The 56,238-nt window shown below is 61.9% G+C and carries 54 protein-coding genes and 2 pseudogenes (2 of these 56 cut by a window edge); 26 read left to right on the forward strand and 30 right to left on the reverse strand.

Going from position 1 to position 56,238, the window contains the following annotated elements:
- Positions 1–1,300 carry the 5' portion of an NAD-dependent malic enzyme gene (locus AC1L6K_RS10270; RefSeq protein WP_480952581.1) on the reverse strand. 104 nt of this gene lie to the left of the window's left edge, so the window shows 1,300 of its 1,404 coding nt (coding positions 1–1,300); it begins with the start codon at positions 1,298–1,300; its stop codon lies off the left edge, out of view.
- Between the two features lie 215 nt (positions 1,301–1,515).
- Between AC1L6K_RS10270 and AC1L6K_RS10275 the strand changes: the two genes are divergently transcribed.
- Complete coding sequence (locus AC1L6K_RS10275) at positions 1,516–2,271, forward strand: IclR family transcriptional regulator (RefSeq protein ID WP_480952582.1); 756 nt, start codon at positions 1,516–1,518, stop codon at positions 2,269–2,271.
- Here AC1L6K_RS10275 and AC1L6K_RS10280 read toward each other — a convergent pair.
- The 8 genes from AC1L6K_RS10280 to AC1L6K_RS10315 form a co-directional block, all read right to left on the reverse strand.
- Positions 2,268–3,659 carry an 8-oxoguanine deaminase gene (locus AC1L6K_RS10280; protein WP_480952583.1) on the reverse strand — a complete coding sequence of 464 codons (1,392 nt, stop codon included), beginning with the start codon at positions 3,657–3,659 and terminating at the stop codon, positions 2,268–2,270. The two genes, AC1L6K_RS10275 and AC1L6K_RS10280, sit on opposite strands and share 4 nt — an antisense overlap.
- Before the next feature lie 747 nt (positions 3,660–4,406).
- Positions 4,407–5,885 (reverse strand): nucleobase:cation symporter-2 family protein, encoded by a 1,479-nt coding sequence (locus AC1L6K_RS10285; RefSeq protein ID WP_480952584.1) that lies wholly within the window; start codon positions 5,883–5,885, stop codon positions 4,407–4,409.
- A gap of 189 nt (positions 5,886–6,074) precedes the next feature.
- Entirely contained in the window at positions 6,075–6,980 is a 906-nt protein-coding gene (gene pucL, locus AC1L6K_RS10290; RefSeq protein WP_480952585.1) for a factor-independent urate hydroxylase, read from the reverse strand.
- A gap of 2 nt (positions 6,981–6,982) precedes the next feature.
- Positions 6,983–7,321, reverse strand: a complete 339-nt coding sequence (gene uraH, locus AC1L6K_RS10295; protein ID WP_480952586.1) for a hydroxyisourate hydrolase — start codon at positions 7,319–7,321, stop codon at positions 6,983–6,985.
- The gene (gene uraD / locus AC1L6K_RS10300; RefSeq protein WP_480952587.1) at positions 7,318–7,815 is read right to left on the reverse strand and encodes a 2-oxo-4-hydroxy-4-carboxy-5-ureidoimidazoline decarboxylase; all 498 of its coding nucleotides are present in this window, start codon (positions 7,813–7,815) and stop codon (positions 7,318–7,320) included. Before uraD ends, uraH begins: the two co-directional genes overlap by 4 nt.
- A 139-nt stretch (positions 7,816–7,954) precedes the next feature.
- Positions 7,955–8,422 carry a thioredoxin-dependent thiol peroxidase gene (gene bcp, locus AC1L6K_RS10305; RefSeq protein ID WP_480952588.1) on the reverse strand — a complete coding sequence of 156 codons (468 nt, stop codon included), beginning with the start codon at positions 8,420–8,422 and terminating at the stop codon, positions 7,955–7,957.
- A 190-nt stretch (positions 8,423–8,612) separates the two neighbouring features.
- Complete coding sequence (locus AC1L6K_RS10310; protein WP_480952589.1) at positions 8,613–10,187, reverse strand: 5-oxoprolinase subunit B/C family protein; 1,575 nt, start codon at positions 10,185–10,187, stop codon at positions 8,613–8,615.
- Complete coding sequence (locus AC1L6K_RS10315) at positions 10,184–10,942, reverse strand: LamB/YcsF family protein (RefSeq protein ID WP_480952590.1); 759 nt, start codon at positions 10,940–10,942, stop codon at positions 10,184–10,186. The genes AC1L6K_RS10310 and AC1L6K_RS10315 overlap by 4 nt, the downstream gene beginning before the upstream one ends.
- Before the next feature lie 292 nt (positions 10,943–11,234).
- Here AC1L6K_RS10315 and AC1L6K_RS10320 point away from each other — a divergent pair, with 292 nt between their 5' ends.
- Entirely contained in the window at positions 11,235–11,627 is a 393-nt protein-coding gene (locus tag AC1L6K_RS10320; protein WP_480952591.1) for an NAD-dependent epimerase/dehydratase family protein, read from the forward strand.
- Positions 11,628–11,672: 45 nt separating this feature from the next.
- Here the strand turns inward: AC1L6K_RS10320 and AC1L6K_RS10325 are convergent, their stop codons facing one another.
- Positions 11,673–14,267: an ATP-dependent DNA ligase gene (locus AC1L6K_RS10325; RefSeq protein ID WP_480952592.1), complete on the reverse strand. Its 2,595-nt coding sequence runs from the start codon at positions 14,265–14,267 to the stop codon at positions 11,673–11,675.
- 132 nt (positions 14,268–14,399) lie between these two features.
- Between AC1L6K_RS10325 and ku the strand changes: the two genes are divergently transcribed.
- The 7 genes from ku (at position 14,400) to AC1L6K_RS10360 (ending at position 19,941) form a co-directional block, all read left to right on the forward strand.
- Complete coding sequence (gene ku, locus AC1L6K_RS10330; protein WP_480952593.1) at positions 14,400–15,440, forward strand: non-homologous end joining protein Ku; 1,041 nt, start codon at positions 14,400–14,402, stop codon at positions 15,438–15,440.
- Between the two features lie 114 nt (positions 15,441–15,554).
- A complete protein-coding gene (locus tag AC1L6K_RS10335; protein WP_480952594.1) occupies positions 15,555–15,965 on the forward strand; it encodes a hypothetical protein in 411 nt (136 codons plus the stop codon).
- A gap of 220 nt (positions 15,966–16,185) precedes the next feature.
- Complete coding sequence (locus AC1L6K_RS10340) at positions 16,186–16,344, forward strand: hypothetical protein (protein ID WP_480952595.1); 159 nt, start codon at positions 16,186–16,188, stop codon at positions 16,342–16,344.
- Positions 16,345–16,372: 28 nt separating this feature from the next.
- Complete coding sequence (locus tag AC1L6K_RS10345; RefSeq protein WP_480952596.1) at positions 16,373–16,927, forward strand: DJ-1/PfpI family protein; 555 nt, start codon at positions 16,373–16,375, stop codon at positions 16,925–16,927.
- A 236-nt stretch (positions 16,928–17,163) separates the two neighbouring features.
- Positions 17,164–17,949, forward strand: coding sequence for a sulfite exporter TauE/SafE family protein (locus AC1L6K_RS10350; RefSeq protein WP_480952597.1), 786 nt, complete (start codon positions 17,164–17,166; stop codon positions 17,947–17,949).
- Positions 17,950–18,258: 309 nt separating this feature from the next.
- Positions 18,259–19,167, forward strand: coding sequence for an MSMEG_6728 family protein (locus tag AC1L6K_RS10355; protein ID WP_480952598.1), 909 nt, complete (start codon positions 18,259–18,261; stop codon positions 19,165–19,167).
- A 348-nt stretch (positions 19,168–19,515) separates the two neighbouring features.
- Positions 19,516–19,941 (forward strand): hypothetical protein, encoded by a 426-nt coding sequence (locus AC1L6K_RS10360; protein WP_480952599.1) that lies wholly within the window; start codon positions 19,516–19,518, stop codon positions 19,939–19,941.
- Between the two features lie 146 nt (positions 19,942–20,087).
- Here AC1L6K_RS10360 and AC1L6K_RS10365 read toward each other — a convergent pair whose 3' ends face one another.
- Both AC1L6K_RS10365 and AC1L6K_RS10370 read right to left on the reverse strand, forming a co-directional pair.
- Entirely contained in the window at positions 20,088–21,380 is a 1,293-nt protein-coding gene (locus tag AC1L6K_RS10365) for a glycosyltransferase (RefSeq protein WP_480952600.1), read from the reverse strand.
- Positions 21,381–21,739: 359 nt separating this feature from the next.
- On the reverse strand, positions 21,740–22,084 hold the full coding sequence (locus tag AC1L6K_RS10370) for a helix-turn-helix transcriptional regulator (RefSeq protein ID WP_480952601.1): 345 nt from the start codon (positions 22,082–22,084) through the stop codon (positions 21,740–21,742).
- 197 nt (positions 22,085–22,281) lie between these two features.
- Here AC1L6K_RS10370 and AC1L6K_RS10375 point away from each other — a divergent pair, with 197 nt between their 5' ends.
- From AC1L6K_RS10375 to AC1L6K_RS10395, 5 genes are all read left to right on the forward strand, one after another.
- A complete protein-coding gene (locus AC1L6K_RS10375) occupies positions 22,282–23,001 on the forward strand; it encodes a DUF4389 domain-containing protein (RefSeq protein ID WP_480952602.1) in 720 nt (239 codons plus the stop codon).
- 126 nt (positions 23,002–23,127) lie between these two features.
- Positions 23,128–23,865 carry a DUF4386 domain-containing protein gene (locus AC1L6K_RS10380; protein ID WP_480952603.1) on the forward strand — a complete coding sequence of 246 codons (738 nt, stop codon included), beginning with the start codon at positions 23,128–23,130 and terminating at the stop codon, positions 23,863–23,865.
- The gene (locus AC1L6K_RS10385; RefSeq protein ID WP_480952604.1) at positions 23,862–24,299 is read left to right on the forward strand and encodes a hypothetical protein; all 438 of its coding nucleotides are present in this window, start codon (positions 23,862–23,864) and stop codon (positions 24,297–24,299) included. Before AC1L6K_RS10380 ends, AC1L6K_RS10385 begins: the two co-directional genes overlap by 4 nt.
- A gap of 169 nt (positions 24,300–24,468) precedes the next feature.
- A complete protein-coding gene (locus AC1L6K_RS10390) occupies positions 24,469–25,296 on the forward strand; it encodes an alpha/beta fold hydrolase (protein ID WP_480952605.1) in 828 nt (275 codons plus the stop codon).
- Positions 25,297–25,493: 197 nt separating this feature from the next.
- The gene (locus AC1L6K_RS10395) at positions 25,494–26,204 is read left to right on the forward strand and encodes a DUF4386 domain-containing protein (protein WP_480952606.1); all 711 of its coding nucleotides are present in this window, start codon (positions 25,494–25,496) and stop codon (positions 26,202–26,204) included.
- Positions 26,205–26,737: 533 nt separating this feature from the next.
- Here AC1L6K_RS10395 and AC1L6K_RS10400 read toward each other — a convergent pair.
- A complete protein-coding gene (locus AC1L6K_RS10400; protein ID WP_480952607.1) occupies positions 26,738–26,887 on the reverse strand; it encodes a hypothetical protein in 150 nt (49 codons plus the stop codon).
- Between the two features lie 452 nt (positions 26,888–27,339).
- On the opposite strand from AC1L6K_RS10400, the gene AC1L6K_RS10405 reads away from it, so the two are divergent.
- Positions 27,340–29,160, forward strand: coding sequence for a glycoside hydrolase family 15 protein (locus AC1L6K_RS10405; RefSeq protein ID WP_480952608.1), 1,821 nt, complete (start codon positions 27,340–27,342; stop codon positions 29,158–29,160).
- Positions 29,161–29,604: 444 nt separating this feature from the next.
- On the forward strand, positions 29,605–29,934 hold the full coding sequence (locus AC1L6K_RS10410; RefSeq protein WP_480952609.1) for a hypothetical protein: 330 nt from the start codon (positions 29,605–29,607) through the stop codon (positions 29,932–29,934).
- A gap of 151 nt (positions 29,935–30,085) precedes the next feature.
- Here AC1L6K_RS10410 and AC1L6K_RS10415 read toward each other — a convergent pair whose 3' ends face one another.
- Positions 30,086–30,787, reverse strand: coding sequence for a hypothetical protein (locus AC1L6K_RS10415; protein ID WP_480952610.1), 702 nt, complete (start codon positions 30,785–30,787; stop codon positions 30,086–30,088).
- Between the two features lie 2 nt (positions 30,788–30,789).
- Positions 30,790–31,194: a DUF4383 domain-containing protein gene (locus tag AC1L6K_RS10420; protein ID WP_480952611.1), complete on the reverse strand. Its 405-nt coding sequence runs from the start codon at positions 31,192–31,194 to the stop codon at positions 30,790–30,792.
- A gap of 673 nt (positions 31,195–31,867) precedes the next feature.
- Here AC1L6K_RS10420 and AC1L6K_RS10425 point away from each other — a divergent pair.
- Together AC1L6K_RS10425 and AC1L6K_RS10430 are read left to right on the forward strand one after the other, a co-directional pair.
- A complete protein-coding gene (locus AC1L6K_RS10425; protein WP_480952612.1) occupies positions 31,868–32,044 on the forward strand; it encodes a hypothetical protein in 177 nt (58 codons plus the stop codon).
- A gap of 226 nt (positions 32,045–32,270) precedes the next feature.
- On the forward strand, positions 32,271–32,447 hold the full coding sequence (locus AC1L6K_RS10430; RefSeq protein ID WP_480952613.1) for a CsbD family protein: 177 nt from the start codon (positions 32,271–32,273) through the stop codon (positions 32,445–32,447).
- 1,145 nt (positions 32,448–33,592) lie between these two features.
- On the opposite strand, the gene AC1L6K_RS10435 is transcribed toward AC1L6K_RS10430, so the two are convergent.
- Positions 33,593–33,793: a hypothetical protein gene (locus tag AC1L6K_RS10435; protein WP_480952614.1), complete on the reverse strand. Its 201-nt coding sequence runs from the start codon at positions 33,791–33,793 to the stop codon at positions 33,593–33,595.
- A 338-nt stretch (positions 33,794–34,131) separates the two neighbouring features.
- On the reverse strand, positions 34,132–34,716 hold the full coding sequence (locus AC1L6K_RS10440; RefSeq protein ID WP_480952737.1) for a MarR family winged helix-turn-helix transcriptional regulator: 585 nt from the start codon (positions 34,714–34,716) through the stop codon (positions 34,132–34,134).
- Positions 34,717–34,823: 107 nt separating this feature from the next.
- Here AC1L6K_RS10440 and AC1L6K_RS10445 point away from each other — a divergent pair.
- Positions 34,824–37,054: pseudogene (locus AC1L6K_RS10445) on the forward strand (MMPL family transporter).
- Positions 37,055–37,067: 13 nt separating this feature from the next.
- Here the strand turns inward: AC1L6K_RS10445 and AC1L6K_RS10450 are convergent.
- From AC1L6K_RS10450 to AC1L6K_RS10485, 8 genes are all read right to left on the reverse strand, one after another.
- Positions 37,068–38,582, reverse strand: coding sequence for a cryptochrome/photolyase family protein (locus tag AC1L6K_RS10450; RefSeq protein ID WP_480952615.1), 1,515 nt, complete (start codon positions 38,580–38,582; stop codon positions 37,068–37,070).
- A gap of 37 nt (positions 38,583–38,619) precedes the next feature.
- The gene (locus AC1L6K_RS10455; protein WP_480952616.1) at positions 38,620–39,477 is read right to left on the reverse strand and encodes a prenyltransferase; all 858 of its coding nucleotides are present in this window, start codon (positions 39,475–39,477) and stop codon (positions 38,620–38,622) included.
- Positions 39,478–39,480: 3 nt separating this feature from the next.
- Positions 39,481–39,840: a lycopene cyclase domain-containing protein gene (locus AC1L6K_RS10460; RefSeq protein ID WP_480952617.1), complete on the reverse strand. Its 360-nt coding sequence runs from the start codon at positions 39,838–39,840 to the stop codon at positions 39,481–39,483.
- A complete protein-coding gene (locus tag AC1L6K_RS10465; RefSeq protein ID WP_480952618.1) occupies positions 39,837–40,193 on the reverse strand; it encodes a lycopene cyclase domain-containing protein in 357 nt (118 codons plus the stop codon). The genes AC1L6K_RS10460 and AC1L6K_RS10465 overlap by 4 nt, the downstream gene beginning before the upstream one ends.
- Complete coding sequence (gene crtI / locus AC1L6K_RS10470) at positions 40,190–41,827, reverse strand: phytoene desaturase family protein (protein WP_480952619.1); 1,638 nt, start codon at positions 41,825–41,827, stop codon at positions 40,190–40,192. The genes AC1L6K_RS10465 and crtI overlap by 4 nt, the downstream gene beginning before the upstream one ends.
- Positions 41,824–42,618: a phytoene/squalene synthase family protein gene (locus tag AC1L6K_RS10475; protein WP_480952620.1), complete on the reverse strand. Its 795-nt coding sequence runs from the start codon at positions 42,616–42,618 to the stop codon at positions 41,824–41,826. The genes crtI and AC1L6K_RS10475 overlap by 4 nt, the downstream gene beginning before the upstream one ends.
- 174 nt (positions 42,619–42,792) lie before the next feature.
- Positions 42,793–43,914, reverse strand: coding sequence for a polyprenyl synthetase family protein (locus tag AC1L6K_RS10480; RefSeq protein WP_480952621.1), 1,122 nt, complete (start codon positions 43,912–43,914; stop codon positions 42,793–42,795).
- Complete coding sequence (locus tag AC1L6K_RS10485; RefSeq protein WP_480952622.1) at positions 43,911–44,408, reverse strand: MarR family transcriptional regulator; 498 nt, start codon at positions 44,406–44,408, stop codon at positions 43,911–43,913. The genes AC1L6K_RS10480 and AC1L6K_RS10485 overlap by 4 nt, the downstream gene beginning before the upstream one ends.
- Positions 44,409–44,526: 118 nt before the next feature.
- Between AC1L6K_RS10485 and AC1L6K_RS10490 the strand changes: the two genes are divergently transcribed.
- Positions 44,527–45,339 carry a tryptophan-rich sensory protein gene (locus AC1L6K_RS10490; RefSeq protein ID WP_480952623.1) on the forward strand — a complete coding sequence of 271 codons (813 nt, stop codon included), beginning with the start codon at positions 44,527–44,529 and terminating at the stop codon, positions 45,337–45,339.
- Positions 45,336–46,811 carry an SDR family oxidoreductase gene (locus tag AC1L6K_RS10495; RefSeq protein ID WP_480952624.1) on the forward strand — a complete coding sequence of 492 codons (1,476 nt, stop codon included), beginning with the start codon at positions 45,336–45,338 and terminating at the stop codon, positions 46,809–46,811. Before AC1L6K_RS10490 ends, AC1L6K_RS10495 begins: the two co-directional genes overlap by 4 nt.
- Before the next feature lie 99 nt (positions 46,812–46,910).
- Here AC1L6K_RS10495 and AC1L6K_RS10500 read toward each other — a convergent pair whose 3' ends face one another.
- Positions 46,911–48,038 (reverse strand): ferrochelatase, encoded by a 1,128-nt coding sequence (locus AC1L6K_RS10500; protein WP_480952625.1) that lies wholly within the window; start codon positions 48,036–48,038, stop codon positions 46,911–46,913.
- 322 nt (positions 48,039–48,360) lie between these two features.
- Between AC1L6K_RS10500 and AC1L6K_RS10505 the strand changes: the two genes are divergently transcribed.
- From AC1L6K_RS10505 to AC1L6K_RS10520, 4 genes are all read left to right on the forward strand, one after another.
- A complete protein-coding gene (locus AC1L6K_RS10505) occupies positions 48,361–49,047 on the forward strand; it encodes a fasciclin domain-containing protein (RefSeq protein WP_480952626.1) in 687 nt (228 codons plus the stop codon).
- 109 nt (positions 49,048–49,156) lie between these two features.
- Entirely contained in the window at positions 49,157–49,705 is a 549-nt protein-coding gene (gene sigK, locus AC1L6K_RS10510; protein WP_480952627.1) for an ECF RNA polymerase sigma factor SigK, read from the forward strand.
- Positions 49,705–50,562: an anti-sigma factor gene (locus AC1L6K_RS10515; protein WP_480952628.1), complete on the forward strand. Its 858-nt coding sequence runs from the start codon at positions 49,705–49,707 to the stop codon at positions 50,560–50,562. The genes sigK and AC1L6K_RS10515 overlap by 1 nt, the downstream gene beginning before the upstream one ends.
- 183 nt (positions 50,563–50,745) lie before the next feature.
- Positions 50,746–52,377: a molybdopterin-dependent oxidoreductase gene (locus tag AC1L6K_RS10520; protein WP_480952629.1), complete on the forward strand. Its 1,632-nt coding sequence runs from the start codon at positions 50,746–50,748 to the stop codon at positions 52,375–52,377.
- 138 nt (positions 52,378–52,515) lie between these two features.
- Here AC1L6K_RS10520 and AC1L6K_RS10525 read toward each other — a convergent pair whose 3' ends face one another.
- From AC1L6K_RS10525 to AC1L6K_RS10540, 4 genes and pseudogenes are all read right to left on the reverse strand, one after another.
- A complete protein-coding gene (locus AC1L6K_RS10525) occupies positions 52,516–53,604 on the reverse strand; it encodes an IS630 family transposase (protein ID WP_480952630.1) in 1,089 nt (362 codons plus the stop codon).
- A 47-nt stretch (positions 53,605–53,651) separates the two neighbouring features.
- Positions 53,652–54,229: pseudogene (rsmI, locus tag AC1L6K_RS10530) on the reverse strand (16S rRNA (cytidine(1402)-2'-O)-methyltransferase); the annotation flags it as partial.
- Between the two features lie 140 nt (positions 54,230–54,369).
- On the reverse strand, positions 54,370–54,588 hold the full coding sequence (locus tag AC1L6K_RS10535) for a hypothetical protein (RefSeq protein ID WP_480952631.1): 219 nt from the start codon (positions 54,586–54,588) through the stop codon (positions 54,370–54,372).
- A 210-nt stretch (positions 54,589–54,798) separates the two neighbouring features.
- Complete coding sequence (locus AC1L6K_RS10540) at positions 54,799–55,554, reverse strand: SDR family NAD(P)-dependent oxidoreductase (protein ID WP_480952632.1); 756 nt, start codon at positions 55,552–55,554, stop codon at positions 54,799–54,801.
- A gap of 561 nt (positions 55,555–56,115) precedes the next feature.
- Between AC1L6K_RS10540 and AC1L6K_RS10545 the strand changes: the two genes are divergently transcribed.
- Positions 56,116–56,238, forward strand: partial view of an NADPH-dependent FMN reductase gene (locus AC1L6K_RS10545; protein WP_480952633.1) — the start only. The gene runs 480 nt beyond the window's last position; only the first 123 of its 603 coding nucleotides appear in the window; it begins with the start codon at positions 56,116–56,118; its stop codon lies beyond the right edge, outside the window.

Genomic DNA, 56,238 nt, shown 5'->3' on the forward strand with positions numbered 1-56,238 from the left:
CATTGAGTTCAGAATCGTCGACACGGTTGGCAATGGCGGCTGCCGCCGCGACCAGCATATCGTCAGTGATGTCGGACACGCCGGCGTCGAGCAGGCCGCGGAAGAATCCGGGGAAGGCCAGCACGTTGTTGATCTGGTTGGGGAAGTCGCTGCGCCCTGTGGCTACCACGGCTGCATGCCTGGCGGCAAGCACGGGATCGACCTCGGGGGTGGGGTTGGCCATCGCAAACACGATGGCGTCGTCGGCCATGGCGGCGATCTGTTCCTCACCCAGTACGTTGGGGCCGCTGACTCCGATAAACACGTCCGCCCCGGGCATGGCTTCGTGCAGCGAACCGGTGAAGTTGTCGGGGTTGGTGTTCTCGGCCAGCCAGGCGCGGTGTGGGTCGGCATGGTTTTCATTGCGATGCACGGCGCCGGTGCGCCCGCAGGCGATGATGTTCGTGGCGCCCTGTGCCACGAGCAGCGAGATGATGGCGTTGCCTGCAGCGCCCACCCCCGCCACCACAATCTTCACGTCGGACATCTTTTTGCGAACGACGCGCAGTGCGTTGGTCAGTGCCGCCAGTGTCACGATCGCCGTGCCGTGTTGGTCGTCGTGGAAGACCGGGATGTCAAGTTCCTCGCGCAGCCGTTTTTCAATTTCAAAGCAGCGAGGTGCCGCAATGTCTTCAAGGTTGATGCCGCCGTAAACGGGGGAGATCGCCTTGACGATGCTGATGATTTCCTCGGTGTCGGTTGTGTCAAGGCACACCGGCCAGGCATCGACATTGGCGAATTGCTTGAACAGGGCCGCCTTGCCCTCCATGACAGGCAGTGCGGCGGCCGGGCCGATGTTGCCCAGGCCCAGCACCGCCGTGCCGTCGGTGACCACGGCGATGGTGTTGCGCTTGATGGTCAGGTTGCGGGCCAGCTCGGGATCTTCGGCGATGGCCATGCAGACGCGGGCGACGCCGGGAGTGTAGGCGCGGGAGAGGTCGTCACGGTTGCGCAGGGCCACTTTGGGGACGACTTCAAGCTTGCCGCCGAGGTGCATGAGGAAGGTGCGGTCCGACACGTGCAGGACTGTGACGTCCTCGAGTGCCTCGAGTGCTTCCTTGACCTGCGTGGCATGGTCCTCGCCGGTGGTGTTTGCCGTGATGTCCACGGTGATGCGTTCGTGGTGGGACTCCGTGACATCCAGGGCGGTGACAGATGCGCCCGCCGCGGCGGCAGCAGCCGCCAGTTCGCTGGTGGTGGTGAAGCGTGAGGGAGCGCTGACACGCAGGGTGATGGAATTGCCGGGACTGGTATTCGCCATTGAACATCCTTTGCATAGTGGCCCGGGGGCCGTCCGAAATCACTTATCTTTTCGTATGATGGATATTATTATCTATCTGATGGAAAAACAAGTCGAGTGATTTGATGCTATGAAAAGTTTCATGATGCGGTATCTTTGAGATTGAAACATCGTTTTCACGATGTGGATAAAATGGCCGGACTGCAGCCCGGCCACACAACTTTGGGAGCTGGACCATGGCAGCAAAGACTGGCGGAGGCGTACAGTCCGTGGAGCGCGTGTTTGAGCTCCTTGAGCTCATTACCGATGCCGGCGGGGACGTGACGCTCAGTGAGTTGTCCGGTTCCACCGACCTGCCACTGCCGACCATCCACCGGCTGCTGCGGACACTGGTGTCGCTGGGTTACATCCGCCAGCTGCCGAACCGGCGCTACGCACTGGGGCCCCGCCTGATCCGCCTGGGCGAAGGCGCCAACAAGCAGCTCGGTGCACTGGCCCGCCCCCAGCTGAAAACCCTTGTCGACAAGTTGGGGGAGACAGCCAACATGGCCGTCCTGGAATCCGACATGGTCATTTACATTGCCCAGGTCCCCTCACCCCACTCGATGCGCATGTTCACCGAGGTGGGCCGACGTGCGCACACTCATGACACCGGCGTGGGCAAGGCGCTGCTGGCCCAGCTGGACAACGACACGGTGCGGGGGATCATTGCCCGCCAGGGCATGCCAACCCCCACGCCCAAAAGCATCGGAAACGTCGAAGACCTGCTTGCCGACCTGGAACTCATTCGCAGCCGCGGCTACTCCATCGACGAGGAAGAACAGGAGCTCGGGGTCAGGTGCTTCGCCATGGCCGTCCCCAACGCACCGACCCCCACAGCCATCTCGGTCTCCGGCCCGGTCACCCGCGTCGACCAGTCCTTTGCCGACCGGGCCGTCCCCATGCTGGTGGCAGCTGCCGCCGTCATTTCCGCTGAAATGAACAGCAACTAGCCGTTCACGAGTTTCCTGGCGGCCTGGCTGTGGTCGGCAATGAGTCCGGCCAGGTCAAGTCCCGGGATCTGCCCGTCGACCACCCGCCACGTCCCGCCGACCATGACCCTGTCGGCCCGGTCCGCCCCGCACAGCAGCAGGGCGGCAACCGGGTCGTGGGAACCCGAGAACCGCAGCTCGTCCAGGGTGAACATGGCCAGGTCCGCCTGCCGGCCCGGCGCAATCTCGCCCAGGCTTTCCCGGCCCAGCACGCGGGCCGATCCCCGGGTGGCCCAGCCGAGTACCCGCTCGCAGCTCACCGCTGAGGCGCCGTAGCGCAGCCGCTGTAGATACAACGCCTGCCGGGCTTCCTGGATCATGTTGGACGCGTCATTGGACGCCGACCCGTCAACGCCCAATCCCACCGGAGCCCCCGCCGCCTCCAGCTCCAGGATGCGGGCGGTGCCGGATGCCAGGCGCATGTTCGACGTCGGGCAGTGGGCGATGGCGGTTCCGGCCGCTCCCAGCCGGGCAATCTCGGCGTCGTCAAAGTGGATGCCGTGGCCCAGCCAGGTCCGGGAGGTCAGCCAGCCCACGCTCTCGAGGTAGTCCACGGTGCGCAGGCCAAACATTTCCTTGCAGAAATCCTCCTCGTCAAGGGTCTCCGCCAGATGCGTGTGCAACCGCACGTCGAGTTTTTCGGCCAGCGCGGCGCTTTCCATCATGACCTCGCGGGTGACGGAGAACGGGGAGCAGGGTGCCAGCGCAATCTGGATGACGGCGTCCCCGCCACGCTCGTGGTACGCGGCAACGAGCCGTTCGCTGTCGGCCAGGATCACGTCCGGGTCCTGCACGGTGGATTGGGGCGGCAGCCCGCCGTCGTCCTCGCCCAGCGACATCGAGCCCCGGGTCAGGGTGGCCCGCATGCCAAGCTGGCGCACCGCCTGGACCTGGATGTCGATCGCGTCTTCCAATCCGCGGGGGAATAGGTAATGGTGGTCGGCGGCAGTGGTGCAGCCGGAGAGCAGCAGCTCGGCGAGGGCGGCCGTCGTGGCCAGCTCAAGGTCGCGCGGCGTCAGTCTGGCCCATACGGGGTAGAGGGTTTTCAGCCACGGGAACAACTCCGCGTTGGCGACGGGAGCCCATGCGCGGGTGAGTGTTTGATAGAAGTGGTGGTGGGTGTTGATCAAACCCGGCGTGAGCACGTGCCGGCCGGCGTCAACAACCTCGTCGCAGGGTTCGATCGGAGCTTTACCGGTGCCGACGACCTCGGCGATGATGCCGCCGGAAACAACGACGCCGCCACCGGCGTCGAGCTCGTTGGCGGTGAAGGCGGCCAGAGGATTCTTCAGCCACAGCCGGTGCTGCCGGGGCGGGGTGGCTGTTGATGGTGCGAGGGGAGTGCTCATGGGGTGGTCCTTGCAGGCGGTCGGGCGGCGGTCGGTCCCATGGTGCCCGGCTGAAACTAAAAAAGCCGGCACCGTTGGGTGCCAGCTCAGTGTTGCCTCTGTGTAAAGACCCTGTCTGCTGATCCAGGTTGGTCCGCCGAAGCGGGCCTAGCCATAATTTAGGCGACGCGGTTGCGAAAGTCAACGACTCAGCTTCCCGGAGGTATTGCAATGAGGCAACAGGCGGTGCGGAGCGTGGGTTCCTGGGCCGAACGGAGCACCAGATCCAAGTGGTTTCGCTTGGAGTCGACGGTGATTGGCCCGCAATGGATATTTTGGGGCGGTCACGGCCGTGAGAGTACAGGAAATGCCACATTGGACGGTTTTAGCGGCGTTTCCTGCACACTCACGAACAATTTCAAGTTCCTGGTACTCCAAGCCGGCTCTACATGCAGAACTGGTTTGCCGGGCTGCAACAGCCACACGGCCTTTGCCGATTCTGGCGCTAAATCATGGCAGCGACATGGACGGTCGCCGTCGACAAAGCGGACACCCTGGTCGATCTTTGGCCCAAGGAAGCGGCTCCTCACAGCATTGCAGTGTCCACAGCACCGGCTTTGGCTTGGCCCCGCGGGCTTCCCTTGGACAACGTCCGCAGGGGCCCGCCCGCCGCTGACCCGGGCCGGAACGACGTCGGCACCAGCCTGTGGGAGGCTGGTGCCGACGTCGTTCATCGCCCTTCAAATGGCGGCGAAATTCACGCTGCCGTCAATGCTGCGGATCTGCCTCCAACACTGGAATCTCGTTGCCGTCGGCGTCGATCAGCTTGCCCTCCTCACAGCGGTCACCGTGTTTGAGCAGGCCCAGCACCTCCGGGGAGATGCGTCGTTCGGCGGCCTCGGCGAACACCGAGGGATTTTCCGAGTTGCCGCGCTTGAGGTGGTTGAACAGCAGGTTCAACAAGATCGCCATGACGGCCGAGGAGCTGATGCCGGAGTGGAAAATCGTGGCAAACCAGTCGGGGAACTGGTCGTAAAACGTTGGTGCGGCGATCGGAATGACGCCAAAGCCAATGGAGGTGGCCACGATGATCAGGTTCATGTTGTTCTTGTAGTTCACTGCCGACAGGGTGCGGATGCCGCTGGCTGCCACGGTGCCGAACAAGACGATGCCGGCTCCGCCCAGGACTGCTGTGGGCACGGCCGCAACGACGCGGCCCATGATCGGCATGAGTCCCAGCACAACCAGGATCAGACCGCCCGCGGCGACCACAAAGCGGCTCTTGATGCCGGTGACGGCGACCAGGCCCACGTTTTGTGCGAACGCGCTTTGCGTGAACGAACCAAAGATGGGGGAGATCGCACTGGAGAGCATGTCGGCCCTCAGCCCGTCACCCAGGCGGCGCGAGGTCACCTTGGTCTCGACGATGTCCGAGACGGCCAGAATGTCTGCGGACGTCTCCACCAGGGTCACCAGGATGACGATGAGCATGGAGATGATGGCGGCGATGTGGAAGGTGGGCATGCCGAAGTGGAATGGTGTGGGGAACGCGGCGACGGGTCCCACCCCGACCTGCGAGAAATCTGTCATGCCAAAGGCGAGCGCCACGATCGTGCCGATGACAATCGCCAGCAGGATCGAGAGCCGGGAGACTGTGGCGTTGCCAAGTTTGCTGAGCAACAGCACAACCACCAGGGTGAGCCCGGCGAGGCCGATGTTTGCCGGGGATCCGTAGTCGGGGGCCTTGGAGTTGCCGCCCATCGCCCAGTTGGCGGTGACGGGCATCAGCGTCAGCCCAATGGTGGTGATCACCGTGCCGGTGACCACCGGGGGAAAGAACCTGATGATCTTGGAGAACAACGGCGTGATGGCAAGCCCGATCACGGACGCGGCGATGACTGAACCAAACACCGACTGAATGCCGCCGTCGCCGTTGACGATGGCCACCATCGTGGCGACGCCGGCAAACGACACGCCCTGGACCAGCGGAAGCTGGGAGCCGAAGAACGGAATGCCGATCGTCTGCAGGAGTGTGGCAAGTCCACCCACGAACAGGCAGGCGGTGATGAGAAGGCCAATTTCTGCCGTGTCCATGCCGGCGGCCTGGCCGACGATCAGTGGGACGGCGATGATGCCGCCGTACATGGTCAAAACGTGCTGGAACCCGTAGGCGAAACTTGCTCCGAGGCCAAGTTTCTGGTCCTCGGGCCGTGCTGGTGTGGTCTTTGAACTCTGGGACCTGGTCATAGCGGACCTCCTTGTCTGCTTACCGGTGAAATGCGATCAACCCGCTTTGGGGGTTGGCGCGGCGGGCCGGCGGGGACTGTCAACCCCGCCTGCCCCCTACTGAAGGCGTATTGCTGAAGGCGTATTGAATGCGTACTGCGGGCCTGCTGCGGTGCCGGCGTCTGGCGTGACGCGGCACTGATGATGCGTTTAGCAGAAACCGGCCATGCCATCCCAGGCGTTGCCGGCGTCGGAGCCGTTTTCCCGGGCCACCGTGGCCTCGATGAGGCCATACGGCCGGTCGGCTGCGAAGAGCACCTCGCCGGGGTTGTCCTGGCCAAACGGGGTCAGGTCAACCACGAAGTGGTGCTTGTTGGGCATGGAGAACCTGATCTCGTCGATCTCCTCATGGGCGGCCATGACCTTTTTGCCCATCTCAAAGAGCGTGTGCTGGAGGGCGTGGGAATGTCCCTCGGTGAAGCCTTCGAGCAGGAGCGCCTTGACGTCGTCGTACGTCTTGTTGAAGTCAAGGGTGCCAACCGAGGCGGGATTGTAGCGCCAGCGGGCGGCCACATCGGTGGCAAGGACCCTGTCGGTGGTTTCGGCCAGGGTCGTGTACTTGTCCTTGGGGTAGCCGACGAAGCCGGAGCCGGTGGACTTGAGCACTGTGAGGTCCTTCAGTCCGCCCAGCACATGTGTGGCGGCCCCGTCCTTGACGACGACGGCGGTGCGCACCTCCTGGCCGTTGCGCACGAACGAGTGGTCGTGGCCGGCGCCGTGGGCCTGGATCCTGTCCCAGGCATAGGATTCGGCAGCCCAGCGGCCGCCGGTGACCCAGTCGAAGGAGCTGGTGAAATGCTCGGCCAGACGCTGCAGGAAGCCCTCGGGGGAGCCGACGCCGTCACGGGCCAGCGAGTAGATGGTGTTTTTCTGGGTGTCGGTGGCCACCACGTGGGCGTTGTCGCCTTCGAGGTGGGCGGCCGCGAAGTCGCCGCGCAGCTGGGAGGTGACGTTGAGGTCCTCAATGCTGTGCCGGGCGGTGTCGCGGGTGATCTTGACCAGGCGGACCTCGGCTTTGCCGTACTGGTTCGCGCCCAGGATGATGTTGTTGGTCATGGCTAGTTCCCTCTGTACGTTGAATAGGCGAACGGGCTCAGCAGCAGGGGCACGTGGTAGTGCTCCTGGCCGGCCTTGACGGAAAAGGTGAGCGCGACTTCCGGGAAGAACGTCTCGGTGTTGCTGGCGGCAAAGTAGGCTCCCGTGTCAAAGCGAAGCTGGTAGTTCCCGGCCGCGAGCTGCGCCGGGCCAAGGTCCTGCACCCGGCCGTTGGCATCAGTGGTGCCCGAGGCTATCGGGCTCCAGCCGGCGTCGTTGCCGGCATGAAGTTCGACGGCGACCCCGGACGCGGGCGTGCCGGTTGCGGTGTCGAGTATGTGGGTGCTGACATGTGAGCTCAAGTGTCCATCACTCCTTTGAGCCGCAGCAGCGCGATTTCACGCAGTTGTGCGGCAATTATGGGGGCTTCTTGTTCAGGGGTGTTGGCCAGGCGCCCGTCCAGTGCGGTGAGGATTTCCTGCGGGGTCCGGCCGGCGGCCCTGATGAGGAACACCTGGCCGAACTTTTCCTCGTAGGCACGGTTGCCGTCGGCCAGGGCCCTGGTGAGGTCCTGGTTGGCCGGGTCCACGGCTGACTGTTCCTTGCGGGACAGGGCCGCCTCGGTGCTGGTGCCGGCGGCCCGCTGTCCTATCCGTGGGTGGTGTGCCATGGCGGCGGAAATCTCCGCAGCCGTGAATGGCTCGGCAGCCGCCCCGGCGTGGCTGAAAAGCTGGTCCAGGGTGGCGTAGGGGCGGGCCGCGGCGATTTCATCAATCCACCGCTGGATGTCTATGCAGGGGCGGAGTTTTTCGACAAGTTGAACCTTGTCGGCGTCATTGAATTGTTTCAGCAACATGGGTTTGCTGTCCTTGAAAATCAAATGCTGGCATCCACGGCGTAGGCTATACGAAGTTCAAGTAAGTTTCGTATCGTGGAACTGTTATTTCAGCATATGCAATAGTGAACAGGATCACATTGCTATTGTCAATACTGCCCTACAGTCCGAGCTTTGTCCGCAGCCGCGCCACGTGGCCCTCGGCGTTCACGTTGTATTCCGCCGACCCGACCGTGCCGTCGGCATTGACCACCATGGTTGAGCGCAACGTGCCAATCAAGGTGGTGCCGTTGACCTTCTTTTCGCCCCATGCGCCCCAGGCTTCTGCCGTTGCGTGGTCAGGGTCGGAGAGCAGGGGGAAGTTCAGCTTAAAGTCCTTGGCGAACCTGGCGATGTCCTCCTGGGGGTCGGTGGAAATTCCGACGACGTCAATGCCGGCACCTTGCAGGGCGGCAAGGCTGTCGCGGAAGTCGCAGGCTTCGGTGGTGCAGCCGGGCGTTGCGGCCTTGGGGTAAAAGTAGACGACCACCTGCCGTCCGGCGTAGTCGGCCAGTGAGACTGTTGTGCCGTCCGCGCCGGGGAGGGAGAAGTTGGGTGCGGGTGCTCCGGGGGTGAGTTGGGTTGACATGGCGCTCCTGGTGGCTTTGGGTGATTCACGGTACAATATTTCATATTATGAAACTTGAATATTGTCTGGTGAAAAAAGACTAGGTTTGGAATGCCGGGATGTCAATGGTCCCGGCGGAACATTACTGTCATTTTCCGCGGCGCACACTTTCCATGGCTGAATGAGCGCGGACGGACTGAGCCGGACGGAATTACGGCCGAACGGGCACCGGTCCGGCGTCCGGGACGGGCTGGAATCGGATTTTTGCGCCCGGGGCCAATTGTCCGGCCCTGTCCAGGTCCGGCCCGATGACGACCCCAATCGCAGGGTAGCCGCCGGTGACGGGATGGTCGGCCAGGAGCAGCACAGGCAATCCGGACGGGGGCACCTGGACGGTCCCGTTCACCGTCCCTTCGCTGGCGAGCTCGCCGTGGCGCGACTGTGCCAGGGGTTCCCCCAGCAGGCGCAGGCCAATGCGGTTCGACGCCGGGGACACGGTCCAGACCTGGTCATGGAAGGCCGATGCGGCGTCCGGCGCGAACCAGTCGGCCCGTGGGCCCGGCACGTAGCGAAAAACGGTGACCTCCGACGGCGGGGGCGGGGGCGTTTCCGGGTTGCCGACCACGGTGTGGGATGAAGGCCGGCCGACCGGCAGCACGGTGCCTGCCACGACGGGCGCCGGCCCCGTTCCGGACAGCAGGTCCGTCGAGCGCGAGGCCAGGACCGACGGGACCTCGAGGCCGCCGCGGAAGGCAACATAGCTCCGAAAGCCCGACGCCGGCCGGCCGAGGGTGAGGCTTTCCCCTGCCAGGAGTGCAAAGGGTGATTCGGGGTCCTGGCTGCGGTGGGCACCCGTGGCCGCTGTGATGGTCAGGGGTGCCGGTGTGCCGGAGACGGCGAGGACCTGGTCCTGGACGGCCTCTAGGTCCAGGCCGCCCAGCACGGTTTCCAGCGCTGCAGCTCCGGGGGCATTGCCCACCAGGCGGTTGGCGCGGCGCAGGGCGGCCCGGTCCAGGGCGCCGGATCCGGTCACACCAATGCCGGCGAACCCCTCGCGGCCCAGGTCCTGCACGGTTGTTTGCAAGCCGGAGGCCCGCACCACGACGCTGGCGGGGGTGGCCGCCGTCGTCCTTGTGGTGCTTTTGATGGCCACAATGTTCCGGACCGGGCGGAACCGGACCCGGTTGCCGGGGCTGATGAGCGCGGGGGAGGTCCGGGCCGGATCCCACATGGGGGCGGCGGTCCGGCCGATCAACTGCCAGCCGCCGGGCGACGTTCCGGGATAGACGGCCGAATACGGGCCGGCCATGGCAACGGTTCCGGCCGGAACGCGTGTCCGCGGGGACTTTCGGCGTGGAATGGGCGGATACGCCGCCGCGGAAACAAGGTAGGCGAACCCCGGGGCGAAGCCACCAAAGGCCGCGGTCCACAGCTGTTGTGAGTGCATGGTCACCAGCGCCTCGGGAGTCAGCCCGGCCCAGGCGGCCGCCGCCCCAAGGTCCTCGCCGTCGTACACCGTGTCGATGACCACCACGGCATCGTCGCGCCCCTGCGGCGTGGACAGTTTTGCCGCGCGGACCTTCCGGGCGATGCGGGCGGCTGCGGCGGTCGAGGCCGCGGTGACCAGGACAGTTTGGGCTGCCGCAACCACGTCAAGCTGCCCTTCCTCAGGCTCCTCCGTGAGGAAGGCGCGGAGGCTCAGGACCGCGTCCAGGTCGGGGAGTTCGACCAAAATGGCACGGTCGCCAACCGGACGGATGCCCACAATGTGCGGGGTGGGCGTCACACGAAACTCTGGATTGTTACACCCGCACCTACGAGTGCCTGCCGGACGGCCGCGGCCATCGCGACGGCTCCGGGCGTGTCGCCGTGCAGGCAGATGCTCTCGGCGGAAACCTTCAGGATGCTGCCGTCGACCGCCTGGATTTCCCGGCTGACGGCCAGGCGGAGGCTTTGTGCGACGACGGCGTCCACGTCCGTGAGCACGGCACCGGGCGTCGTGCGGGGGACCAGGCTGCCATCCGGGTTGTAGGCGCGGTCGGCGAAGGCCTCGGGGACGGTGCGGAGTCCGGCCTGCTGTGCCGCCCGGTGGATTTCGGAGTTGGGCAGGACCATCAGCGGCAGGGTTGGATCGACGGCCAGGATGGCGTCGACGACGGCGCGTGCCTGCACCGGGTGTTTCGCAATCGTGTTGTACAGGGCGCCGTGGGGCTTGACGTATTGCACCGTGGCGCCTTCCGCCGCGGCCAGTGCCTGCAGGGCGCCGATCTGGTAGATCACGTCGTTGGTCAGTTCGGCAGCCGCCATGTCGATGAAGCGCCTGCCGAAGCCGGCCAGGTCGCGGTATCCGGGATGCGCCCCAATCGTGACGCCGGCACGTTGGGCGGCAGCGACGGTTGCCCGGATGGTGGTCGGGTCGCCGGCGTGGAAGCCGCAGGCGATGTTGACGCTGGAGGCGGATTCGATGATCCGTTCGTCGTCACCAAACGTCCAGTGGCCAAACGACTCGCCGACATCGCTGTTCAGGTCGATGGTTGCCATTGCTTTTCCTTCTTGTTGAGCTCCTGCATCGAGACTACGGCCCCGGCCCGGGAAAATCACCCAGCCGGCGGGCTCCTGCGCAAACCACTGGGCGTGGGTCGACATTGTGCGGGCGATGGGATGCGACTCGTCCCGACGGCGGTACAGGCGGGCAAGCTGTGCCGGCGGCGTTCCCGTGACGACGAGCTGGGGCTGCTGCCAATCATTCGAGGGGAATCGGGCGTGGTTGACGGGGGTTCCCCCGAAGCACAGACTCAATGTGTGTGCCGGTCAGCAGGGGAGGACGGGGCGAGTGAACGAGACGATTGTTGTTGCGGGGGCCACTGGATATGTAGGACGTCATGTCGTGGAGGCGCTCGACGCCAAAGGTTATCGGGTGCGCGCACTGGACCGCTCGCGGGAATCGGCCGAAGCCCCCGGCACTTTCGGCGCACCATCGCTGCGCGGGCACGTCGCCGAATGGAAAATTGTTGACTATTCGGACCCGATGACGATTCGGGACGCCTGTGCGGATGCCAGCCGCGTCGTCTCAGCGCTGGGGGTCACCCGGCAGAATGCGAGCCGGTGGGACATCGATTTTCTGGGCAACCTGAGCCTGCTCGAGGATGCCGAGCGCCACGGTGCGGCGTCCCGCCGGGGGCGGCAAACATTCCCAGCGCCTGACCCGCTGAGCACACCGTGCTGAGCACAGCGAGCTGAGCACAGGGCGAAGGGAAGCCGGGCTGATGCGTCAATGGGGGACGGGCTCCCCGCCGCTGTCCCCAGCTTCCCAGCGAACGTCAGCAGCTGACTTGTCCGGGCGCCAGCCGCGCCAAACCGGGTGACGGAGCCTGCGGTCCTTCGTGACTTCCGTGAACTTCACTTCACCCACAAACTTGGGGGTGGTCCAGGCAACGTCCCTGCGCTCTGCAGCAGGGATGCCGTCCACGGGTGGGGTTTTCCGTTCAATCTTCTGTAGTCGCGCCGCAGCGTCCTGCAACTCGCGGTCCGAGAACCCCGAGCCGACCCTGCCCACATACCGGAGCAGATCACCGTCGTTGACGGCCAGCAGCAACGAGCCAAGGGTGCCGCTGCGCCGGCCGACTCCCTTGTGCCAGCCGATCACGATGACTTCCTGATGGTGTTCGTCCTTGATTTTCAGCCAGCCCGGACTGCGCCTGCCGGGGAGGTATTTGCCGTCGCTGCGCTTGGCCACCACACCTTCCAGCCCGAGTTTGCGGCTGGTGGCCATGGCCTCCTCGAAGGTTCCGGTGTGGGCCGGAGGCAGGTGGATGTGGCGGCCCTCCGTGACGGCAGCGAAAAGCGCTTCGCGCCGTTCGCTGTACGTATTCTGGCGCAAGGGTTGCGGGGCGCCGCCGCCTTCCCTGCCAATGTCTGCCTGCAGTGCGTCGAACAGCATCAACTGCACCGGGACTTTGCGGACTGCCTGTTCAATGTCGCGCTTGGATGTGAGCTTCATGCGGGTCTGCAGCAGCCCAAAGTCCGGCCGACCCGCGGCATCCAAGGCGACAATCTCGCCGTCGAACACGGAACCGGCGGCGGCCAGGGCAGCCAGCTCCTGCAGCTCCGGATACGAGGCGGTCACGTCGTTGCCATTTCTGCTGGCCAGCTGCACGGCCCCTCTTGCCACCCCGGCGATGGCCCGCATTCCGTCCCACTTCATTTCATAGCTCCACGACTGGTCGGGATCGAGGTCCTTCGGCGTGCCGGCGGTGGCCAGCATCGGAGCAGGCAGCTGCCCCGTGCCACCGTCCCACGCGTCCGTTGCGGCGGACCGGCCCGTACGCCGTGCTGGAATGTGCGGGTTGGTGCCAGTGGCACGGTCGACGCCGGCCCCGCCCGCCTTGGTGCCGGGCAAGGCGCCGGGAGCGCTGCCGGGCTCAGGCTGTTCCTTCATGAGGTGGATGAGCCAGTTCTTCGAATCCACCGTCCCCTTCCCGTCGGCCAAACCGGGGGTGTTGATTAGCGCATAGCGGCGGGGGACTCCGCCGAGCCCGCCGTCCGGCTTTCCGTGCAGGACCGCGATGACTTCCCTGCCTTCACGCCATTTTTCCAGCACGCAGGGGCCGGCGTCCCAGATGGTGACAACGCCGGCGCCGTGCTGTTTTTTGGGGATGGTGCCTTCAAAGTTGCCGTAGTCCAGGGGGTGGTCCTCGGTCATGACGGCGAGTCTGTTTTTGCCGGACTCCAGCGGTGGGCCCTTCGGCACGGCCCAGGACACGAGCACCCCGGAATGCTCCAAGCGGAAGTCCCAATGCAAGCGGGACGCGTGGTGTTCCTGAATGACGAAGCGCGGTGCCTCGGACTGGCTTTCAGGCGCCGGGTCGGTCGGAACAGGTTCGGGCGTCTGGCCGGCGTCGCGCATTGAACGGTATTTCTTCAGCCGGTCGTTACCGTGAGGTTGCTGCCAGCCAAGGGCGCCGATGGGGTCCGTCCCGTCCTTCACGCGTGCCAGGACTTCCCGGTACTCCAGCTGGCGGAGTTGCGGGTCGGCGATTTCATCCCAGGTGCGTGGCGCGGCGACTGTGGGGCGGGTCCTGCCCCGCAGGGAATAGGGGCAGATGGTGGTCTTGGCTTCACTGTTCTGGCTCCAGTCCACCAGGACTTTTCCTGTGCGCAGTGATTTTTTCATGTCCGAAACGACGAGGCGCGGATGGTCCGCTTCCAAGGACATGGCCAATTCATGCGCCACCTGGGAGATGTCAGCCGCCGTGTGGTTGCCGTCCAGTGGCACGTAGAGATGGATGCCCTTGGATCCGCTGGTGACTGGAAATGCCTCCAGATCCATGCCAGAGAGCAGCTCGCGGCACAACAGCGCCGTTTCTGCGCATTCCGGGAGGCCTGCGCCGTCGCCAGGGTCCAGATCCAGGACGAGGCGGTCCGGGCTGGCAGGCTTGCCGTCAACGCCGAATCGCCATTGGGGCACGTGAATTTCCAAGGCGGCCACCTGGCCAAACCACGCCAGCACGGCAGGTTCGTTGACCAGCGGGTAGTGGCTGACGTGGTCCTTGTGAGCCAGGGCCTGCCGGGGGATCCAGTCCGGGGCCGAGTCCTCGAGATCCTTGCGAAAGAAGACTTTCCCGGGCTCGTCAGGGGTGCCCACTCCGTTGACCCAGCGCTTGCGCGTGGCGGGCCGCCAGGCCGCTTGGGGGATGAGCACGTGGGCAACCTCGGCAAGGTATCCGAGCACGTCGGCCTTTGTGGTGCCGGTTTCCGGGTACAGCACCTTGTCCAGGTTGCTGACTTTCAGGCGCCGGCCTGCGATGTCAACCATCTGATCATTGGAACGTGACACGGGGCGGCTCCTTGGGCGGTGTGGTTTCATTCTGTCCGCCCGCCGGGGACTTGGCCACCCCGCCCACCCCGCCCCAGTGGCCGGCCAGGCCTGCAGTGGCAATGCTTCAGGGGCCTGCTGCTTGCTCTGGCGCCTGCCCGGGGATGGTGCTTGACTGGAAATATGAGATCAATTTGGACTGGTTCAATTGCTTTCGGGTTGGTCAATGTCCCGGTCAAGGCGTATGGGGCAACCGAGGACCATGATGTGAACCTGCATCAGGTCCACGACGCCGACGGCGGACGCATCCGTTACCAGCGCCGCTGCGAGGTGTGCGGGAAGAAGGTCGACTACGACGACATTGACAAGGCGTACGACGACGGTGAACGAACGGTGGTCCTGAGCGAGGAAGACATGGAATCGCTGCCAGCGGAAAAGAGCCGCGAAATTGAAGTGGTCCAGTTCGTCCCCAACGAGCAAATCGACCCCATCATGCTGGGGCGCAGCTACTACTTGGAACCGGACTCCAAATCTCCCAAGGCCTATGCGCTGTTGGTCAAGACACTGGAAAACACGGAGCTGACGGCGGTGGTGAAGTTCGCCCTGCGGCAGAAATCACGGCTCGGTGCGCTGCGGGTCCGGGGGCAGGTGCTGCTCCTGCAAGGCATCCTGTGGGCTGATGAAGTGCGGGACACCGATTTCATAAAGGCGCCGGCGAAGAAAAAAATCAGTGCCCAGGAGCTCAAGATGTCCTCAGCCCTGGTGGACCAGTTTCGCGGAGATTTCGACCCGGGCGAATTTGAGGATGACTACCAGGTGGAACTGCGGACACTGATAGAGGAAAAGCTCAAGCAGGGTGACTCCCTGGACACGGAGGCCACGTTCGGCGACACGGAAGCAGCGACTCAAGACAGCGGTTCCGGTGGCGGCAACGTCATAGACCTGATGGAGGCACTCAAACGCAGTGTCGACCAAAAACGCACCCGCAGCGCCGGCACTGCTGCTGCAGCGGCGAAGCCGGCAACTCCGGCGAAAAAGCCAGCCAATGGCCCTGCCGCCAAAACGGGGAAGCCGGACAAGCCGGACAAGCCGGGAAAGAAAAAGCCGGCCACGGAGACCAAGAAGAAACCGGCAGAGAAGAAACCGCCCGCCAAAAAGACTGCGCCCAAGTCTGGCGCGGCCAAGACCAGCCGCAGTGAAACAACCGCCCGGAAAGGGGCCTAGCCGGTGCGGGACTCGGGAGCCCAGCCACCAAACGAGTTGCCGCCAAGCGCGTTGCCACCGAGCGACGGGCCGGATGCAGCCCATCGGCGGCCGGACCGCGTCAGCGATGCAACAGTGAAAGCCCTGGGGAAACTCTCTGAAGCACTCGAAGTGGTGGAGCATGCACGGGGTCTGCTGTATGGCTTTCACAGGCTGACCGGCACTGCCGACCTGGCGCTGGGCGAGGCTGTGGACATGTTGCGGGACGCCGGCCACCAGGAACTGGCGAACGACATCGAAGAACGGATTGTGGGCCGCAACGTCGTCAGCGGGCGGTGGACTTTCCAGCTGGTTGAAGAATACGACGACGGGTATTACGCCGAGTTCAAGGCGGCAGAGCAGCGGGCCCGGGACAGCCTGGTGGGCGGCAAACGGCACCTGTTCGAAGCTGAGATGAAGGAGGACCGCCGGAGCCACGGCCGTACGCATCACGAGGCGCTGCCACAGGACGTGCCCGCTGCCAACGGCGACGACGCCAAGACTTAGACCGTGACGTGGAACAAGGTCCGACGGCGGAGACTCCTGCCGCCGTTCCCACCCGTGTCCCGCATGGCTGGGTGTCCTGCCCAAACCGCATCCGGGCTGATGTGTTGTCAGGGCCATGTCCGGGGCCTAGCCTTGAAAGAAAAGCGGCAGCCAGCGTCCCGGGAATTGGCCGGACTGCGTGGCTGCGACAAAGATGAATGTGGAGAGGGACGGGATCGCTGTGGGACTGATAATCACGTTGTTGGTCATTTGGCTGGTGCTGGCGCTGTTGGGATTCGTGTTCAAGGGCCTGGTGTGGCTGGCCATCATTGGCGTCGTCTTGTTCGTAGCCACAGCCGCGGTGGGCTGGTTCCGGAACAGGGGCTCCATTCGGAGCTGATCGGGACTGATGCGGGAGGCAGAGTTCGGTGACCAATGAAATCAATGGCAAGAAGATCGCGTTTCTCGTCGCGCCCAGCGGAGTGGAACATACCGAGCTCATCGCGACCTGGCAGGCAGTGAAGGCGGCCGGCGGAACCCCGGTGCTGGTGTCCACGGCCGGAGAACCGGTGGTGGCAGTGCAGGCGGGGGTGCCGGCCAAGGAAACTTTCGCTGTTGACCGGCTGGCCGCAGACCTGAACGTCGAGGACTACGCCGCCTTGGTGTTGCCCGGTGGCGAAAAAAGCTCCGCGGCATTGCGAGGCAATGGGGAGGCGGTGCGCCTTGTGATCGACTTTGTCGAGGCCAGAAAGCCGGTGGCTGCCATCTCCCACGGGGTGGGGATACTGGTGGAGGCCGGGGTCCTTGCCGGGAAGTCAGTGACCAGCTGGCCCGGGCTGACCCAGGAGATCATCGATGCGGGAGCCCGCTGGGCTGATCAAGATGTCCAATTCTGTCCAGATCAGGGATGGATGCTCATCACCGGCAAAACAACGCTTGTTCTGCCGGAATTCGTCCAGGCCATGGTGACTGCCTTTATTTGATCCCCGCCGGCCACGTTCACCGTCCGGCAGCACCTGCCTGAAGCAACGGCGCAATGGGGCAATGCACTGTCGCAGCAATGTCCCGGGCGAAGGCGCCGTCGGAGCTTGCGGCACCAGAAATTCGTGCGGAAGCATTCCGAAACTGACTGTTGCGAGCCGCAAAGCAAACCTGCCCGTAGGATTTGACGGGTGCCGCTGGGCGGCAGAAGGCGCCTTCAAGTCAACGAGAGGAAAGCATGCTGGAGATGGGTCTGATCCTGCTCGCTGGTGTCTGGGCCGGCATGATCAATGTCGTAGTGGGCTCGGGAACACTGGTGACGTTCCCGGTGCTCCTGCTCTTTGGCTATCCTCCACTGACAGCAAATATTTCCAACAATATTGGGCTCGTGGCCGGAGGGCTGTCCGGCACCTGGGGCTATCGCAGGGAGCTGGCACCCAACCGCGCCATGATTCTGCGGCTGCTGCCGGCGTCGGCCGCTGGTGGTTTGGCAGGGGCGTTGCTCCTGCTGGTGCTGCCGGCGTCGGCCTTCAAGGCGATCGTCCCCGTTTTGATCATTCTTGGCCTGTTGATGGTGGCCCTGGGGCCGGCTTTGCAACGCCTGAGCGCACGACGCCGGGCCCTCACGGTGGCCGGGACGCGCACCGGTGCGGTCCCCTCGGGCAGTGCCGTGGGTCTGTTGGCGGGCATCTTTGTTTTGGGTGTCTACGGTGGCTACTTTGGGGCCGCCCAGGGCATCTTGCTCGTTGGCTTCATGAGTATCGTGACCTCCATTGCGCTGCAGCAAGTCAATGCCGTCAAGAATGTGCTCACAACAGTTGTCAATGGAATTGCCGCCGTCACGTTCATAGTCGTGGCTGGGGAGCACATTGATTGGAAAGTGGTCGCCTTGATCGCCTGCGGTTCACTCCTGGGCGGCTTCTTCGGAGCCAAATTTGGCCGCAAGCTGCCACCCGCGGCGCTGCGCGCAACCATCATCGTGGTGGGCACGGCGGCACTCGTGAAGATGGTCTTCTTCCCCTAACCAAGGACACGGAGCCGCAACGGATGCAAGGGGTTGGACCCTGCTCCTGGGCTTCACCACGAACATGGCGCCGAGCAGCCAACGACTGAGCCCAGCAACCAAGCCTCCGCCCAGGAACGATGAAGGCCAAGCGCATCGCCCGTTCTGCGAAACTCCCGCGGCCAGTGATGTGCCGGCAGCACAAGCAACCTTCGACCCCACCACGCGCAGCGGCGCTGGAACGCCGCTGCGCGTGACTGTGGGGGAAGTCTCCGCCGCTGAAGGGGCCCTGCAATTGGCACACGGCGCTCGGGCCGTCAGACTGAATGCATGCAGACTTTCCTCCCATACCCCGACTTTCAGCAGAGTGCCTCCGCTCTGGACACGACAAGGCTAGGAAAACAGCGTGTTGAAGCGCTGCAAATTCTCCGTACGCTGGTGATTCCGGGATACGGCCGGCAGTCGCACCCCGCCGTCCGCATGTGGATGGGGCATGTTCCGGCCCTCACCAAGTACGCCCTGGCCATGGCCGACGAATGGATCGCCCGCGGCCACCCGGACAACACCCGGGAGAGCATCAAGGAGTTCGCCCCGCAGGCCGCCCACGCCGACTATGCGGACAAGATCCCCATGCCGTCGTGGCTGGGTGATCCTGATTTTCATGCGAGCCACCGTTCCAAGCTGATTCAGAAGGACCCCCGCTTCTATGACACGGTTTTTCCGGACACCCCCACGGACTTGGAATTGCTGTGGCCCGAGCCGCGGCGGGAGATCGTTCCCGAGGACCCTTATGAAGACTTCGTGTGGGTTCTGCGGGCCCCGCTAGGTGGCGTCGACCCGGAAAAGCTCGACAAGGTCGGGATGCCAGCATGGGGCAAGGCCAAGCCTGGGAATGACAAGAACGACGGCGATGACGTCACCCAAGTCGACGGAAAGTCGCGTAAAGCTGGGGCCAAGGGTGCCCGCAAGGCGCCCAAGCAACTGACGAAGAAGCCCACCCGCAACCGCCAGCGACAGGACGAGGCCTTCAGGACCGTACCCGGCAACACCACGGTGCTGATCCCCTTGGACGATGGTGCCAGGTTCGCGTTGGGCCAGCTGCAGGGCCGGCCGATCACGCTCGACGACGGCCGCTTTGGGCGCACCTTCGAACTCCGCGAGATCATCGACCGCGCGGACTTCGACTACCCTGCGCTCTTGCAGGATCCGCGGGTCTTCTTCCCGATCCCCGGCCAGTAACGGCCCGGCTTCCTGGCTGCGGTTAGTGCGGGGTGTTGGGGGCTGACGGTGACTGGTCCGGCGTCGGTCACGGCCTGAAAGAAACGTTTGCTGCCGGAGCCATTCCCTCATGTCTCGACCACACTTTCCATGGAGGGCAGCCATTCTCCGGGCCCATTTCTGACATTCGTGGTCCCCGGAACCGCGCCGGCGTCAGACCGTGATTCGGGTGAGTCTTGCCTTGTTGGCCTCGCGGCTGGTTGCGACGGCTCGCAAGCATGCTGTCGGGCGAGCTCAGCTCGTCATGACAGTGGCCAGTCCCCGACAGTTCGTGCGCAGGTCCGATGGGTGGGGCGGTAGGTTTGAAGAATGACACCGATTCGGAGAGCGGTTTACGGACTTTCAGCCGGAGCGTTCATGGCCCTGCTGGCTGGATGCTCTGTTGACTCATTGATCCGGGGAAGCGATGGCGCCCAGGTGATTCAAACGACCGAGCAGCTCGTGAGCAACTTGGCTTCGGGTGAAACGTCAGACATTGTCTGCATGGATTCCGTGGCGGATCTCGGCGCGCCCGGCGATTGGTCAGGGCTGTCCGCGGGCGAACCGGAGGAATTTGTCGCGGAGTATTGGGCCGACCAAGTGGCGCTCGACCCTCAATGGAGCATCAATCTGGAGGGTCTCCCCGAGGGTGTGGTGCCAGGGAGCCACTATCCGGGAGATGTCTTCTACCGTGAGACCGACGATGGGCTTTGCGTAATCGACGTTGCCTGGTCGACGCTCGTCGCCGTGGGCTGACCCGGCCGGGCGCATCCTGCTGTGCGCAAATGAGCCTGGTTGGAGTGCACCGAACCATTGGGGTTTGGGTGTGAGCCATCAGCGGCGGCTCGTTCCGGGCGGGGAACCGTCGTGGGGAATACGCCTGGGGCGGAGCCAGGGAATGCTCAACTTGGAGCGGCAGCGTCCCTAACTGTCTTTTCGATGATGGCCACGGCTGCGGCGCAGCCGTCTGTGGCCTCAAATTCGCGGCGCATTGCCTGTGCCCGCTCGCGCCAGCCGGGATCGGCCAGAATGGTGTCGACCGCTTTCGCGACGGCGTCCGCGGAGGGAGATTCGGTCCGGAGGTTGATCCCGACCCCGGCGTGTTCAACCCTCGCATTGACGTCGTTCTTGCCTACTTTGATGCCGGCGGAAACCACCGGCACCCCGTGGGAGAGGCTCAACAGCACGCCGCCGAAACCGCCGTTGGTGACGAATACGTCGGTGGAGGGGAATACCGCTTCAAAGTCGACAAAGTCTTCCACCACCACGTTTGGCCCCGCGTACCGCTTGCGGAGATCGTCTGTGCCGGCCCCGCCGGTGGCCACCACCACCAGCATGTCCCGGTCCTTGAGCGCCTCGAGGGCAGGGATGATGAGCTTGTTGGGGTCCTTGTTGTCCACGGTCCCTTGGGTGATGACCGCCGTCCGGGCGTAGCGGCCCAGTTGCTCGATCCCTGCCTGCTGCGTGGCGCGTCGGTAGGGAAGCAGGGCGCCGACATACTGGACCTTGGGATTGTCCTTGCTGCGCGGGTAGTCAAGGGACGCGGTTCCTGTTTGGATCACGGCGTCGGACCACCGGTACGGCTCATCGGTGAAGGGCACACCCGCGGCGGTGTGGAGACCGAAGAGTTCAAGCTGCCTCACGTAACTGTCCCGTGCGGGCTTGGTCACCACTTGTTGCAACACAAGTCGGGCTCCGGCCTGCAGCAACTTTTGCGGCAGGGTGCGCGCCGGCAGGAAACCAAAGAACAAGGGCGGCACCCAGGGGTCGCTTTCCATGTTGCCTATGGCCACGAAGCTGACCACCGGCTTGCGGATCAACGTTGCGACCAGACGCTGGATGCACATGGAGGCGTCCATGACGAGTACGTCGAACGCATACCCGGCGTTGAGTTCCCGAACGTCCTCAAAAAAGTTGGTCACGTTGCCGGCGAAGATCCTTTCACCATCAAAGCGTATCGCCATGGGACCCTTGAGTTTTGCACGCTCCGGATACAGCTCGTTCAGATTGTCTGCGGTGTGTTCGATCGCCCGGACGAAGGGAAAATGGTGAATGTCCAGCTCTGCCAGTTTCCCTGCGAAAACGCTCCCCGTATAAAAGGCAACGTCATGCCCGGCGTCCTTTAGACGCATGGCGATTCCGGTCATGGGATTGAAATGCCCGGCAATTGCCTGGCTCGCCAAGAGGATCTTCATGTTCGTGCCCCTGCCCATCACAGCAGCCGCCGGCCCCGACCAGGGAAGGCCGCACTCGTGTTGTCCAGATCATACGCCCCGGGATACGGCGTCACAAGGCCACGACGAGGCTCAGCTAAAGTGCTCGAGAAAAGGGGTGCGTGCCCCCATTAGAGCAGTGCCCACGAAATCTCTGTTGCAGGTTCGGGCGCTTTCGCCTGCTGGCGGGAGCTTGTAGTTTGCACTGTTGCGACCCTGGCGCGCGGTAGATCGGAAATCACCTCGAATAGGCGAGCCTAGAATTAAGTGTTTCATCGAGCTGCGCCGTTCGCCGTGGCGTCGCGACCGGTTGTGCAATGTCGTCGACAGGCTGGTTTTCGTCAGCGGCTGCTGGTGTTTAGTTCGCCGGTTGCTCCCACGTCGGTGCTTGGGGTTGTGGAAGGCTTCACCTCAGAACTGAGGAGCACGTCGAGAATCTCACCGACGGCGACCTCGTCCAGCCCTTCCCGGCGGAGTGGCAGGTTTGGATGCAGCTCATAGAAGTTGCGACTGCCTAGCCGGCGGCGGGTCAGATAGCCGCCCTCCACTAGATCCGACACGATCCGATGTGCCGCCCGTTCCTGGACTCCAACGTTTTCGGCGATCTCACGGATCCGGATTCCGGGGTGGCGCGCGACGCAGTAGAGCGCATGCAAGTGATTCGTCAGGAAGCCCCATTCAGCCATGTCGTCTAGTCTATCTGATGTTCAGGACATGTCTCCATTAACATGTCATATATGGCAGCATACTGTTTCTCATGTCGGCTAAATGACTTCCGCCGACATGCGTCGCGGATCTGTTCGGATTGGAGACGCCAACCGCAGCTGAGATGCCGGTGCCCCGTGTGGGGTGGCTGGCATCATGGCGTATGGAAGGATTTCCCATGGAGCGAAAGTCTCCCTACCCCCTCGTTCTCGTCGGCGCATATTCCCCTCATCTGAGCCGTTGGCTGTGGCTCGTCAAGTGGCTGCTGGTCATCCCGCACATCGTCGTGCTGTTCTTCCTGTGGATCGCATTCCTTGTGCTGTCGGTGGCCGCGTTCTTCACGATTCTGGTTACGGGCCGCTACCCGCGGGCGATCTTTGACTTCAATGTCGGGGTGTTGCGCTGGAGTTGGCGGGTTGGCTACTACTCCTACAGTGCGCTGGGCACCGACAGCTATCCGCCGTTCACGCTGGCCGACGATCCGAATTACCCGGCGCGACTGTCCATGGAGCATCCGCAGTCGCTCTCACGGGGGCTTGTGTTGGTGAAGTGGTGGCTGCTCGCGCTGCCGCACTACCTGATCATCGGAGTATTCACGGGTGCTGCCTTCGCCGGGTACAGCCAGGTGCGTGATAACAACGCATGGGCCTACGGCAGTGGTCTGATCGGTCTGTTGGTCTGCATTGCCGGCATCGTCCTGCTGTTTGCCGGCCTCTACCCTCGTGCACTATTCGACCTCATCATGGGACTGAACAGGTGGGTGTTCCGCGTCAGCGCATACGCAGCACTGATGACCGACCAGTACCCGCCGCTCCGACTCGACATGGGCGGTCAAGATACGCCATACACCGCGGACACCCCCATCGGCCTCGGGCCTGATCCGCTGCCAGCAAGCTGACAAGATCCCGCGCCCACTGCCGCGCACGACTAATTTCAACAGGCCAACCCAACTTCGAAGGAGTACACCATGGCCGCCAACACCCACGCCACCCCGCCCCTCAGTCCTTCAACCTCGAGACGCCGAATGACGCCGATGAGAAAGATCTCGCTGACCGTCGGCGTGCTGTATCTGCTCACGTTTGTCTCCATCCCCACCCTTGCGCTTTATAGGGCGGTGAAGGATGATGCAGGCGCGTTCGTTCTGGGCGCTGGCAGCACCACCGGGGTGCAGTTGGGTGCCCTGTCCGAGGTCATCGTCGGTCTTGCCGGAATCGGCACCGCCGTGGTGCTGTATCCGGTGGCCAAGCGGGTCAGCCAAACTGCCGCACTGGGGTTCGTGGCCGCCCGAATTGTCGAAACTTGTCTCATCTTTGTCAGCGTCGTCAGCATGCTCTCGATCATCACGCTGCGCAACGACGTCGCGGGAACGGCAAACACGGACCCGAGGACACTGGTCACAATGGCCCACGGACTGGTGGCAAACTACACCTGGACATTCCTGCTCTCGCAAAGCCTGATGCCCGTAGCCTGTGACCTGTTCCTGGGCTACGTGCTGTACCGCTCGGCCCTAGTGCCACGCTTTTTCCCGATCATCGCATTCATCGGCGGCCCGCTGCTGCTGGTCTCCGACATCGCGATCTACTTTGGTATCTATGCCGCAGTGTCGCCGATCGCTCTTTTCGCCGGATTGCCCGTCGCCGTGTTCGAACTCTCCCTCGGCATCTGGCTGATCGTCAAGGGCTTCAAGCCCACACCGCTGGACGCCGACTACCCAACTACCAGTCGCGAACTTCCCGGCACTGAAACAATGGCGAAGCCATGAACACCCCCACCGCCACCTCACGCGTCAGGCCGGCCATCTCGGAGCTGCCTCCATATCGACTGAACCTGATGCGCGTCGGCTACCTCGTGATGGGAGTGGGCCTTGTCATCGTCAAGTGGCCCCTGCTGCTCCATGCCAGCTCGCTGCCGCTATTCGAGGGCGTGGTCACCTGCCTGCTGACCGCCATGTCCTTGCTGGCGTTCTTGGGATTGCGTTACCCCGTCCGGTTGCTGCCCATCCTGCTGTTCGAGTGCATCTGGAAGCTCATCTGGCTCTCAGTAGTGGCCCTGCCGGCTGCCCTTGCAGGAGAGGTGGACAACGCCACCGGCGCTGTCATCTTCAACTGTTCGCTGGTCGTCATCTTCCTGGCCGTCATTCCGTGGCGGTACGTGTGGCAGCGATACGCTGTAGCGCAGGGTGACCGGTGGCACTGATGTCCGGCAACCAGGCCATGAGTCCCGACCTGGCTCAGGCAACGGTCGCCGCCAGTGATCCGCCAAGTGGTAAGGGCCAGCGTCCCGTCGAGATTGCCAAAGTTTTGGCCTTCGCCGTTGTGTGGATAGCCCCGGGCGCAGGCGGCCGAGTAGTACAGGAACCCATCCCGTGAACACCGGCAGAACCAGCAACGGTCCCACGACGCAGCATCTCCCTGTTCCAGGCGGAATGATCGCGTACGACATCCAAGGCGTGGGACCCCTCTTGCTACTCGTTCCCGGAATGGGTGACCTCCGGGCTGCCTACCGGTTCCTCACACCCTTGCTCGTGAGCGCCGGCTACACGGTCGCGTCCGTCGATTTACGCGGGCATGGCGACAGCGAGCCCTCGTTCGCTGCCTACGGGGATGTCGAGACGGCTGCAGACATCACCTTGCTACTGCGCCAGCTAGGAGTCCCGGCCGTCATCGTCGGCAATTCAATGGGCGCCGGCGCCGCCGTGATCGTTGCGGCACAGACCCCGGACCTCGTCGACGGACTCGTCCTCATTGGACCATTCGTGCGGCAGCCTGCCTCCAGCACGGCCTTCTCCCGGCTGGTCCTGCGCCTGCTAATGGCGCGCCCGTGGGCTGCAGCCGCATGGAAGGCCTACGTGCCGAAACTCTACGCTGGCAACCGACCCACGGACTTGCCTGACTACCTGGCCGCCGTCATAGCTTCTATCAAGCGCCCCGGCTACACACGGGCATTCAGCCTGACCACCCGCACGGATCACAAGCAGGCAAGCGCATGCCTGCCTGACGTTACTTCTCCCTCGCTCGTTGTCATGGGCGACAAGGACCCCGACTTTCCAGACCCGAAGGGTGAGGCCGACTGGATCAGTCATACATTAGGCGGGACCACCGTGATGATCGAGGAGGCCGGCCACTACCCGCAGTCACAGCAACCGGAACGCACTTCGGCAGCCATTATTCGGTTCCTCAGAACAATGGCCTGACTACTGCGTGTTGGGCGCCATCTTGGAATTGTGGGAAGGTTCCGCTGATCCAAAGCACCGCTGGAATCGTTCAACCAGCCAATATTTTGGAATCAACAAGACAGCAGCTGCCTTGTTGCAATTCTTCCATGCACCACTTGATGCGCGTGGATATGGTCTCGAAGTCTCTTTCCGTCATGTCCTGAAAGGAAGCCATCATGAAAACTCCCCAACGTTTGGCAAGAGTGGCGGGGGTTCTTTATCTCGCCATCGCGATTTTGTCCGCCTTCGCCATCCAATTCGTGCGTCCCAAGGTGTACGTAGCCGGTGATGCAGCGGCAACGGCGAAAAACATTGCCGCCAATGAAGGGCTGTTCCGACTCGGGTTCCTGGCAGACCTGACACAATCCGCCCTGATGCTGCTGGTCGCTATGGTGCTGTGCCTGCTGTTCCAGCACGTCAACAAGAATGTTGCCCGGGCAATTGTGGTTTTCGCCGCAGTCAGCGTCGCCATCCAGTGCCTGAACCTGGCACCATATCTTGCAGCACTGAGCCTGGCCACCAACTCCTCTTATGCGGCCGCATTCGGCCCAGACGGGGCAGACGCCCTCGTCCTGCTCCTGATGGACCTGCAGCACTCCGGGTTCCTTATCGCACAGGTCTTTTTCGGACTCTGGCTGCTGCCGATGGGCTACCTCGCGTTCACCTCGGGCATGTTTCCCAAGGCGCTGGGTGTGTTGCTCATGATCGCGTGCTTCACTTACCTGGCCCACCTGCCTTTCCTGTTCCTCTGGCCCGCGACCGGTGCAATGCTCACCCCGTTCGTGGCCATTCCGACGACGCTGGCCGAGGTCTGGATGGTCTTGTACCTGCTGGTCAGGGGTGTGAAAGTACCAAAGCAGAACGCCCTGGCCTCCGTCCCTTCGTGATTGTCAACTGCAACTTGGAACTGACCGGTGGCTGCAGTTTGTTTTGACTAGTGCTTGAATCCCGGGGGTTCCTGCCCGTTTCCCGCGTTTGCGAGTCCCGCCGGAACCATGCCGAGGTCCATGTCTGATCAACGTTGAGCTGAACCTGGGTGATGGTGGGCTTCCGGGCCAGAATTGTCGCCGCGGTCGATGATGCCTTTGACCTGTTCGAAGCGCTTGTTGCCACGCGACTACTGGGACGTTCGAAGCCGGCCGCGGCTACTGCTTGCGTTGAGACGCTGCCGGAGCTGGGGAAAGCCTCGAAGGTTTTGGTCTGCGTCGGGCCCGAGCTGGTGCGCATTCTGGAAGGATCCTGCGAACGGGTTGACCTCGCGCCGGTGTGGGCCGGCGGCACAAGGCAGCCGGCCTCAGGGCCCTGGCCCCGGAACGGGACGAGGGCGCGCCGCGGTTGTTGATGATCAACGAAATATCCTGGCCAGAGGCCCGGAGGGCTCATCAGATGGACTTGTGGGCGTGGTTCGTCGGCAACCCGATCAATGGCGGGTGGCCCAGCCAGTGCCGGGAAGGCAGTCGAAGAAGTCGGGTTGCTGGACGGGCTCAAACGGGACTACGAGCCATTGGCCGCCATAAAACTCCACGTACGAATCTGAGGGGCACCAGGCGTAGGCTTCTTCTCGTGTCATCGGGCTCTGTCTTTCTCGCTAGGTAGTGAACTGCCGGGAAGACAGGCGACGGCGGGTTGTCGGCCATGACCTTCCCGGTACTATCGAGGTGGGTTCGGTCTTGACGGTCAAAGTCATTTTTCCTCCTCGGATGGTGGGCTTAGCATCCATCCTCCTGTCATTTGCGAGTTGGATAAACGCTGATTCAGGATGGTTTAAACTACCCATTTGGATAGGTCGCTGGGTGGATTGTCCCTTTTGACGGCCGGATGAATGATCCCACGGCTTAAATCCCCTCAACGATGATCCCGCCCGGGTTGCCGCGTGTGGCCGCCCGGAGGCAGTTCCTTCGCCACGTTCGACTCCCGCCCAGATCGCGGATGGGGAATCCACCCGCATCTGCGGTTCCGCGCCAACCATGTTGACATGCAGCGAAGCTGGCCCAGATGTGAAAAGTTGTGATTGAGTAGAGCATGGCTGTACTCATAGAGGATTATGCGTTGCTATCGGATCTTCAAACCGGGCCCCTCATATCCCGGGCGGGTAGCGTGGATTGGCTCTGTTTTCCGCGCTTCGACTCACCGTCAGTGTTTAGCGGCATCCTAGGCACCCGAGAGCACGGCCGCTGGCTGTTGGCACCCAGTGAATCAAGCGCTGTCGTTGAAGATCGCCACTACATTGACTCAACCTTCGTGCTCCAAACCATGTGGACGAGCGATGGCGGAAACGTCCTTGTCACCGATTTCATGCCACTGGGGGATAATGGTTCGTCCCTCGTGCGCCGTGTCACAGGTTTGTCCGGCAGCGTTGAAATGCGCCAGGAACTTCAGATTCGCCCAGGATATTCAATGGTCGTGCCTTGGGTGAGTCGTATCCGCGACAATTCGCCGACGGCGGCGCCGGTCCTGTTGGCCATGGCTGGTCCGGATGCGTTCGCACTAAGAGGACCTCATCTTCCACACGCCCATGCGCACGGGCACGAGGGAAAATTCCTCATTTCAATGGGTGAGACGTTTGATTTCGAATTAACGTGGTTCCCTTCGCACCGGCCTCTGCCAGCAGCGCTTGACGTTGATGCTGCGCTTGAAGAAGCCACTGGATATTGGCAGCGCTGGGGAAGTCACTGCCGGCAAGACGGCGCCTATGAGGGTGCTGTAAAACGTTCGTTGTTAGTGCTGCGGGCCCTTACTCATTTTGAAACGGGCGGCATCGTCGCAGCGCCGACGACGTCCCTCCCGGAGGATTTCGGGGGAGCACGCAACTGGGACTACCGGTATTGTTGGTTGCGCGATGCGGCCCTGACGCTGGAATCGATGCTGACCCACGGTTATGAAAAGGAAGCGCTAAAGTGGCGCGACTGGCTTCTTCGGGCACTAGCCGGGGATCCCGAGCAAATGCAGATCATGTACGGGGTTGGGGGAGAGCGGGAACTCCCTGAACGCGAGCTCGACCACCTCCCTGGTTATGCGAATTCGAAACCCGTTCGCATTGGAAACTCGGCCGTTTTGCAGTTCCAGGCGGATGTTGTTGGCGAGGTCATGGTGGCCTTGGAACGACTGCGTATGGCCGGAGGCAAAGAAGACCATTTCTCCTGGGCCCTTCAGGAAGCACTTTTGGGATTCGTCGAAGAACACTTCAACGACAGGGACTTTGGCCTTTGGGAGATGCGCGGCAAGGCACAGTACTTTACCCATTCCCGAGTGATGATGTGGGCCGCCTTCAACTGCGGGATCCGGGCGGTACGGATCCACGGATTAGTCGGAGATGTTAAGAAGTGGGAGCATCTCCGGGAGAGGTTGCGTGACGAGATAATGCGCGAGGGATTCGACCGGAGAATAGGCTCCTTTACCCAGACCTATGGCGGAGGTCAAACGGACGCTGCGTTGCTGGTCATTCCACAGGTTGGTTTTCTCCCCTACAACGACGAGCACATGCTCGGCACAGTCGCACGACTGGAAAAAGAACTCCTTACCGACGACGGCCTTTTGCTGCGCTATCGAACGGAGAGTGGCGTCGATGGCCTCGAACCGGGGGAGCATCCGTTCCTCGCATGCTCGTTCTGGCTCGTGGAGCAGTACGCGCGAACCGGACGAAAGGCCGAAGCTAAGATCCTAATGGACAAACTCGTCGGGCTCGCCAACGAGCTCGGTCTGCTTAGCGAAGAGTACGCCACGAACGAAAGGCGGATGGCCGGCAACTTTCCTCAAGCATTCTCGCACTTGACCCTGGTCAGGGCAGCCGATGCCATGCACGGGGTCGACCGCCTCAGCCTGGCCGTCGACAATGCTGTTTAAGGGACGGGGTTCGAACCCTAGAATTCACGTGCGAAATTAGATGCCGTCATTAGATGACTTTGACCCGCGGAACAAAACCGCAGGATAAGGGCAACATTTGGATGCCCCGGGTGGTGTCTGGTTTCAATACATAGTTGACTCATGTGTCGGGACATCGTTGACTCTGGTTATTGCGCTCCGCGGTCCGTGTTAGGCCGGACTCGGCTTAACACGGATGCGGGCTCGCAGTACATCTCGATCCGCTACATGCCGGCGCGTCGGCTTTAAGGGGCCAGCCACCGTCGATCGGTTACGTTGGTGACGCCTACGATATCGCCGCCGCCAACACAACTGCGGCGTGATCCCCAGGACTGGTGACAGGCTCTACGGCATAAACCGCAAAACCTCGGCCGACAACGTCACGTAGATCCTTGGCCTGGGCTCGGCTCCCAGGACCACGCCTGCATGGAACAGCATTGCGGACTCCTGCAGCTACACATTGCCGAACGGAAACTTCACCATGTCCGTCCAGGTGTTCCCGCAGACACTGGCAGCCACCACGGGAGCCCAGGCCATGGCCGCATCGCTGAACGCCCAGCCCATCCAGGGAATTCCAACCTGGGACTGCCAGTTTGGCAGTCCGCCGCTGGCACCGTGGTCTTCGCCAAGGACAACATGGTGCTCCGCGTGGACGCCACCATGATGCCGGCCACCGTCGGCATCAACCATGTCCCGCGCACCGACTTCGCCTATCAAATGGCAACCACCATCCTGGCCTGCTGGAGCAAACACTAGTCACACAGCCGCCACGCCGGTAGACCCAAACAACACCGGTCTCCACCTGCAATGTCCAAAGATCATAAGTCCACGCATTGGCCGCGGTCCGTTCCCAACCTGGGGTACGGGTCGCGGTCAGTGTGTGGCGGCCTTTCAGCGTTGCGGGTGCTTAATGGTGGTGGACGGAATGTTTCAACTGCACCAGGTTGCCGGGCAGTGGGTCTCCGGGGCTGGTGGTGCCGTGCCCGGAGTGCGGGACGGCGAATTGCCCGGCCGTGGACGACGCCAGGCCCGCTGTGGTTACGGATGCCACCAGGATGGACGCGGCAAACACGGCGCCCAGAACCGTCAGAGCGGACGGCTTCGGCCCGGCACCAGTCCCGGATCGCGTCCGCAGCGCCCGGTTACGCTGCCAGCCGATGACCGCCAGTATGGACAGTTCAATCACCATCAGCGAAGCCACTGTCAGGTCCAGGGACCGGGTCTCCTCGGGCAGGCGCCATACGCCAATGAGGATGGTGGCCAGGTGAACTGACGCTGCCACACAAACGGTTCGGGCCGCCACGCCGGTCATCGGCAGGTGCCCGGTCCTGAAGGAGGCCAAGGCATAAACCAGTGCTGCCCCGGCCCAGGCAGATGCCCCGAGCCCGGCCACCCATCCCCACCACACCACCGGACCGTGCGTGCCGTTCGTGCCGGCAGCCAGGCTGGAGGAGGCGGCACTGCCCAGCGCAGCAATTCCTAGGGCGGCGAGACCGACGTAGAGGCTAACAACCTGGCCGCCGGAGTCGGTGATGACCCTGCGGCGCCCAAGGCAGGCACGACGGGAATCATGCCTGGCGGGGGCACTTGTGGTGGTGAAGGCTGCCATGGCTAGGCGGTTTGGGCGGTGACGGTCCGGTCCTGGGACAGGCCAACTGCCAGCAGCACCAAGGCGCTGGCCAGGTGCAGGACGTTGTCGGCGCCGTTTAGTGCAATGATGTTCAAAGCAGACGTGGTCAGGAAAAGGCCGACGATGCCGACGAGCAAGTAGACCGCGCCCACGGTCGAATTGGCGGTCTTCGCCGCCGTCACGGAACCCAGTCCGGCCAGCAGCAGTGCGGCGCCGATGGCCAGGTGGATGATGTTGTGCAGGGGGTTGACCTCGAAGATGATCAGGTTCCGGCCCTCCGTGGCAAAAAACCCGATCCCGTTGGTGACAAAGAATCCGACGACGCCAACCAGCAGGTAGACGGCTCCGAAGATGGTGGCAAGTAGCCGGTTAGGTGATGTACGCATGGCTTTCAATCCTTTTCCGTAGTGCGGAGATACCTGTCCGCATCGACTCCCACGGGAACCGGAAGGAACCCGTGAGAGTCATTCGTAGCCAGGACTGTTTTGGATTGGGCCGGTGGAATCACCACATGTCACCTGACATGGCGCTTGAGATGACGATGGTTTGGTGGATGGCCAGCAGGCCAGGGCAGCGCGAGTTTTTCGTAGCTGGCGGCAAGACATCCTTGACCCTTAGAGCTCGCCACTGTTCTCGAACCGGCGAATCGGGCAACGGATCCATCTCTTGAGGACAGCTCGTTTAAAGCTTGAACTGAACCCACTCAGTTCTTCGCGGTCTATCTGCAGATTAACCGGCAGGATGGACCGCTTGCTTTTCAGGATCCGATGAAGTTGGCCTTGCCATCCGCCGTCCATAATCGGGCATTGAAGGTCGGGAATGGCATGTTCGCCAGCGAATATGACCGTGGCCGGGCCGGTTTTGGGCAATTGAACGATGCGGTGGTTTTTCCTGTTCGTTCGGACCGGGAGCGTTGCTGGGATGTGGGAAGACAAAGTTCCGTCACTGCACCAAATGAAAGCCTCCGGACCTGCGTGATGATCGCTATGAACTCGAAACCACGACTTGTAGGCCGCAGAGAATGAACGCCAAAAGGGTCACCATGGCAGGAAGTAAACCATGAAGTTTGAGCATGTGCAGTTGGTTGCTGTGCAGGACGAAGGCATTGTCTATCGCGTTCGCCTGTGTGCACCACCACCCGCGAGGGCTGGGAATCCGTTCGAGTTGTTTGCGCGAGCTGGTCTACAAGAAAACCTCTCGTTGGTTGGTCTGGGGCAGCAAATGCCCTGGTCGTAACGTGGGAAGCGCACGGCAGGACTTTTTCCAGATTTCGCGTCCGAGGCCGGGTTGAGTCCCCCGATGATGGCGGTCCGACTCTTGGGGTCGGCCGGAGAGAAAAGTGGCTTCAGAATTCGCCGAGTTTGTCGTTCACATCCCCTGTTGACGCGGTGTTTGCGGGGCTATGCTGATGGCATCCTGCCGACAAGGGCCGGCAGTCCTGGCATGGGAAGGAGCCAGCGTCATGGGTTTGGGTGACAAGTTCAGGCACGCCGCGGAGAAGGTTGGTGGCAAAGGCAGAGAAGCCGCCGGCGACGCGACCGACAATGACCGGTTGAAAGCCGAAGGCAAAACAGATCAGGTCAAGGCTGAATTGAAGCAGGCCGCTGACAAAGTCAAGGACGCCTTCAAGAAGCATTGATGGGCAATCAGGGTTCAGCGCTGGGCATCAGTCCTTGCGCCACCAGTGTGGAGGGTGCCCTGCGGCCCTTATGCGGAAATATGGTCCCGGGAAGCCCCGCGCCCAGGGACCAGGAAAGCCGGGTAAAGTTATTCCGCATGCTCGTAGTGTGCGGGGTGGCCATCGGACAGGTAAGAGTTCCGGGGCTTCAATCCGCCCACATTGACGCCGATACAGCAGGAACCGCCACCCGTCACCACCTGCGGGGCTTTGGTGTTATCCATCAGCCGAGGCACAGGCCATATGGGAAAGACATCAGAATCATGAATGACAAGCTGCCGATTGTCCCAGGTCAGCCTCCGGTCCCGCCAGGGTCTCTCCACCCGTCGCCGGCAGAACTGCGCCCTACCCGCCCGATCCATTCATGCCGCCAGATCACCCAGTCCACTAACACTGGGTGGAAATAACAACCCGAGTAGGCGGTAGCGGGTGGAAACAAATCGCCTTAAAACAGCCGCGAACCACCTGGTTACCCGCGCTGACGACCGGCTACCGCATACCGTGATGCGGCTGCTGCGAGGATTTCGGGCAGCAGTCCAATGTTCCGAGTGCTGTGCGTAAAACATGGTGCCCGATCCGGACCCAGCCACGACACCGAGAGTCCCTTGGATCTGGGAAACAACGTCAGAATTCCCCGCACGACGGCATCCAGTTTGCTGGCTGTCTGCGTCTGGCTGGACATGTTCAGCGCTTCCTGCGACATTCGGCGCCGGAAATGAGCAGGCCCAACGCGTGGGTTCTTGCGCCGGTAGCAGCTCTCAGCAAATGAGTTTTGACCGGGTGGAATACCCACCACTTTGCTGATATGTAAACTGTGGACCTACCTCACAGGACTGACGCGCGCGTCAGGTGCGTTGATCATCCACTGGGGGACTTTGTTAGCCCGGTGGCCTCTGACCCGTCAGGGCTCCAGCTTAGGGTGATGTGGACTCCTTGGGTGGGCCCACCGCGACGGGACAGCGAGTCCAACGAGCTGCGTGTAGGCGTCCATCAGCGCTTCTTGGGCGTGGGATCGTCGTTTGTGTCCTCGGAGAGACTCTCCAGGAACGTGTGAGGTCTTCCCATCACACCAAGGGCTGCCTCCGATCTCTTCAACCGGCTCTCGCTCACCCCCGGCTGGCGGCGCAGACGCGCGATCTCGGCCTGCTCGGGGGCAGCTTCCCGAGCTTTTCTCCGGTCTGCTTTCCCTGCAGGACACCGGCGTCCTGCAGCTTGCGCCACTCGGTGATCTGGGAGAAATACAGCCCCTGTTTCCGCAGGAAGGATCCACCCTCCTGGCGGGTGCAGGCCTCTTCGTGCTGGGTCAAGAACTCTAGTTTTTGCGTCGGGGGTGGATGACCTTCGCGGAGCCGGTCCACCGGCACGCGGTCAGGAACTACTCATGGATCCATCCTGGCCTATACCCCCCAACGCGAGATTGGACATAACGATTGGTTTCCTGGTTCTCGCCCCACGCGATCGAACTGACTTGCCCTGTCACCGTGGAACCGCTCAACCCTGACATGCAGGGTTCGGACAACGGTAGCCCTCCTCCCAGCAAATACGGCATGTCAGCGTTGAAGGTGGAAACGGAAGATCAGTCTTGACAGCATGAGCTGACCGAAAAATAAGGAGTGGAGATCACTCGGCCTTCAGAGAATGCAGGCTATTCGGGTGAGGCCCCGGGCTGGGCCCATGGCTCATCCGTAAGGGAAATTTCCTGTGTCATGTCGTCCAGGAAGCGGATGACCACATCGCGCTCTGCGGCGCTAAGCCGGGCTGCTGCATGGAAGCGTTTGGCCTGCTGGCGGCCAACGGTCTCCATGGCTGCTTGGCGGGTCTTGGCCGTGATGGAAATGGCCAAGGCACGTCGGTCGCTGGGATGGGGGGAGCGGGTGATGTGCCCCGCATTTTCCAGTCGGTCAAGCAGCTTGGTGGTGGACGCCGTCGAAATTTTCAGGTGGCTGGCAATGGCTCCGGGGGTGGCAATTGTCTCGGTGTTGGACGCGACGATCAAGAAGTGCAGGGCCCGCATGTCCGACTGGTTCAACTTCATGTATTTCAGCGACGCATCCGAGAGCTGCTGCTCCGCGTTGCGCAGCCTGCCCAGCGCCGCCATGAGCTCTCCGATGTGCGTTACCTCGGTGGCGGCCATGGCCGAGCGGTCGACCAGTTGACTCTTCGGATCGGCAGAATTGACGTCGTAGATGTTGGGCGGCAATGGTGCGGGGGTTGCCTCGATACTTGCCATGGTCATAATTCTATCCTTCCCCCAATATAAAGATCCACAGATGTTGCAAGCTGGTCTACTTGCTAGCTAAGCTAGATTAAAATTGTGGAACTATCGGAGATGAACCCATGACTAAGACACTGCAGTCGAGCAGCGGTGGAACCCGCCACCATAAACCGCCGAGAAGTGCCAGAAAGTGGCTTAGGATCTTACTGCCCGCGTTGATCATCATCGTCTGGTTCGCCGGCGGGTCGATCGGTGGACCATATTTTGGCAAGGTCAGTGAAGTTTCATCCAATGACCCCACCGCGTACCTTCCTTCGTCTGCTGACACTACCCAGGTGCAAAAATTGCTGGGTGAGTTCCGTGATTCCGATGAAATCCCCGCCGTCGTGGTTTTTTCCAGCACGAGCAACCTGAGCGAGACTGAGATTGCGTCAGTATCCAAGGGGATCGCAGCCCTCGCCTCCATCCCGGGGGTTGGCGCAGGCGTTTCCCCAGGCATTCCCTCCGACGACGGCCGGGCCGTGCAGGCATTGGGGCCGCGGTCACCGACATTGGCACATCCCTGCGGGCGGCCGTCCCCGACGGGGTAGGGGTGCATGTCACGGGCCCTGCCGGTTTCACGGCGGCCCTCATCGCAGGTTTTTCCGGCATTGACGGGTTACTTCTGGGTGTGGCCCTCCTGGCCGTCTTCATCATCCTGATCTTGGTCTACCACTCCCTGCTGCTTCCCGTAGCCTTGCTCGCCACCAGCCTCTTTGCCCTGTGCGTAGCGCTGCTGAGTGTGTGGTGGCTGGCAAACGCCGGGATCCTGATCTTGAGCGGGCAGACCCAAGGCATCTTGTTCATACTGGTGATCGGTGCGGCCACCGACTATTCCTTGCTGTATGTGTCCCGGTACAGGGAAGAGCTGCGAGTCACCACAGACAAATGGACTGCCAGCATGGCGGCTGTCCGCAAATCTGCCGAACCCATTGCAGCCTCCGGCGGAACCGTCATTGCCGGCTTGCTGTGTCTTTTGCTAAGCGATTTGAAATCCAACAGTTCGCTGGGACCTGTTGCCGCGATCGGCATCTTTTTTGCCATGCTGTCGGCCCTGAGTCTTTTGCCTGCGCTGTTGTACGCCTTTGGCCGGAACGCTTTCTGGCCGCGACGGCCAAAATTTGAGCCGGAGGTCGTGGCCGCAGAGCGCGGCGTACATGCCACGGGCCCCTGGGCCAAGCTCGCCCGGATCATCAAACGGCGCCCACGGTTGATTTGGATGGTGACCACGGCTGTCCTGCTGGTGGTGGCCTTCGGTGCCACCACGCTCAATGCCAGCGGTGTGCCGCAATCCGAATTGGTGTTGGGATCCTCAGAAGCCCGCGACGGCCAAGCCGTCCTGGGTGAACATTTCCCTGGCGGTACCGGCAGTCCCGTACTCGTCGTGGTCCCAACAGCAGAGCTTCAAAAGACGGCTGATCTCATGCTGGCGCAGCACGGCATTGAATCGGTTTCCGTAGTCTCCACCGGGGCGCCCGGCGGAGCCGCCACCGTGACACCTCGGGGACTCCAAGCGATGGGCGCCCCCGGCGCTGCCGTTCCCGAGCCCACGCTGGTCGGCAGAGACGTCATGCTCCAAGGCACGCTGGCAGCCGCCGCTGACTCGGAGGCGGCGGCCGGCGTCGTGCGGGAGATCAGGGCGAGCCTGTCCAGCACTGTCCCCGAGGCCTTGGTCGGTGGGGTCACGGCAACGGCGATTGACACTAACGACGCCTCGATCCATGACCGCAATCTCATCATCCCCGTAGTGCTTGTGGTGATTCTGCTGATCCTGATGATGCTGTTGCGTTCGGTCCTGGCTCCGGTGCTGCTGATCTTGACCACGGTGCTCTCCTTTGGCACGGCGCTGGGGGTTGCGGCCTTCTTCTTCAACCATGTCTTCGATTTCCCCGGCGCCGATCCGGCCGTTCCACTATTCGGTTTCATCTTCCTGGTGGCCTTGGGAATTGACTACAATATCTTCCTCATGACTCGTGTACGGGAGGAATCTGTCAAACATGGCACGCGTGAGGGGATCATTCGGGGCCTGGTGATCACCGGTGGCGTGATCACCTCGGCCGGGCTTGTCTTGGCCGCGACCTTCTCCGCCCTGGGGGTGATTCCGATCCTGTTCCTGGCGCAGATCGCATTCATCGTGGCCTTTGGGGTTTTGCTGGACACCTTCATCGTGCGCTCGTTGCTGGTTCCTGCACTCAGTTACGACATCGGAAAAGCCATTTGGTGGCCGTCGAAATTGTCCAGGGCATCGGATATTGAAAGCGGTGACGTGGCACCATCGGCCCGCCCCCCGCGGTTAGAGTTTCTCCTTGATTGAACCGGCGGAGCCTTCAGTGCTGGGCATCGTCTGTTCGATCAACTGCCCTCATGTGCTCGTAGGCGGCCAGCGCTGCGGTCCGTGATTGTTTCAAATCCACCACAGGCTGCGGGCTCTGTGTTGGCCCGAACCGGGCCTGGTAGCTGCCGTTGGCATCAAATTTCTTGGCTTGCAGGACGGGATTGAAAACCCTGAAATAGGGTGCAGCGTCAGCGCCGCATCCTGCTACCCATTGCCAGTTCGCCGGGTTTGAGGCAGCATCCGCGTCGACCAGGGTGTCCCAGAACCATGCTTCTCCGGCCCGCCAATGAATGCCGAGATTCTTGACCAGCAAGCTGGCAGTGACCATGCGCACCCGGTTATGCATCCAGCCGGTTTCCCACAGTTCCCTCAGGCCGGCATCGACCAGCGGGAAGCCTGTCTCACCGCGGCACCAGGCATCATAGAAGGCATTGACCAGGCTCTGCTCAGGGCTGTTCGAGCCGGGGTGGGCCTTGGGAGTGCCGTGGCTGCCGTTGGGTGCAGGGAGTAACTCGGCGGGCCATGCCCAGTCAAAATTGTTGAATTCCGGGCGCAGGTTGGCCGTGCCCAGGTCCGGGTGGTGGTAGAGCTGGTTCCAGCAAAAGTCCCGCCATGCCAATTGGCGCATGATGGCCCTGGCACCATCGGCGGCGCCCTGATTCCCCGCCGCCAAGGTCCCCAGGGCTTCCCATACCTGCACCGGGCTCAGATGCCCCCACCGCAGTGCAGGGGACAAGCGTGAGGTACCGTCGAAGCCCGGGCGGTCACGTCCGAGCTGGTAGTCGGCGGCCACGTCCCGAAGAACCGCTGCGAGGCGCTCGTGTGCTGCCGTTTCGCCGGGAGTCCACGCCGCAGCGAGCCCGGCGGACCAGTCCGGGTGGCTCGGCAACAGCCCCCAACTGTCCAGCTCCTCGCCAGCGGGCATCTCCAGCGTCCTTGCCGGTTGAATGGTTAAGGGTGCTGGCAAAGCCGGGCGCAGCGGGACCAGCTGCGCGGCATTAAAGAAAGGTGTGAATACTTTGTAGGGGCGTTGCTCTTGGGTTTGCACTGTCCAAGGCTCGTGCAGCAGGGTTCCGGAAAAGCTGGAGACGGTGGCGCCGCGTCCGCGCAGGAGCGCCATCAGGGAAGTGTCGACGGCTCGTTCCCCGCCACCGTAACGGCGGTTCCAATAGACCGAGAGGTTTTCAGGGGTTAGAGCGAAGTGGTCAAGGATGTGCTCTGTTGTTTGGGGGATTTTTTCCAGTGCCGTCCCTTGGTGCAAGAGCAGCGGCACGCCCAGTTCCGAAAGTTGGGTGCGCTGTTCCCGCAGGGCATGGTGGAGCCACCATCGTGCTGCGGATCCCAGGGGCCGGATATGCTCGGATACTTCGTCGTGCACATAGACGGCGAGGGTGAGTGTACCGGCGTCGTTATTTTCCAGCGCAGAAAAAAGTGCGGGGTTATCAGCAACGCGCAGATCATCTCGGAACCAGACAATATGCACTGTGTGCACAGCAGTAGTGGTCATGGCAGCTGAGGTCCTTAAAGTCATGCCCTGTGGGGGCTCATCGTGTGAGGGAATACCAGATCAAGAGCATTGTGACAAAGAAGCCGGTGAGGTAGTTCAGCCAGAGGAAACGCACCCATCCTGTGTGTGCGCGGCCCGAGTCAGCATCGTGCAGAGCCAGAAAAGGCAGCACGTTGAGCAGATACGGCACTGCCAACAGCCCCGCCAACGGTCCAGGCCAGTCGGTGAACTGCAGCAGTAGTCCGGCCAGCAGGTAGGACAGTGCGGCCAAGGCCACCGTCCGACGGGTTCCCAGCACGGTGCCGATGGAGCCCAGGGATGCGGCACGGTCCGGGACAATGTCCTGCACAGCCCCGAAGGCGTGTGATGCCATGCCCCACAGGAAGAAGGCGGCCGTGATCGCCAGCAACTCGGTATTGAAGTGCGCTCCTGCCAGCACCAGCCCATAGACCATGGGGGATACAAAGTGAGTGCTTGAGGTCAGCGAGTCAAGGAAGGGGCGCTCCTTGAACCGCAGGCGCGGGGCACTGTAGGCCACCAGTGCCCCCATGGACAGCAGCAGCACCAGATTCGCCTGCAGCGAGCCAACAATCACCAGCATAACGAGGAAGGGCAGTACTGCCAGCACGCACAAAAGCAGGATTTTTTGGTGTTTGCTGCGGTCCACCAAGGCCCCCTCTGCGCCACCTTTTCGGGGGTTGAGCAGATCGGACTCGTAGTCAAAAACGTCATTGATTCCGTACATGGCCAAGTTATACGGAATCAGAAAGAAGACCGTTCCCACGACCAGATTCCAGTCCACGGTTCCTGTGCTCAGAAAATAGGCGGCAGCAAATGGATATGCGGTATTGACCCAGGAAACAGGGCGGGAAGTCAGAACGAGTTCACGCAGCATGGCCTATTGTCCTGCCCTGTTGGTGCTGGTCGCTGCCGGTTGCCCTACGGAACCTGCCGGAGGGCGCCCGCCGGCAAGCCACCACAAAGCCGGGGCAAAAAGCACCACGCTGACCGGGTAGCTGAAGTCCTCGATCGGGGCCAGGCCAACCCGAGGCCCCAGCAGTGCCTGTTGTCCATAGTCAAAAAGTCCCGATCCGATCATTATATTGTCAAAGACTGCTGTCAGGACCAAGAGCACGGCCAGCGAGAATCCAAGCGCCGGAAAGACACTGCGCAGGCTGATGCGTCGGACACGCAGCACAAGGAACAGCAGCAGGGCCGATCCGGCCATGAAATAGAGCGAAAGCAACCCGAAGCTCACATCGTGTCCTTGGCATCGGCGGTGGTCGGAGCGAGCTGTTTCGGCTGCCGGGATGCACGCCAGCGCAGGAAGCCCGTCACGAGGAGCATGGTTTGGTAGCAGAGGAAGAAGAGGAAGAATGCTTCTTCCAGTGGCAGTTGCTCACCGAGCATGATTCCGGTCATGAGGGGAGAATCGCGATGCAAAAAGATGCCCTCGGCGATGGCGATGACATCCCACAGCAGGAAAATGCCGGTGCCAGCCAGCAGGGTCAGCAGTGCCGGCAGCGGTTGGGAGAAGACAAACAACCGGTATCTGGCGTCGAGGGCGGCGATGCAGATGATCAGGACAATCAGAATCAACAGGTACGTCATCGTCCTGCCTGTTCCCGCAACGGTGCCGGTGCGGCGGTGTCGAAGGTTAACGGTCCCGGCGTCTTGATCCCGTTGATGCGTTTTGCAACGAGCTCGGCGCTGATCAGGCACATCGGGATCCCAATCCCCGGCCTTACCGAACTGCCAACATAGTGCAGTCCGCGTACCTTGGAGTTGTGGTTTGCGGGTCGGAAGAAGGCACTTTGTCCCAGCGTGTGGGCCAGGCCTAGTGCTCCGCCGCGCCAGGCATTGACATTGTTGACAAAATCTTCGGGCCCAAAGCTTTGCCGCACCACGATGCGTTCACTCAGATCCGGGACGCCCGCCCAAGCAGCCAGTTGGTCAATGGCAGCATTTGCCACGGTCTCCACCTGCGGGCTTCCCGTGCCGTCGGGTGCCCCGCTTCCCCAGGAGGGCAGAGCAGGCGCCGGGACGAGGATGAACAGGTTCTCATCTCCCTGTGGAGCAACGGAAGAGTCGGTATGGCTGGGCATGCAGACGTAGATGCTGGTTTCTGGTTCAAGATCTCTGCCCTCATGGATGCGGGCGAAATTTTCCCCCCAGTCACGGGTAAAGAGTAAATTGTGGTGATTCAGTTGCGGGAGTTTGCCCTTCACACCCAAACACACCAGCACGGCACTGGGGCCAGGATCGCGACGTTTCCACGAAGCCGCCGAATGGGAGCGGAACTTCTTTGGCAGCAGGTCCGTCTCGATGTGGTGCAGATCGGCGGCACCTACGACGACGTCGGCCTTCACCTTATGGCGTTTTTTCCCCGTTGTCGCGGTGTTCACCCACCTCACCGCCTCAACCCGGGGCGTGCCAGTGGCCGCATCTACATCGATGCCCTCCACCCGCGCCTCCGTAATGATCTCCACACCCGCGCGCTGGCAGATGTGTGTCATCTCATCGACGAGGTTTGCGAATCCGCCCCGGGGGTACTGCACCCCCTGGGTGAGATCCAGGTGGCTCATCAAGTGATAGAGGGCCGGGGTTCGTTGCGGGCTGGAACCTAGGAATACTGCCGGATAGCCCAGGATTTGGCGAAGCCTCGGGTCGCTAAAGCGTTTGGCCACATGTTTTTCCAGCGAGCCGAGCAGAAGTGGCGCAAGTTTTGGCAGCAGCTTGAGAAGTAGGGGGTTGAGGAACGTTTTAGCCGAGGAGAAATCATCGTAAAGGAAATGCCGCAAGGCAAGCCTGTAACTTTCCCGGGCTTCGTGCCGGTAGTCCGCGAGTGCGGCACCGGCCCCGGGCTGCAACGACTCAAAGGCAGCGTCCGCTTCTTCACCCGTGGACAGATCCAGCGAACCGCCATCCTGTCCAAACCAGATCCGATACCCAGGGTCAAGCGCCACCAGATCCAACGCTTGGCTCGTTGAGGTTCCCATCAGCTCGAACCAGTGTTCAATAACTTCCGGCATGAGATACCAGGACGGGCCGGTATCAAAAGTGAATCCCTCCCGCTGCAGGCGCCCTGCACGGCCGCCAAGGTGCTGCTGCTGTTCCAACACGGTGACCTTGTGACCTGATGCCGCCAAGAGCCCGGCCGTCGCCAGTCCGGAGAAGCCTCCCCCGATGACCACCACATGTTGGGCACCGACTGCCTGCTGGGTGTCCTTATTGTATTTTTTCACTTTTGGCTCTCGTGATGCTGTGGCCGGGTCATCTGGCGGTGCCACTTGAAGGAATGTGACAGCAGGGTTTGCAGTGCGATCGTTGCCTTGCGCCCGGAGGACACCGACACCCGGCGGAGGCGTAGATCCGCTGCACTGTTGCGTTCCAGCTGCGTGTTGAGTTCAGTAAACAGCCCGTGGGCGAGGCTCACCGCCAACGCCGCACGCGGCGGCAGGTAGGTGATTCCACGGGCAGCGGCGTCGAGGTCATCTCGAATCTCCTGGACCAGTTCATTCTTGTGTTCATCTGAAAATCCCGAAGGATCCAGCCCCGGGAAGTAGCAGCGGCCCAGCTCATTGGTGTCCACGGCCAAATCACGCAGGAAGTTGACTTTTTGGAAGGCAGCCCCGAGACGTCTGGCCGAGGATTCCACCTCCGCGTCGTGGCCTCTGGGTGCGTCCGGCGCGGAACGGAAAATACGCAGGCACATCAATCCCACCACCTCCGCCGAGCCAAAGATGTACTGATCAAGAGAGGCCTCATCATGCCTTGAAATGCTCAGATCATTGCGCATGGAAATGAAGAAGGGGCGGGTCAGATCAGTGTCAATGTTGCTGCGCCTTGCCGTGCCGGCAAAGGCATGAACTATCATGTTGGTGCTGTAGCCGCTGAGCAAGGCTGCCTCCGTTTCGGATTCCAGGCGGTCCAGGGCCTGGGCTGTGGCGTGATCGCTGAGCCCGGCCTCCCGGGCGACCCCATCTACCACTTCATCGACCAGGCGGACCAGGGCATAGACGTTGGCAATGTGCATCTGTGATTGTTTATCCAACATCCGGCAGGCCAGCGAAAATGAGGTCGAGTATTCCTTGATCACTACTCGGGCGCTGCTGCTGGCCGTTGCAGAGTACCGCTCCAAGGGTGTCGGAGAAGCTCCAGATGTACGCCTCGCCGGCGTCGATTTGGCTGAAGTGTCATGGCTCATGAACTACGCCCCCCTCGTCAAAGTCAGTGTTGCAAAGTCTTTCAGCTGGGCCGAAACAGTCTCAGGCAAATCCAGCTGACGGGCCGAATACAGTGCACCGTCACAGAGTTCCTTGGCCAGCTGCCGAGCCAGCGGTTCCGCGTCAGCAGCGGCCAAGGCCGAACGCAGCGACGTGATCGTGGCGGTGTGGGTGTGCAGCTGTTTTAAGTTCTCGCCAAACTCGGGGTGCTCGGCGGCCAGTGCCGTCAAAATGGTGCTTTTTCCTTCACGGAGATCGGAGTCCACAGACTTTCCTGTCTTGCTGGGATCACCAAAGGTGCCCAGCACATCATCAATCAGTTGATAGGCGACCCCGAGTTGGCCGCCAATGTCCGCCAGCGCGGCTGCTTCCGTTGGGCTTGCACCGGCCAGCAGGGCTCCGGTTTGCAGCGGAAACCTGAAGGAATAGGAGGCGGTCTTCAGTTCCTCCATGTGCAGGACATCCTGAACTTTGGCGGGGGAGTGATCGAACGAATACAGCAAATCTTCCAGCTCTCCGGCGCCCGCATTCTGGATGGCCAACTGAAAAGACCGTTCAATGGCGTCGGCCTGCGCCAGCGAACTGCCGGCACGCAGGGCCAGTGAGATGGCTGCGGCAAGGAGCAGGTCACCGGCAATGATTGCTGCGGAGTGCCCGGCATGTTCTGCGTCGGGCACGCTTTGTCCCGCGGCCAGGGCATCGTTGCGGTACTGAGCGGAAAGTGTGGGCCGTCCGCGGCGGGTAAAGTCCCGGTCGATGACATCATCATGCATCAGCAACGAGGTATGCAGCAGTTCAAAGGCGCAGCCCAGAAGTACTATCCGGTGACCGGCACCGTGGTTCTGTGGCTGTTCCTGCCTGAGCTGGGGTTTGAAGGCGTCGTATCCCAGCCTGACCAGCCGCGGCCGGGTAAGCTTCCCGCCCTCCAACGACGTGAAAATGCGTTCCCACAAGACCGCCGTGGCCGGTGAATAGGCCGAGGCGTCCTTTTTGTAGCCATCCACTAGCTGAGATATTTCATGGCTTACTGATGAGTCAAAACTTGAGCTGGCGGCAGTGCTGACTCCTGCTGCTGGCTGGGCGGTTGTCCAGGTCGACAAAGTCATGATCGTGCTCTCCGTTTCGCCGCAGTGGTCGCGGGGAGGGAAGCGATCCCGGCATGGATCGAGTGAAGTATGTCTTCCAGAAAGGTCATAACCGCTCGTCGCTCCTCCCGAGCGGTGTTGTTCAGTCGTTGGTTGGAATCTCTGAAATGTCGACGCAGCGCCGTCACCACCAGTTCCGCAGTCTCTGGGCCGGCGTGAACCAGCGCACTGCGCCGGTCCGAGGAATTCGGTGTGCGCATGACCTGCCCACATGCGCCCAACCTGTCAACAAGTGCCGTGGACGCAGCCGAGGTGATGCACAGCCTTGCCGCCAATTCACTCGGGGTCAACGCTTTTCCAAAGTTCAGACGCTTCAGGGCATTCAAATCGGTTTCGTTGATCTGCATCTGCCGGCAGATTGAATGCTTGAGTGCTTCGTTGAAGAGCAGGGCTTCCCGCAACAACCGGGCTGCGGAACGACCGTCGCTGGCCTGTTCGAAAGTACGTCCTGTCATTTTTACCTCGAAGGGTTGATTGCTTGCCTATCTAGATACATTATGGGTTATATGACTCACGCTTGTCGAATAGGGCAAGTTCTGTAATGTGGGGCCTCAATCGAGAAGGGTATTTGCGATGCGAACTACATACTCAGCTTCAGTGACCGCCCGGATATTGTGTGCTGTCGCGGTCTTGCTGGCAACCCTGGGAGCTTTCTACGGCAGCGGAGCGCTGGGCGGCACCCCCATTGCCGACGCCGCAGGTGGGCGCCTCGGCGCTGACTCAACACTGCTGGCACCGGCAACCGGGGCCTTTTCCATCTGGAGCTTCATCTACGCCGCCTTGCTGGTTTACGCGGTCTGGCAGTTAGCCGCCACAGCCGGCGAAAGCCAGTCCCAGCGAACGATGCGCCCCTGGGCTGCAGCCTCGGCCGTCATCAACGCGCTGTGGATCGGCGTGGTCCAGCTCGGCTGGCTTGGGCTCAGTGTTGTGGTGATTCTACTTTTGTTGGCGGTCCTGGTCAGGATCTTCCTGCTCATGATCTCCGGCGCGGAGTCTGCGCCGGAGCGCTGGATTACAGCACTTGCTTTCGGCCCCTACCTGGGCTGGGTCAGTGTTGCCGCAGTGGCAAACATTGCAGCATGGCTGTCCTCCCTCGGTGTGGGAGAAGGGGCAGCATGGGTTACCCCGCTGGCAGCAGTCCTGGTGGTTGTTGCAGCACTTATTGCCGCCGGTACAGTTCACTTCTCCGGAGGGCGCATAGCGGCCGCGTTGGCCATGGCGTGGGGCATTGCGTGGATTGGCGTGGGCCGCAGCGATGGCGGGCTGGAATCAGTGCCAGTGTCGATCACGGCCTTCTGTGCCGCCGCCCTGGTGACTCTGTGCGCGCTCGTGGCAGCTGCCAAGCGCCGGATGAAGTTCAACCGCACATTGGAGAATGCCCCATGAGTGTCATTGCCGTCACCGGCGCAACCGGTTATATCGGAGGACGCCTTGTCCCCGTCCTCCTGGAACAAGGCCACGACGTGCGGGTCCTGACCCGGCGACGAAATGCCTTGCGTGATGTGCCGTGGAGCAAGAAGGTCACCATTGTCGTCGGCGATCTGGCAGATCCACGAGCGGTCCAGGAACTGTGCTCAGGTGCAGAAGTCCTTTACTATTTGGCGCACTCGATGGGTGGCACCAAAGACTTCGGGCCGGTCGAGGAAAGGTGTGCGCAGGTGCTGGCAGCTGCTGCCAAGGCTGCGGGGCTGCAGCGCCTGATTTATTTATCCGGGCTGCATCCCGAAGGCCAGCTGAGCACGCACCTTACTTCCAGGGTCAAGGTTGGCGAGATTCTCGAGTCCAGTTCCGTCCCCACCCTCACCTTGCAGGCTGGACTGATCATCGGCTCCGGTTCAGCCAGCTTCGAAATGGTCCGCCACCTCACGGACGTCCTGCCAGTGATGCCGGCCCCCCGTTGGGTCTTGAACCAAGTGCAGCCCATCGCCGTGCGCGATGCCCTGCACTATCTCAGCGCCGCTGCAGCGCTGCCACCAGAGATCTCGGGCCGCTTCGACATTGGCGGCCCGGAGGCTCACAGCTATGCGGAGCTGATGCGGCTCTACGCCGACGCTGCAGGAATTCGTCGGCCAAAGATCCTGCCGCTCCCGGTACTGACCCCTTGGTTGGCCGCCCAATGGGTCAACCTGGTCACCCCCATTCCCCGTTCCTTGGCGGTTCCCCTGGTCGAATCACTCCAACACGATTGCGTGATGCGCAACCATCACATAGACGCCGTCATGGACCGCCCCGCCAATGGCTTGACCGGATACCTGAGGGCGGTGGAACTGGCACTGGCCAAGATGCGCGATGACACGGTGGAAACCACCTGGGTGACAGCACACGCCCTGGAATCACCGGCAGACCCACTGCCCACAGACCCCCAATGGGCTGGACACACCGTCTTCACCGATGTGCGGGAACGCGACACCCATGCCCGCCCCGAGAGCGTTTTTAAAGTCATTCAGGGAATTGGCGGGGAGACCGGATACTACTCACTGCCAAGCGCCTGGGCGCTGCGGGGCCTCATGGACAAGCTGGCAGGCGGGGTCGGGCTGCGCCGTGGCCGGCGCAGCCGGGAAAGCCTGGCCCTCGGAGACGCCGTCGACTGGTGGAGGGTTGAGGAAATAGTCCCCGGCGAACTTCTGCGCCTGCAGGCTGAGATGCGCGCCCCGGGCCGGGCGTGGCTCGAGTTCTCCGTTGCCCCCAATGCGTCTGGAAGCCGCTACACGCAGCGCGCCGTCTTTTTCCCTCACGGCATTGCCGGTCGCCTCTACTGGCTGGCCATCCTGCCCTTTCACGGCCGGATCTTCTCATCCATGTCCAAACGCATCACCACCGCGGCCGAGGACCTCGATCGCAGGCTCCATGGCCGATAAAAACAATCCCCACGTGAGGTTCGCGGGGGCCGTTAGACGATGCTTTCATCATTCAGCGGCCCAATGCTCTTACATGCCGTGATGGATTCCGGTCGTTGCCTACACATCAACACCGACAGCCCAAGATGGAGCCTCGGGTTTCATCTGCCTACCCAGGCAACACGAGATTGAGCAGGCTCCCGTGCCAGGGGCCAATGGTCCTTCTTCCGTCACCGCTGGCGATTCAACGCTTTCGCCCCGGTACTGGGCAGCGCGCTCCAAAGCCGCGTCAACAAGACCGGCAACAAAGGAAGGATCTGTACCAACGGACTCAGCACGCAAAAACGCCATGCCCAGATCTTCGGCGGATTGTGCCGCCTCTGTGTCGAGATCGTACTTGACCTCCATATGGTCTGAGACGAAACCTAGCGGGACCACAATGACGCCCTCAATGCCCTCCGCCTTGAGCTCCTCCATACGGTCGTTCACGTCCGGCTCCAGCCATGGAACATGCGGGGCACCCGAGCGGGAACAATAAACCAACTCTGATTCCAGAGGTTGTTCGGATCCGAGCTCCCCGTCAATCCACGAGATCAGCTGTTCGTGTTGTCGACGGTATCCGGCTGTCCAGCGTTCCGAGGCATCTTGCATGCTCTGGGGGATTGAATGAGTAACATACAGCAGTCGGTGGCGGCGAGGATTGAGTCCGCCGACCTGCTGTGAGAATGCTTCGATGGCCCGACGGACACAGCCCAACTCGGCCTCAGCGAACCCAGGATGGTTGTAATACTGACGGATCTTATCGAAGGTAACTGTCGTGCCCTCATTGGCCAAGGTTTCAATCGTTTGGGCGAAATCTTCACGGTACTGCCGGCACGATGAATATGAAGAATAGGCTGAAGTATCAATGGCAAGAAAATTATTGCCTCCGGTCTCTGCGACGAAGTCCCGGGCAACGTCGGTCAGGAACGGGTCCCAATTTCGGTTTCCCCACAGGATCGGTGTTTTGATTCCTCGCTTTGACAGTTCTTGTCGCAACGCTTGCAGGAGTTCTTGGTTCTGCCCGTTGATCGGAGACTTACCCCCGAAACCGTAGTAGTGCTTACCGACCTCGACCAGTCGTTCGTCAGGAATGCCGCGGCCGCGTGTCACATTTTGAAGGAACGGAAGGACATCATCGTCCTTTTCCGGGCCACCAAAAGACATCAGAACAACGGCATCGAACGGATCAAGATTAAAATCGGTCATACGGGCAGTGTACAGAAAAATGGAACCCGTTCGGAGGGATCACGCGCCACCTGGTACGCACCTTTGCCAACCGTCGGCACCTGCTCACGGATCAAGGTTTCACCATTTGGGTGCCCCCGATCTTGTTGTTCGTGGCGTCAATGACGATGGTGACGGAGCTGGCCGGAAACTCCGCAGAAAAAACTTTTACCACCCTTTTCCAATCCGTATTGGGAACCGCTCCGAAGTACTCCCTGACAGCCCAAACGGACCGCAGAATTTACGGCACCGCCCCTGGGAAGCAAAACGGAATCCTTCCGCTTTCACACTACGGAGAATCATCATGAACACCACAATGAAATTTGGAAACCGTAAGAGCCTCAGCCTCGGACTGGGCCTCTTGGCCATCACCGCACTGGGCATCACTTCCTGCAGCGGTGGAACCACAACCAGCCCCACCACGGAGGCTCCGATGACTTCGGAAGCACCGATGAGCTCAGAGGCACCCAGCAGCATGGCCCCCATGGCCGATGAAGGACTCGTGGGCGCCGGTTGCGCCGCCTACGCGGCAGCCGTCCCCAGCGGCGCCGGCTCGGTGGCCGGCATGGCTGCGGACCCCGTTGCCACAGCCGCCTCCAACAACCCGCTGCTGAAGACCCTCACAGCTGCTGTTTCCGGCCAGCTGAACAAGGACGTGAACCTGGTTGACACACTGAACTCAGGAGAATTCACGGTGTTCGCACCGGTTGATGACGCCTTCGCCAAGATCCCGGCCGAAACCATCGATGGATTGAAGACGGATTCGGAAACCCTGACTTCCATCCTGACCTACCATGTTGTCCCCGGCCAGTTGGCCCCCAGCCAGATCGACGGCACCCACGCCACAGCCGAAGGCAGCGACGTGACGGTCACCGGCAGCGGGGACAATCTGGAAGTCAACGGTGCCAAGGTCATCTGTGGCGGTGTCAAGACGGCCAACGCCACGGTGTACCTGATCGACACCGTGCTGATGCCGCCGGCCAAGAAGTAATCCGCCAGCGCCAAAAAACCGCAACACAGATCGAAGGAATGGGCTCGTGAATGAGGTACGTGGCACTGTAGATCCCATGCGTTTACCTTGGCTACGTTCCGTGGAACCCATGGCACCTCCCACCCACGAAGAATTAATCCGCCTCGTCGCCCTTGGCGACGAGGCGGCCTTCGAGGAACTCTACGACGCCGTGGCGCCCCGGATTTTCGGGTTGGTGCGGCGCGTGGTCCGTGACCCGGCACAAAGCCAGGAAGTAACCCAAGAAGTCTTCGTTGATATTTGGACGCAGGCTTCCCGCTTTGACGCAGACCGGGGAAAGGCCATGTCCTGGATATTGGTCATTGCCCACCGCAAGGCAGTGGACAAGGTGCGGGCCAGTCAGGCCAGCAGCGACAGGGACCTGCGACAAGGAATCAAGGAGTACCAGGAAAGTTACGACGATGTCGCCGACACCGTTGAATCGCAACTGGAGGCAGAGCGCGTTAACAAGGCGCTTGAGTCATTGACGCCGCCGCAGCAGGAAGCCATCCGGTTGGCCTACTACGGCGGGTATACACACCAGGAAGTAGCCGAACTGCTCAAGATCCCGGTCGGTACTGTTAAGACGAGGATAAGAGACGGCATGATCAGGCTCAGGGACAGGTTAGGAGTGGCGTGATGGAACAACAATTATATCTACTCACCGGCTCCTATGCCTTGAACGCCTTGGGCGAAAAGGAACGAAGCGACTTTGAGCGCTACGCTTTGACCGACCCCCAAACCTTGGAAGAGGTCCGCACACTCAGCGAAACGGCCGCAATACTGGCCTACGGCACGCCCACCGAAACCCCACCCCCGGCATTGAAGGCCGATGTCATGGCGGCGATTCGCAACACCCGCCAGCTTCCTGCCTCCTCCGTGGTCCGCGATATTTCCACGGCGAGGGGAACCCTGGCCCGAAGCCGTTCGGCGAGCGGCCACGGAGCAGGGCGTCCGGCAGCTGCGCGTCAGCAAACAGACAACGATTCGCGACGGCGCTGGCTTCCTGCGCTCAGCACCGCCGCAGCACTGGTGATTTTCGCCGGCGTTGGCTTGGGTGGCTGGGTCGCCGGACAAGCCGCAACGCAGCGGGACATGGAACAAAGAATTGTTGCCATCGCGGCACGACAGCAAGCAGCACAGGATCAACAGGAAGCCATGCTTGGCATCGTCAGCTCCCCCGATGCCAAGATCGCCACCACTGCATTGGCCGACGGAGGCTCTGTGACAGTTGCGTCTTCGGGCAAGGCCAACAAGGCCGCTGTCATGGTCCAGGACATGCCACCGCTACCGTCGGACAAGACATACGAACTATGGTTCATTTCGGCAGCCGGCGCTGTGCCGGCCGGACTCATGCCCAACCACGATCCCGCCGTTGCCGGCATGCAGGTGCTCAACGGCTCTCTGGGCGGGGCAACCCATGTGGGAATCACGGTGGAACCTGCGGGTGGCTCTCCGGCCCCGACCACCTCACCCGTGGTGGTGCAGGCGCTCTAACTCCCATCGTGGTGCAGGCTCTCCAACATCCGCTTTGGCGCCTGTGCCACAGCGTATGTTGGGCTCGTCGCAAAGAATCTAACTCAGCGGGCAATCCGGCGGACGCGTGGCTCCGAAGTACAAGCAATCACTTCCACCGGCTTCCACGAGCGGTGGCCACGTAACCGTTTCAAGGAGCCTGACATGGGCAAGCGAAGCACCACAACACGACAAATCAACTGGCGCAGCACGGCGGCAGGTTCACTTACGGGCAACATTGCAGCAGGCAGCCTCTTTGCTGTGGCCGAGCTGGGCTCGGCCTTCTTTGGGCCTGCGGCCTCACCCCTGACCTCCGTTGGATCCGCGTTCATCGACTTCACCCCGGCGTGGATGAAAAACTTCGCGATCGCCACCTTTGGTACGAACGACAAGCTCGTCCTGCTGATCTCCATGGCCGTTGCGGCGGCCGTGCTGGCGGCGGTGGCGGGTGTGGTGGCACGACGAAACTTTAGGGCCGGTGCTGCCATGGTACTGGGGTTCGCCCTCATCATGGCTTTGTCCATCATCACCCGCGCCGGTGCCGGGCCTTTTGACCTTGTGCCACTCCTGCTCGGCACCGCGGCCGGCCTCTGGGTGCTGCGCTACCTCACGGATGCTGCGCGCGGTTCCGCCACCCGCCCGGAACCACCGGCACGATTGCGTAGGCCTGAAGGTTCGACGGCGGGCGGCCCCTCCGCGGCCCCCGTCCCGGACGTTGCCCCATCACCCAGCAGACGCGCCTTCCTGTTGCGGTCGGCAGCGGTGGCTGGCGTGGCCGTCGTCGTCGGTTTCGGCGGGACGCTGCTTTCCACGGCCCGCAATACTGCGGTTGCGGTCCGGGAGGCGCTGAAACTCCCTGCGCCCAAGACGAAGGCGGCTCCGCTGCCCGCCGGCGCGCAGGCCCCCGTGGACGGTGTCACCTCGTTCGTCACGCCCAATAACGACTTTTACCGCATCGACACGGTCTTAATCGTTCCCGAAATTGATCCGGACAATTGGGAACTGCGCGTCCACGGGATGGTGGAAAATGAATTCACCCTGGGTTTCGAGGAACTGCTGGCACAAGAGCTCATTGAGTCATATGTGACCCTGACCTGCGTCTCCAACGTGGTGGGCGGAAATCTGGCAGGCAATGCCAAGTGGCTCGGCTACCCGCTGCGCGAGATTCTGGCCCGTGCCAAGCCCAAGGCCGGGGCAGACATGGTGCTCTCCACCAGTATTGACGGTTTCAGCGCCTCCACCCCCCTGCCGGTGTTGCAGGACAGCCGGGACGCCATCTTGGCCGTGGGCATGAACGGGGAACCGCTGCCCCTGGAACATGGTTTCCCCGTGCGCATGGTGGTGCCGGGACTGTATGGTTTTGTCTCAGCCACCAAATGGGTTGTGGACCTGGAAGTGACCACGTTCGCCGAAAAGGCAGGATACTGGACCTCGCGCGGCTGGTCCTCACACGGGCCCATCAAGACAGCTTCCAGGATTGAGGTGCCGCGCGCCCTGGCCCGGGTTCCGGCAGGGAAAGTCTCCATCGGCGGCAGCGCCTGGGCCCAAACCAAGGGGATCTCCAAGGTTGAAGTCAGGTTTGACGACGGCGGCTGGCAGCCTGCGGTGCTGGCCGCGGAAGCGTCCGTGGACACCTGGCGCCAATGGTCCTATGCCTGGGACGAGGCAGCGGCCGGCACGCACAAGGTTCAAGTGCGCGCCTATGACAGCGACGGGCAGTTGCAAATCGAACAGCAGGCCCCGCCGGAGCCCGACGGTTCAACGGGCTGGCACTCCATGACGTTCACCGTAGTTTAAGCCTTGATCCACCAATTAGGTTCGGGTCTGCACGGCGTTTTAAACACGAAGTGCCGGTCTTTTAGGGGAAAATATGGCTTGCCACAGTCAAATTTTCATACCTAAAAGAGGACATCTCGCAGATGCTGGTGGTGTGTCTCAGTTTTGCTTGATGGCCTGGAGTGCGACGCGGTCACGGGCGACTTTTTCCAGGATGGAGTCCGCGGTCGCGACCCAGATCAGGGGTTTTGGGTGCTCGTTGTTGACCTGAATGTATTCCTCAATTTTGCCGATCAAGTCCGGTACGGAGTGGAAGACACCCCGGCGCAGGGCCTTGTCCGTGAGGTCCCTGAACCAGCGCTCGACCAGGTTCAGCCAGGACGATGATGTCGGGGTGAAATGTAGGTGGAACCGGGGATGTTTGCCCAACCAGGACTTCACTTCGGCATGCTTATGTGTGGCGTAGTTGTCCAGGATCAGATGGACTTCCAGGCCCTTCGGGACCTCCTTTTCGATGGTCTTCAAAAAGGCCAGGAACTCCTCGTGGCGATGCTTGTCAACGCAGGAGCCGATCACTTTCCCGGTCGCCACCTCCAGCGCTGCGAAGAGTGTTGTGGTGCCGTTGCGCTTGTAGTCGTGCGTCATGGTTTCGCCGCGGCGCTTCTTCATCGGCAGCGACGGCTGGGCGTGGTCCAGGGCCTGGATCGAGGTCTTCCTATCCATGCACAACACGATCGCATTCGCCGGCGGGTCCAAATACAACCCGCACACGTCGATGAGCTTTTCATCAAAGTGCGGGTCCGTGGAGAGCTTGAATGTCTCCACCCGGTGAGGCTTCAAGCCGCGCGCCGCCCAGATCCTTTGCACCTGCGCCGGGGACACCCCCACCCTTGCCGACATCGACCGCACGGACCAGTGCGTGGCACCCTCGGGCTTGGAAAACCGCGTCAATTCCACGATCTCAGCGATCTTCGACTCCGGAATCACTTTCTTCCGCCCACGCCCGGGCGCCACCGCACCAAGCTTCTTCAACCCCTCAGCTGCGAACCGATTCCGCCAGGCACGCACCGTTCCCGGCGTCACCCCAACCACCTTGGCAATCCACTCATTGGGAAAACCGTCGGCAGCCATCAACAACACCTGCGCCCGCTGCACCTCCGAATGGGCGGCAACCTGGGACTTAGACAAAGCCTCCAACACAGGACGCTCAGCCTCGGACAACGACAACGCAGCAGCTGGTCTCGACATAAACCCAGCTTAAACCCACACTCATTGCTTATTTTGGAGACACGCCACTAGCCCCGTGCCGCCAACACCGCACTGTACGGTTCGCGCTTGCTTACGTGGACGTCGAGGGCAATGACCGCCAAGGCTTGCTTCATCCGCATGCCCTGGCCGATCAGTTCATTGACGGCAGCCACGTGGTCCTCGGGCGTGCCGGGATCGGAGACGGGGGCACCCGCCACCACAATGGCAATCTCGCCGCAGATCTCAGTGGCCTCCGCCCATTCCAGCGGGCCGGAGAGCGGCTTGCGGATCACGTCCTCATACGTCTTGGTCAGTCCCGGCACACGGCGGCCTGGCGGTAGGACCAAACGCGGTGTGCAGCGCACGCAGCATGGCCTCCAGCCGGTGCGGCGCCTCAAAAACACCATCGTGCGCGGTCCCAGTGCAAGCTCGTGCAGGCGCGGCGCGGGCTCCCCCGACTTGCGCGGCAGGAATCCCTCAAAGCAGAAGCGGTCGGTGGGCAGGCCGTAGAGGGCCAGGGCTGTCAGCGCGGAGGACGGGCTGGGGCCGCGGTCGCGCGGACGTCGGCGGCAACGGCGGCCTCAACCTGCCGGAAGCCCGGATCGGACACGGACGGCATGCCGGACGATGCGTCATCCAACTTGAGATTGCGTCACTTTAGATGAGACAGGACATCAGGGACAGGCTAGGCATGAAGGTCTCGCCAACGTTGACACAAGCTCTATCAGATCCGGGACAAACCCAGACGTGCGGCCCAGCCGAGCCTTATTTGCTCGGGCGGCCGGTCTTGGGTCGACGTAGGCCGAGCACCATAAGGATGATGCCGACGCCCGCGACGATCAGCCCGATGGAGAGCCACATTCGGTTACCGGTCATGAAACTTCCCGGGATCAGGTTCATTCCCTGCCCGGCGAATACTCCACCGATGATCACAGCGATCAAACCGATGGCGATGAGGGCGATGCGCCCGACACTGCTGTTCACGTTTCCTAGCTTACCCTTGACCACTTAGCGCTTATCGGAGACTGCCATCAGATCAGGGCTGCAGCAGAGCATCTGTTGCAATCAGGACGCTTCGTCCAATGGTCCCGCAAGCCGTTCGGCTTGCGGGACGCGCTGTTAGGATGCTCAATGGGCTCGCAAAGGGGCAGCGCTGCGCAGTACACACGAGCCGCCGGCTCGCAGCCGCGATGACTAGACGGCGGTGTAGCCGCCATCGACGAGTACATACGAGCCGGTCATGAAACTGGCCTTGTCGGAAAGCATGAACGTGGTGACGTTCGCGATCTCCTCCGGCTGTCCCAAGCGGCCAAGCGGATGCTTGGCCTCGAGACCATCGACGACTTCCTTCGGCGCAGCGGTCAATAGTGGCGTATCAATATAGCCGGGCCCGATCGCGTTGACACGCAGCCCTTGTGCCCCATATTCAGCCGCAGCAGTCTTGGTCAAGCCCACGACGGCGTGCTTGGTCGCGGTGTAAGCGGCGTTGCCGGGAGCAGCCACAGCGCCGTGGATCGAGGCCATGTTTACGATGGCACCTTCGGAGGCACCCGCGGCAAGAATGGCCGGGATCTGGTAGCGCATTCCGTAGAGGACTCCGCTCAAGTTGATGGCGATGACCCGGTCCCAGTCCTCAATATCAATGTCTCCAACAGGAGCGTTGGCTCCGCCGATGCCTGCGTTGTTGACGGCATAGTTGAGAGCACCATAGCTCGCGACCGCGAAGTCGACGGCCTTCTTGCTGTCTTCTGCGTTCGCTGTGTTGGCCTGGAACGGAATCGCGGTGCCCCCTGCAGCTGTGATCTCGTCGGCGACACGGGTGGCACTGTCGAGGTTGAGGTCGACGACAACGATGTTGACACCGTTCTTCGCGAGGTCCTTGCTGATCGCTTCCCCAAGTCCGGACCCTGCGCCGGTGACGAGCGCGGTCTTGCCTTCGAAGTTGCCCATGATTCCTCCTACGCGGGATCAGTCCCGCAGATTTCCGTGGCGAGTGCTGGTTTAGCCACTCATCTGTGCCAACCGGGGTTGCAGGGCAAATATTCCATGCGTATGCATGAACTGTCATGATTTTTGCCTGCTTCTCAGGTGCAGCCCCGCTGTGGGGGCATATGGGGCGAGTAGGTGGCTGGCTTACCGGAAGGAGTCCGGGCCGGAATGGGCCTGCTGCCAACGTTCGTTGGGTCGGCGACTCACGACATGATTGCCGAAATTCGCGAATGCACTTGCGCCAGGGCCGTCGAGCCTCGGCGCTGATGTCGAATTCGGTGCGGCCTCGTTGATCTGGGCTGCACGTGGTTCCAACTGTTGAGAGGCGACCAGCCGGAGCGTGTCGTTCTGACGGGGTCCTACAATTACGCTAATTGATCGTTCATTAAAAAGCCTGCCGCCTCCCTAGTCTGCCCAAGGTTTCGGGGTCTAGACTGCTGAGCGTGGGACCCACTATCCGTGCACGGGCAGGGTTGGCTCGATTGACGTCCTCCTTGTCTGGCCTCGAGAAGGACATCAGCCATGACCGGAATCAAGATCGGCTACTTCGTCGGCAGCCTCGCCAGTAATTCCATCAACCGGAGCCTGTCCAAAGCGCTTATCAGGCTCGCCCCGGAAGAACTTGAGTTCACCGAAATCCCCATC

This window comes from Specibacter sp. BI4, assembly GCF_056680095.1.

Coding starts and splice junctions, on each gene's coding strand:
- AC1L6K_RS10410 (WP_480952609.1), top strand. CDS start 29,605: ATGGAACAGCATTGCGGACTCCTGCAGCTACACATTGCCGAACGGAAA.
- AC1L6K_RS10420 (WP_480952611.1), bottom strand. CDS start 31,194: ATGCGTACATCACCTAACCGGCTACTTGCCACCATCTTCGGAGCCGTC.
- AC1L6K_RS10440 (WP_480952737.1), bottom strand. CDS start 34,716: ATGGCAAGTATCGAGGCAACCCCCGCACCATTGCCGCCCAACATCTAC.
- AC1L6K_RS10480 (WP_480952621.1), bottom strand. CDS start 43,914: ATGACTTTGTCGACCTGGACAACCGCCCAGCCAGCAGCAGGAGTCAGC.
- AC1L6K_RS10350 (WP_480952597.1), top strand. CDS start 17,164: ATGCTGGAGATGGGTCTGATCCTGCTCGCTGGTGTCTGGGCCGGCATG.
- AC1L6K_RS10485 (WP_480952622.1), bottom strand. CDS start 44,408: ATGACAGGACGTACTTTCGAACAGGCCAGCGACGGTCGTTCCGCAGCC.
- AC1L6K_RS10465 (WP_480952618.1), bottom strand. CDS start 40,193: ATGACGTACCTGTTGATTCTGATTGTCCTGATCATCTGCATCGCCGCC.
- AC1L6K_RS10405 (WP_480952608.1), top strand. CDS start 27,340: ATGGCTGTACTCATAGAGGATTATGCGTTGCTATCGGATCTTCAAACC.
- AC1L6K_RS10395 (WP_480952606.1), top strand. CDS start 25,494: ATGAAAACTCCCCAACGTTTGGCAAGAGTGGCGGGGGTTCTTTATCTC.
- sigK (WP_480952627.1), top strand. CDS start 49,157: ATGGCACCTCCCACCCACGAAGAATTAATCCGCCTCGTCGCCCTTGGC.
- ku (WP_480952593.1), top strand. CDS start 14,400: ATGAGATCAATTTGGACTGGTTCAATTGCTTTCGGGTTGGTCAATGTC.
- AC1L6K_RS10280 (WP_480952583.1), bottom strand. CDS start 3,659: ATGAGCACTCCCCTCGCACCATCAACAGCCACCCCGCCCCGGCAGCAC.
- AC1L6K_RS10425 (WP_480952612.1), top strand. CDS start 31,868: ATGAAGTTTGAGCATGTGCAGTTGGTTGCTGTGCAGGACGAAGGCATT.
- bcp (WP_480952588.1), bottom strand. CDS start 8,422: ATGTCAACCCAACTCACCCCCGGAGCACCCGCACCCAACTTCTCCCTC.
- AC1L6K_RS10315 (WP_480952590.1), bottom strand. CDS start 10,942: ATGGCAACCATCGACCTGAACAGCGATGTCGGCGAGTCGTTTGGCCAC.
- AC1L6K_RS10505 (WP_480952626.1), top strand. CDS start 48,361: ATGAACACCACAATGAAATTTGGAAACCGTAAGAGCCTCAGCCTCGGA.
- AC1L6K_RS10515 (WP_480952628.1), top strand. CDS start 49,705: ATGGAACAACAATTATATCTACTCACCGGCTCCTATGCCTTGAACGCC.
- AC1L6K_RS10540 (WP_480952632.1), bottom strand. CDS start 55,554: ATGGGCAACTTCGAAGGCAAGACCGCGCTCGTCACCGGCGCAGGGTCC.
- AC1L6K_RS10520 (WP_480952629.1), top strand. CDS start 50,746: ATGGGCAAGCGAAGCACCACAACACGACAAATCAACTGGCGCAGCACG.
- AC1L6K_RS10325 (WP_480952592.1), bottom strand. CDS start 14,267: ATGAAACCACACCGCCCAAGGAGCCGCCCCGTGTCACGTTCCAATGAT.
- AC1L6K_RS10360 (WP_480952599.1), top strand. CDS start 19,516: ATGACACCGATTCGGAGAGCGGTTTACGGACTTTCAGCCGGAGCGTTC.
- AC1L6K_RS10285 (WP_480952584.1), bottom strand. CDS start 5,885: ATGACCAGGTCCCAGAGTTCAAAGACCACACCAGCACGGCCCGAGGAC.
- AC1L6K_RS10495 (WP_480952624.1), top strand. CDS start 45,336: ATGAGTGTCATTGCCGTCACCGGCGCAACCGGTTATATCGGAGGACGC.
- AC1L6K_RS10450 (WP_480952615.1), bottom strand. CDS start 38,582: ATGACCACTACTGCTGTGCACACAGTGCATATTGTCTGGTTCCGAGAT.
- AC1L6K_RS10415 (WP_480952610.1), bottom strand. CDS start 30,787: ATGGCAGCCTTCACCACCACAAGTGCCCCCGCCAGGCATGATTCCCGT.
- AC1L6K_RS10490 (WP_480952623.1), top strand. CDS start 44,527: ATGCGAACTACATACTCAGCTTCAGTGACCGCCCGGATATTGTGTGCT.
- AC1L6K_RS10475 (WP_480952620.1), bottom strand. CDS start 42,618: ATGCACATTGCCAACGTCTATGCCCTGGTCCGCCTGGTCGATGAAGTG.
- AC1L6K_RS10525 (WP_480952630.1), bottom strand. CDS start 53,604: ATGTCGAGACCAGCTGCTGCGTTGTCGTTGTCCGAGGCTGAGCGTCCT.
- AC1L6K_RS10365 (WP_480952600.1), bottom strand. CDS start 21,380: ATGAAGATCCTCTTGGCGAGCCAGGCAATTGCCGGGCATTTCAATCCC.
- AC1L6K_RS10380 (WP_480952603.1), top strand. CDS start 23,128: ATGACGCCGATGAGAAAGATCTCGCTGACCGTCGGCGTGCTGTATCTG.
- uraD (WP_480952587.1), bottom strand. CDS start 7,815: ATGTTGCTGAAACAATTCAATGACGCCGACAAGGTTCAACTTGTCGAA.
- AC1L6K_RS10430 (WP_480952613.1), top strand. CDS start 32,271: ATGGGTTTGGGTGACAAGTTCAGGCACGCCGCGGAGAAGGTTGGTGGC.
- AC1L6K_RS10385 (WP_480952604.1), top strand. CDS start 23,862: ATGAACACCCCCACCGCCACCTCACGCGTCAGGCCGGCCATCTCGGAG.
- AC1L6K_RS10275 (WP_480952582.1), top strand. CDS start 1,516: ATGGCAGCAAAGACTGGCGGAGGCGTACAGTCCGTGGAGCGCGTGTTT.
- AC1L6K_RS10355 (WP_480952598.1), top strand. CDS start 18,259: ATGCAGACTTTCCTCCCATACCCCGACTTTCAGCAGAGTGCCTCCGCT.
- pucL (WP_480952585.1), bottom strand. CDS start 6,980: ATGACCAACAACATCATCCTGGGCGCGAACCAGTACGGCAAAGCCGAG.
- AC1L6K_RS10400 (WP_480952607.1), bottom strand. CDS start 26,887: ATGACACGAGAAGAAGCCTACGCCTGGTGCCCCTCAGATTCGTACGTG.
- AC1L6K_RS10370 (WP_480952601.1), bottom strand. CDS start 22,084: ATGGCTGAATGGGGCTTCCTGACGAATCACTTGCATGCGCTCTACTGC.
- AC1L6K_RS10375 (WP_480952602.1), top strand. CDS start 22,282: ATGGAGCGAAAGTCTCCCTACCCCCTCGTTCTCGTCGGCGCATATTCC.
- AC1L6K_RS10455 (WP_480952616.1), bottom strand. CDS start 39,477: ATGCTGCGTGAACTCGTTCTGACTTCCCGCCCTGTTTCCTGGGTCAAT.
- AC1L6K_RS10500 (WP_480952625.1), bottom strand. CDS start 48,038: ATGACCGATTTTAATCTTGATCCGTTCGATGCCGTTGTTCTGATGTCT.